Raw genomic sequence first — 57,671 nt, forward strand, 5'->3', positions numbered from 1 at the left:
GCAAGCTGTTCGATCAAGTCGGCTCCGTTCTCAAGGGCAGGGTCCCGTGTGGACAGGTCGTCGAGGGCTCAACCGTGGCGAACAACCGCAAACCGCCCGCCCGTACCGCCTCCCCACCCCGGCCGGATGCGCCGCTCTCCGTGAGCCGGATCATACTAACTAGAACGTGTTCACGGTGTCAAAGTCACCCATTGTGACAGAGTTGGTAATATCTGCGCATGTCAACGGCATTGTGACCCAGGTCATTCTAGAACGTGTTCTACCCGATTAAGGCGGCCCGGGGACGTCACGGTCAGTCCGGGTCACCCAGTCCCATGGCGGCAGAGAAACTCCGCTCGGGATCACGGTTAGCAAAGTAATTGGTCAGCGTGTCAGACAGCGCTGTCGGGTCCCAGGCATCCCCTTCGGCGCTGAACTGACGCTCCGCGGTCGGCGCGGCGAGCAGCGTCACGGTCGGACCATAGACGATGAACAACTGTCCGTTGACCGCTTCGCTGGCCGGCGAGGCGAGGAACCGCACCAGGTTGACGACGTGCTCGGGCGACAGCGGGTCGACCGCACCCTCGGGCAGCTCGGGCGCGTCACCGAAGACCCCGGCGGTCATCGCGGTCCGGGCGCGCGGGGCGATCGCATTGGCGCGTACACCGAACCGGTGCAGCGCACGGGCCGCGGACAGCGTCAACGCGGTGATCCCGGCCTTGGCTGCGCCGTAGTTCGGCTGGCCCACGGGGCCGGACAGACCTGCCTCCGACGACGTGTTGATGATCCGGCCGTAGACCTGACCGTCTGCTTCTTTGGCCTTGCTGCGCCAGTAGGTCGCCGCGTTGCGGGTCAGGAGGAAATGCCCGCGCAGGTGCACCGCGATGACCGCGTCCCACTCCTCGTCGGACATGTTGAACAGGATCCGGTCGCGGGTGATGCCGGCGTTGTTGACGACGATGCTCAACCCACCGAGGCCGTCGGCGGTCTCGACGAGCTCGTCGGCGGTGCTGCGCTCGCTGATGTCACCGGCGACGGCGACACCCTTCGCTCCCGCAGCCGCGATCTCGTCGAGGACGTCGGAGGAGTCGAGTGCGGGTGCGATGTCGTTGACGACGACGGTGGCGCCGGCGCGGGCCAGGCCCACGGCTTCGGCACGGCCCAGGCCGGCGGCGGCACCGGTGACGACGGCCACGCGGCCGGACAGATCGATCTGGCTCAATTTACGAAGACCTCTAGTCGTGTCGGATCAGGGCAGCTCGGGGGCACTCGTGGACCGACTGTTCGGCCAGGTCCTCCTGGTCGGCAGGAACCGGGTCGGCTTTGACCACGGCGTAGTCGTCATCGTCGAGCTCGAACAGGTCGGGCGCAATTCCGACGCACACCGCGTTGCCCTCGCAGCGGTCACGGTCGACTTCCACTCGCATGGTTCCTCCTGTCGGTGGTCCGAGCTCGGCGGGCATCCAGTGTGGCACCACCCTGGACCCCAAGACTAGAACGTGTTACAACCGGGGAACCGCTGAGGTAGCCCTATCCCCTCGACGGCGCCCATCGGACAAGGCTTGCAGAGTAGTGAGGACGGCGCGATGCGAATCGGCTACACCCCTGAGCAGGAGGAGCTTCGCCGCGAGTTGCGCGCGTACTTCACCAAGCTCATGACGCCCGAGCGTGCCGAGGCGCTGGCGAGCAACGACGGTGAGATCGGACGCGGCAATGTCTACCGCGAGACCGTCGCGCAGATGGGCAAGGACGGCTGGCTCACGCTGTCGTGGCCCAAGGAGTTCGGCGGGCAGGCTCGCCCGCCGATGGACGGGCTGATCTTCAACGACGAGGCAGCGATCGCCAACGTCCCCGTGCCGTTCCTGACCATCAACAGTGTGGCGCCGACGATCATGGCGTTCGGCACCGAGGAGCAGAAGAAGTTCTATCTGCCGCGCATCGCGTCGGGTGATCTGCACTTCTCCATTGGGTACTCCGAGCCCGGCGCAGGCACCGACCTCGCGGCGCTGCGGACGACCGCGGTGCGCGACGGCGACGACTACGTCATCAACGGCCAGAAGATGTGGACGTCGTTGATCGCCTACGCCGACTACGTCTGGTTGGCCGTGCGCACCAATCCCGAGGCCAAGAAGCACCGCGGTATCTCGATGCTGATCGTCCCGACCACGGCCGAGGGCTTCTCGTGGACGCCGGTGCACACCATGTCCGGCGTGGACACCAGCGCCACCTACTACCAGGACGTGCGGGTGCCGGTGGGCAACCTGGTCGGCGAGGAGAACGCCGGCTGGAAGCTGGTGACCAACCAGCTCAACCACGAACGCGTCGCCCTGGTGTCGGCGCAGCCGATCTTCGTCGCGCTCGACGGGGTGCGCGAGTGGGCGCAGAACACCAAGGACGCACACGGCAAGCGGTTGATCGACTCACAGTGGGTGCAGATGAACCTGGCGCGCGTGCACGCCAAGGCCGAGGTGCTCAAGTTGATCAACTGGGAGCTGGCATCCACCGAGGCCGCGCCGTCTCCGGCCGACGCGTCGGCGGCCAAGGTGTTCGGCACCGAACTGGCCACCGAGGCCTACCGCCTGCTGATGGAGGTGTTGGGCAGTGCCGCGACGCTGCGGCCCGACTCCAAAGGCGCACTGCTGCGCGGACGCGTCGAACGCATGCACCGCTCCTGCCTGATCCTCACGTTCGGTGGCGGCACCAACGAGATCCAGCGCGACATCATCGGCATGGTGGCGCTCGGCCTACCCCGTGTGAACCGGTAAGAATCGAGGACTTCCATGGACTTCAACAGGCCCGAATCCGCCGATGACATCGGCGGTCTGGTACGCACCATCACCGAATCGGTGTGTACACCTGAACATCAGCGTGAACTCGACGGCCTCGAACAACGCGTCGACCGCGCATTGTGGGGCAAGTTGATCGACGCCGACATCCTGTCGGCTGCGGCACCGGAATCCCTGGGCGGCGGCGGTTTCGGCGTCGTGGAACAGGTCGCGGTTCTCGAGTCGCTGGGACGTCAGATGGCTGCCGTGCCGTATCTGGAGTCCGTCGTCGTCTCCGCTGCTGCGCTGGCCCGGTTCGGTCCCGACGAGCTCGCGCAGCAGTGGGCCGCGCCTGCGGTGCGGGGCGAGAAGATCCTGACCGTGGCCCTCGACGGTGATCCCGGTGAGGGTCCGGTACGCGCTGCGGCCGCTGACGGTGGGTTTCGCCTGAGCGGGACCCGCACCCAGGTGCCGTTCGGTCCGGTGGCCGACGCGTTCCTGGTTCCCGCCGAAACCGACCGTGGAGTCGAGATTTTCGTCGTTTCGGCCGGCGATGCGGGGGTGAGTACCGAAGCGTTGTCGGTGACCGGCCGCAGCAGCGTCGGTCATCTGACGCTCTCGGACGTCGAGGTCGGCTCCGATCGCCTGCTCGGCGGCGGCGCGGCGGCGCTGGAGTGGCTCGCCACGCACTATCGGTTGGGGCGCAGCGCTTTCCAACTCGGGGTGGTCGAACGTGCGCTGGAACTGACCGCGTCCTATGCCCGTGAGCGCGAACAGTTCGACCGCCCGATCGGCAGCTTCCAGGCCGTATCGTCGCGGCTGGCCGACGGTTACATCGACACCAAGGCGCTGCGGCTGACCGTGACGCAGGCAGCCTGGCGGTTGTCGGAGGGTGTGGCGGCCGACGTCGACATCGACACAGCGGCGTTCTGGGCCGCCGAAGCCGGCCACCGCGTGGCGCACACCGCGGTCCATGTGCACGGCGGTGTCGGCATCGACATGGATCACCCGATCCACCGGTACTTCCTCGCCGCCAAGCAGACCGAGTTCGCCATCGGCAGTGCCACAGGGGCGCTGCTGCGCATCGGCACCGAGCTGGCCGACACACCGGTCTGACCGACGGTGGACCAACCCACCGTCGCCTCGTTGCTGGCGCCACTGGCTGACGTCGACGACCGAGGCGTGCACTTCGTCGACGACGACGCGGTGACATGGTCGTCCTGGCGGGATCACATCCGCGACGGGGCAGCCCTGGCGGCGCTGCTGCGATCACGTCTGGATCCGGACCGACCCCCACACGTGGGGGTGCTGTTGGGCAACACCCCGTTCTTCGGCACCATGCTGGTTGCGGCCGCGCTGTCGGGCATCGTGCCGGTCGGATTGAATCCGACCCGGCGGGGAGCGGCGCTGTCCCGCGATGTCGAGCACGCCGACTGCCAGCTGGTGCTCGCCGACCGTCACGCGCCGGGGTTCGGTGGGGCACTCGATGTCGAATCCCCCGATTTCGCAGCCGAACTCGATTCACACCGCGACGCTCCCGTGAAGTTCCGCAGGGCCGACCCCGATGACCTGTTCATGCTGATCTTCACCTCGGGTACCAGCGGGGACCCGAAGGCCGTGCGCTGCACGCACGAGAAGGTGGCATTCCCCGGGACGATGCTGGCCGAGCGCTTCGGTCTCGGCCCGTCGGACACCTGTTACCTGTCGATGCCGTTGTTCCACTCCAACGCGATCATGGCCGGCTGGGCGCCCGCGGTGGCCGCCGGCGCGTCGATCGCATTGCGCCGCAGGTTCTCTGCGTCGCAGTTCTTTCCCGACGTCCGGCGGTTCGGCGCAACCTATGCCAACTATGTCGGCAAGCCCCTGTCCTACATCCTGGCCACGCCGGAGCGCCCCGACGACGCCGACAACCCGTTGCGGATCGCGTACGGCAACGAAGGGGCGCCGCGCGACCTCACCCGCTTCGCGCAGAGGTTCGGCGTCCGGGTCGTCGACGGGTTCGGCTCCAGCGAGGGCGGGGTGTCGATCGCCCGCACACCCGACACCCCCGAGACAGCACTGGGACCCTTGGCCAACGGGGTCACCATCGTCGACGTCGACACCGGTGCCGAATGTCCGCCCGGCGTCGTCGGCGAACTGGTCAACACCGCCGGGCCAGGCCAGTTCCGCGGTTACTACCGCGATCCCGAGGCGGAGGCGGAGCGGATGCGCGGGGGCGTGTACCACAGCGGCGACCTAGCCTACCGCGACGAGAACGGCTTCGCGTACTTCGCGGGACGGCTGGGCGACTGGATGCGGGTCGACGGTGAGAACCTGGGCACGGCGCCGATCGAGCGGATTCTGTTGCGCCATCCCGACATCACCGAGGTCGCGGTGTATCCGATCCCCGACCCCGCGGTGGGTGATCAGGTGATGGCCGCACTCGTCCTGCGTGACGACGCGACCTTCGATGCCGAGGCCTTCACCGAATTCCTGGCAGCACAGTCGGATCTCGGCCCCAAGCAGTGGCCGTCCTACGTGCGGGTGAGCTCCGCGCTGCCCCGCACCGAGACGTTCAAGGTGATCAAGCGCCAGCTCACCGCCGAGGCCACAGGGTGCGCGGATCCGGTGTTCGAGATCCGGCGACCGTGACCGCCCGACGCGCCGACATCGCCGCCATGCTCCTCGACCGGGTCGGCGACGATCATCCGGGGCTGCGCACCCGCGAGCAGACGTGGACATGGGACGAGGTGGTGGCCGAATCGGCCGCCCGCGCAGCACTGGCCACCGCGCTGCAAGCCGAATCCTTCGCTGCGGCACCGTTTCACATCGGCGTCCTGCTACCGAATGTGCCCGATTTCGTGTTCTGGCTGGGCGCCGGCGCTCTGGCCGGCGCCACGATCGTCGGCCTCAACCCGACGCGCGGCGCGGCCGATCTGGCCGCCGACATCCGCCACGCCGACTGTCAGCTCATCGTCACCGACACCGACGGCGCGAAACGGTTGGCCGGACTCGACCACGGCCTGCCGTCGACGCACATCCTGTGCATCGACGACGACTCCTACGGCACGCTGGTCGAGCGGCACAGAGCGGACCCACGGCAAGTCGCCGGGGTAGACACTGATTCGCTTCTGCTGCTGTTGTTCACCTCCGGAACCACCGGAACATCCAAAGCGGCCAAATGCAGTCAGGGCCGCTTGGCGCGCATCGCCTATGCGGCAACCGACAAGTACGGACATCACCGCGGCGATGTCGACTACTGCTGTATGCCGCTGTTCCACGGCAACGCGATCATGGCGCTGTGGGCACCCGCCCTGGCCAACGGCGCCACGGTGTGCCTTACCCCCGCGTTCTCGGCGTCCGGATTCCTTTCCGATGTCCGATATTTCGGAGCGACGTTCTTCACCTACGTCGGCAAGGCGCTGGCCTACCTGCTGGCCACCCCGGAACTGCCCGATGATGCGGACAACCCGCTGACCCGCGGCTTCGGCACCGAAGCCTCACCTGAAGACCAACGCGAGTTCCGGCGGCGGTTCGGTGCCCGACTGTTCGAGGGCTACGGTTCCAGCGAGGGTGGCGCGGTGGCCGTGCCGGACCCCGAAGCGCCGCCGGCGGCGCTGGGACGGCCGGCCCACTCCGGCGTGGTCATCGTCGACCCGCAGACACTGCGACGTTGCCCGACAGCTGTTCTCGACGAATCGGGTCGTGTCCTCAATGCCGATGAGGCGGTCGGCGAGATCGTGGATCAGCGCGGCGCAGCCCAGTTCGAAGGTTATTACCGCAACGAGGTCGCCGACGCCGAGCGCACCCGCAACGGCTGGTACTGGTCGGGCGATCTGGGTTACATCGACGGTTCCGGGTTCTTGTACTTCGCGGGCCGGCGCGGCGACTGGCTGCGGGTCGACGGCGAGAACATCTCGGCGCTGAGTATCGAGCGCGTGGTACGTCGTCATCCGGCGGTCATCGCCACGGCCGTCTACGGTGTGCCCGATCCGCGTTCAGGCGACCAGGTGATGGCCGCGGTAGAAGTCCCCGACCCCGAATCGTTCGACGTCGACGAGTTCGCGGTGTTCCTGGCTGGCCAGAAAGATCTGGGAAGCAAGGGTTTTCCGCGGCTGCTGCGCGTGTCGGCGCGCCTGCCCGCCACGGGGTCGAACAAGGTGCTCAAACGTGATCTGCAGGCGCAGCGCTGGCACACCGAGGAACCGGTGTACCGCTGGGCCGGTCGGGACCGCCCACAGTACCGACTGTTGACGGCCGCCGACCTCGACGAGTTCGACGCGCAGCCGCGCTAGTCAGTTCCCGCGGATGCCGTCGAGGCGCCGGGTGGCTTTCTCGAATCCGCTGACCAACTCGGCGATGATGTCGGCGACGGGACGGATCTCGTTCATGCGGCCGACGATCTGCCCCACCGGCATGGCCACTGTGGTCGGATCCGCGGACTGGCTCATCCGCTGATGGGCCTCACTGACCAGAATGTTCTGCAGGGGCATCGGCAACGGCTCGGGTGCGCCCTCGGCGTCCCACGCGTCGGTCCAGCGGCTCTTGAGCAGCCGGGCCGGTTTTCCGGTGTAGATCCGGCGGCGCACGGTGTCGGCGGAGGTGGCCTTGAGCATGGCTTCCTGGATCACCGAACGGCCCGACTCCAGCCGCACCCCGAGGTCGTACTCGGCGGAGGTCAGAAATGCCGAGCCCATCCAGACGCCCTGCGCGCCGAGGGCCAGCGCGGCGGCGACCTGGCGGCCGGTGCCGATACCGCCTGCGGCGAGCACCGGAGCCTTGCCGTCGAGGGCGTCGACGATCTCCGGCCACAGCACCATCGAACCGATCTCGCCGGTGTGTCCGCCGGCCTCGTGGCCCTGGGCCACCACGATGTCGACGCCGTTCTCCACATGGCGCAGCGCATGTTTCGGCGAACCGGCCAGCGCCGCCACAGGCACACCGGCGGCGTGGACCTGGTCGATGACGTCCTTGGGCGGGGAGCCCAGCGCGTTGGCGATCAGCTTGATCGGGTGCTTGAGCGCGACCTCGACGTGGCTGCGGGCAACCGAATGCAGCCATCCCAGAACGCCTTCGGAGCGTTCGTCGTCCTCGGGCAGCGGCGGCACGCCGAGGTCGGCGAGCGTCTTGTCGACGAACTCGCGGTGCTCGGCCGGGATCAGCTTGTTGATGTCGACAGAGGTGCCTTCGGTCGGCACCTTGGCCGGCATCACGATGTCGACACCGTAGGGCTTGCCGTCGGTGTTCTCGTCCATCCACTGCAGGACGTTCTCGAGGTCATCGGCGTCGTTGAACCGCACGCAGCCGAGCACACCGAGCCCGCCGGCCTTCGACACCGCGGCGGCGACCTTCTCCGACGGGGTGAAGACGAAGATCGGGTACTCGATGCCGAAGCGCTCGCAGAGTTCGGTACGCATCAGGATTTCGCTCCTACATGTTTGGCGCTGACGTCGTCGGCCGGGCGTTCCTCGGTGGTGTCCTTGGCCCAGCGGTAATCCGGCTTGCCTGCGGGTGAACGCTTCACCTCGTCTACGTACCAGAGGCTGCGCGGCACCTTGTATCCCGCGATCTCCTTGCGTACGAAGGCGTCGAGTTCGGCCAGCGTCGGCCGGGTGCCGTGGCGCGGCTGCACGACCGCGGCCACGTGCTGACCGAAGCGCGGGTCGGGCACGCCGACCACGAGCGCGTCGAACACGTCGGGGTGGCCCTTCAGCGCGGCCTCGACCTCTTCGGGGTAGATCTTCTCGCCGCCACTGTTGATCGAGACCGACCCGCGGCCGAGCATCGTGACGCTGCCGTCCTCCTCGACGGTGGCGTAGTCACCCGGGATGGCGTAGCGCACGCCGTTGATGGTTCGGAAGGTCTCGGCGGTCTTCTTTTCGTCCTTGTAGTAGCCGACCGGGATGTGTCCGCGCTTGGCAATCACGCCGCGCACCCCACTGCCGGGCTTGACCTCGTTGCCGTCGTCGTCGAGCACGACGACGTTCTTGTCGATGGTCACACGCGGGCCGCCGGTGTGCGACTGGCCCTTGGCGACCACGCTGCTGCCGCCGAAACCTGTCTCCGACGAGCCGATCGAGTCGGTGATGATGCGGTTGGGCAGCAGCTCGAGGAACTTCTCCTTGAGGCTGGTGGAGAACAGCGCCGCAGTGCTGGCCAGTAGGAACAGACTCGACAGGTCGTACTGCTTGCCCTCCTCCTGGTGCTCGAGCAGCGTGTCGAGCAGGGGGCGGGCCATCGCGTCGCCGGTGAAGAACAACAGGTTCACCTTGTGCTTGTCGATGGTCTCCCAGACCTCTTCGGGGTCGAACTCGGGCACCAGCAACGTGGTCTGCCCGGCGAACAGCGCCATCCAGGTGGCCGACTGCGTCGCACCGTGAATCATCGGCGGGATCGGGTAGCGGACCATGGGACCGTTCTCCACCGCCTGCTTGGCCAACCCGTACTCGTCGGCGATCGGCTCGCCGGTGGCGAAGTCGGTGCCGCCGAACAGAACTCGGTAGATGTCCTCGTGGCGCCACATCACGCCCTTGGGGAATCCGGTGGTGCCACCGGTGTAGAGCAGGTAGATGTCGTCCTCGCTGCGCGGACCGAAGTCGCGCTCCGGGGAGCCCTGCGCCAGGGCGGCGTTGAACTCGACGCCCCCGTAGCGCTGGTAGTCCTCGTCGGTGCCGTCTTCGATGACCAGCACGGTCTTCACCGCCGGTGTCTCGGGCAGCACGTTGGCCACCCGGTCGGCGTAGCGGCGCTCGTGGATCAGCGCGACCATGTCGGAGTTGTCGAACAGGTACTTCAGCTCGCCCTCGACATAGCGGAAGTTGACGTTGACCAGGATGGCGCCGGCCTTGATGATGCCCAGCATCCCGATGACGATCTCGATGCGGTTGCGGCAATACAGCCCGACCTTGTCGTCCTTCTTGATGCCCTGGTCGAGCAGGTAGTGCGCCAGGCGGTTGGCCTTCTCCTCCAGCTGCGCATAGGTCAACGTCTCGTCACCCGAGATCAGGGCGACACGGTCAGGCACGGCGTCGATGGCGTGCTCGGCGAGATCCGCAATGTTCAGAGCCACGGCTCTAAATTAGAACGTGTTACATTTCGAGACAAGTCCGTGGCATCGGCGCTGGAAGGCGGATCAATTCGTGAGCGACGCACAGAACTCGGAAAAGGGTCCCGACGCCCTGGTTGAACAGCGGGGACACACACTCATCGTCACAATGAACCGGCCGGAGAAGCGCAACGCGCTCTCTGCCGAGATGATGGCGATCATGGTCGAGGCCTGGGATCGCGTCGACTCCGACCCCGAGATCCGCAGCTGCATCCTGACCGGCGCCGGCGGGGCCTTCTGCGCGGGCATGGACCTCAAGAAGGCCGACAGCCAGTCGCCCGGCGACTCGTTCAAGGGCGGATTCGACCCGACCAAGATCCCGGCGTTACTGAAGGGCCGTCGGCTGACCAAGCCGCTGATCGCGGCGGTCGAGGGCGCCGCGATCGCAGGCGGCACCGAGATCCTGCAGGGCACCGACATCCGCGTGGCGGGCGAGAGCGCGAAGTTCGGCGTCTCCGAGGCCAAGTGGAGCCTCTACCCGATGGGCGGCTCAGCGGTCCGGCTGGTCCGGCAGATCCCGTACACGATCGCGTGCGACATCCTGCTGACCGGACGCCACATCACCGCGGCCGAGGCCAAGGAGTTCGGCCTGATCGGCCACGTGGTCCCCGACGGTCAGGCGCTGACGAAGGCGCTCGAGATCGCCGAGATCATCAACGGCAACGGCCCCCTCGCCGTGCAGGCGATCCTCAAGACCATCCGCGAGACCGAGGGCATGCACGAGGAAGAGGCCTTCAAACCCGACACCGCCAACGGCATCCCGGTGTTCCTCTCCGAGGACTCCAAGGAGGGTCCGAAGGCGTTCCTGGAGAAGCGCAAGCCGGTCTGGAAGCTGAAGTAGGCCGCTGGTGGGGGCCACCCGCAACGGAATTGCATTCCAGCAGCGATAGTTCGAGTGCGGTCCTGCTGGAATGCAATTCCGACGACGGGTGAGCTAGGCGTTCACCTTTGCGCTGGGCGTGAACACGACCGGCATGCTCTCCAGGCCCGATACGAAGTTCGCCGGACGCAATGGCAGCATGGCGTCGTCGGCCAGCCGGAGGTCTGGGAGCCGCTCGAGCACCTTCGTCAGCATGATCTTCAATTCCAGCCGTGCCAGCTGGTTGCCCAGACAGAAATGGGTGCCGAACCCGAACGCCAGGTGACTGTTCGGGTTGCGGTGGATGTCGAACTCGTCGGGGTTGTCGAATGCGGTCTCGTCGAAGTTCGCCGACTCGAACATCAGCATGATCTTCTCGCCCGACTTGAGGGAGGTGCCGTGGAACTCGGTGTCGGCGGTCAGGGTGCGGCACATGTTCTTCACCGGAGAGGTCCAGCGCAGCATCTCCTCGATGGCGCTGGGCAGCAGGTCCTTGTCGGCCACCACCTGCTGCCACTGATCCTGGTGCCGCAGAAGCTGTTCGGTGCCGCCCGAGAGTGTGTGGCGGGTGGTCTCGTCGCCGCCGATGAGGATCAGCAGGGTCTCGAAGACGATCTCGTCGTCAGACATCCGCTGGCCCTCGACCTCGGAGTTGCACAGCACCGAGAACAGGTCGTCACGCGGGTTGGCGCGCCGATCCGCGATGACATCCATGGTGAAGGCGGTGTAGGCCGCGAAGGTGTCCATCAGCATTTTCACGGTGTCGTCGTCGACGTGCGAGCTGAGTCCGCACACCAGGTTGTCCGACCACTCGAGCAGCTTCTCGCGCTCCTCGGGCAGCACGCCGAGCATGTCGCCGATCACCGCCATCGGCAGCGGCGCGGCGATGTCGCGAACGAAGTCGCACTCCCCGCGCTCGCACACCGCATCGATGAGCGTGTCGCACAGCGCCTCGATCGACGGCAACCGGTCCATCACCCGCTTGCGGGTGAAGCCGGCGTTGACGAGCTTGCGCCGCAACAGATGTGCGGGATCGTCCATGTCGATCATGTACGGCATACCGGGCTGGTCCGGCCGGATGCCGCCGGTCGACGAGAACAGCTCCGGATTGCGCTCGGCGTCGAGGACGGCCTGGTAGGTGGTGGCGGCAGCCTGACCGTTGCGGTCGCGGAACACCGGCTGGTGGGCCCGCATCCACTTGTAGGCTTCGCGGGCCGCGCGGCCGTCAGCGTAGAACCGGCCGTCGGCGAGGTCGACATCGAGCACGGCGGGGGTGGTGGTGGTCATCGCTCTCCTACGATTCGGGCGTCACCGAAGGTCATGTCGACGTTGGCCGCCGAACTCGACACCAGGGCACGTTTGGGAAAGCCTAGGGAAGCCAGCTCGGCGGCGTAGGGATGTTCGCCGAGCCGAACCGAAACTCCGCCCGGTCGGTAGCGCACACCCGAGAGCACCATCTGCCCCGGCGTCTCGCGGACGACGCCGTCGAGGCACGAATACGTCGAATGCACCTGCGGCCGCGACGTCAGCGCCGCCGGCGTGGGCAGCCCGGGCGCGAAATCCATGGCGATGACGAACTTTCCGTCGATCGTCACGTCGAAGCCGAAGTGCCTGCCGTTGCGGACCGTAAAGTCAGCCATCACCTTCGGATAGCCCCAGATCGTGCGACCCGCCTCGAGGGTGAAGGACTGGTCGACGGGCAGGTGGTGGACGAATGCCCCGGCCGACTGCAACGCCTTCATACCGCTGGCGCCCGGGTTCTCGGGCGGATTGACCATCACGTTGGTGCCGTACTCGTAATACTGGCCGAGGTCGGTGTCCTCGTAGCGCATCAGCATCAGCACCACCAGCGCGCGGCGGTTGCCGGGACCGAACCGGCACACCCGCAGCCCGCTGTAGTCGATCATCCGCTGGGCGGCGTCGGCGTCCACGACGAACATCGCGGTGTGCTGGTGGGCCGTGCGGACGCGCACCGGCATCGTCAGGGTGGTTCCTGCGATCAGGTGTTGGGAAGTGGCATCGGTCACACGCCCAATCTAGATCGCCACTAGACACCCGGCAAGCAGGTGTCTAGTCGCAGCTACACGAGTGCCGCGAGGTCGCGGATCTGCTCCGGCGAGCGTGCGCCGACGACCATCATCGTCACCCCGGAGGCCTCCCAGGCCTTGATCTGCTCCTGGACGTAGGCCAGGTCGCCGACGATCGCCGAGTCATCGACCAGCTCGTCGGGTACGGCCTTCGCGGCTTCGTCCTTGCGGTCACTGCGGAACAGGCGGGTGACGTCATCGACCACCTCCGCGTACCCCATCCGTCGGTACACGTCGGCATGGAAGTTGGTGTCCTCAGCACCCATCCCACCCATGTAGAGCGCCAGGTGCGGCTTCATCAGCTTCATGATCTCGGCGCGGTCGTCGGTGACGACGACCTGCGCGGTCGCGCAGATCTCGAAGGTCTCCCGGGTGTGCCGGGCGCCGGGACGTGCGAAGCCCTCGTCGAGCCACTCGTTGTACATCGTCGCGATGCGCGGCGAGTAGAAGATCGGCAACCAGCCGTCGCAGATCTCGGCGGCCAGCGCGACGTTCTTGGGCCCTTCGGCGCCGAGCATCACCGGGATGTCGGCACGCAGCGGATGGGTGATCGGCTTGAGATTCTTGCCCAGACCGGTGGTGCCCTCACCGGTCAGCGGCAGCGGGTAGTGCGGGCCGTCGCTGCGCACCGGAGCCTCACGCGCCCACACCTGCCGCAGGATGTCGATGTATTCGCGGGTGCGTGCCAGCGGCTTCGGGAACTTCGCGCCGTACCAGCCTTCGACCACCTGCGGCCCGGACACGCCGAGCCCGAGGATGTGCCGGCCACCGGAGAGGTGATCCAGCGTCAGCGCGGCCATCGCGCACGCGGTCGGCGTGCGGGCCGACAGCTGCACCACCGACGTGCCCAACCGCATCCGGCTGGTTTCGCGGCCCCACCACGCCAGCGGCGTGAACGCGTCCGAGCCCCAGGCCTCGGCGGTGAACACGGTGTCGAAGCCGACCTCCTCGGCGGTGGCGACCAGTTCGGCGTGGTTCGTCGGCGGCTGCGCGCCCCAGTACCCCAGCTGCAAGCCCAACTTCATCCGATCCACCTTCCCTGCAAGCCACAACCGTGCCTTGAAACCATTCTTAGAACCTGTTCTACTCGTTGCCGTGACCACCAGCCAAAGCAGCCCGGTGCAGATCGATCCCCATGAACCGCCTCTTTCCGCGCCGCTGAAGCTCGCCTTCGACTACACCCGTTCGGTCGGACCCCTCCTGTCGGAGTTCTTCACCGCGCTGCGGGAGCGGCGCATCGTCGGCGTCCGTGGCACCGACGGCCGCGTGCACGTTCCACCGGCCGAGTACGACCCCGTCTCCTGGGAGCAGTTGAGCGAGATCGTACCGGTGTCCAGCGTCGGAACCGTGGTGTCGTGGACGTGGCAGCCCGAGCCGCTCGAGGGGCAACCGTTGGACCGCCCGTTCGCGTGGGCGCTGATCAAGCTCGACGGCGCCGACACGCCGCTGCTGCACGCCGTGGCAGCCGATGGACCGGACGCGATCAGCACCGGCGCCCGGGTGCATGCGCACTGGGTCGAGGAGCCCCAGGGCGCGATCACCGATATCGCATACTTCGCGCTCGGTGACCAGCCTGAGGAGATCCCGTCGCCGGCCGAGGGCCTGGATCCGGTGACCATGCTGGTGTCGCCGAGCGCGATCGAGATCCAGCACACGGCGTCCAAGCCGGAGAGCACGTTCCTGCGTGCGCTGCAACAGGGCAAACTCGTTGGCGCGCGCACCGGCTCCGACGGCAAGGTGTACTTCCCTGCGAGAGAGGCGGATCCGGCCACCGGTAAGCCGCTCGATCAGTTCATCGAGCTGTCCGACAAGGGCACGGTGACCACGTTCGCGATCATCAACATCCCGTTCGCGGGGCAGCGCATCAAGCCGCCGTACGTCGCGGCCTACGTCCTGCTCGACGGCGCCGACATCCCGGTACTGCACCTGGTCTCCGACATCGACGCCGAGCAGGTCCGCATGGGCATGCGGGTACAGGCCGTCTGGAAGCCGAAAGACCAGTGGGGTCTGGGCATCGACAACATCGAGTACTTCCGGCCGACGGGCGAGCCCGACGCCGACTACGACACCTACAAGCATCACCTGTAGAGACAGGACCACCATGACCGATGTTGCAGTAGTCGGGTTTGCGCACGCACCGCATGTGCGCCGCACCGACGGCACCACCAACGGCGTCGAAATGCTGATGCCGTGTTTCGCGTCCATCTACGAAGACCTCGGAATCACCAAGGCCGACATCGGCTTCTGGTGTTCGGGGTCCTCGGATTACCTTGCCGGCCGGGCGTTCTCGTTCATCTCCGCGATCGACTCGATCGGTGCGGTACCGCCGATCAACGAATCCCACGTCGAGATGGACGCCGCGTGGGCGCTGTACGAGGCCTACATCAAGATCCTCACCGGCGAGGTCGAGACCGCGCTGGTGTACGGGTTCGGCAAGTCCTCGGCCGGCACGCTGCGCCGGGTGCTGGCGCTGCAGACCGACCCCTACACCGTCGCGCCGCTGTGGCCCGACTCGGTGAGCATGGCCGGATTACAGGCCCGCTTCGGCCTGGACTCCGGCAAGTGGACCGCCGAGCAGATGGCGCAGGTCGCGCTCGACGCGCAGGCCGCGGCCCCGCGGGTGGACCGACTGGAGTCCGGCAGCAGCGTCGAGGAACTCCTCGCGCAGCCCTACTTCGCCGAACCGCTGCGTCGCCACGACATCGCTCCGATCACCGACGGCGCGTCGGCGATCGTGCTGGCCGCCGGCGACCGCGCCCGCGAACTGCGCGAGAACCCGGCCTGGATCACCGGTTTCGAGCATCGCATCGAAACCCCGGTCCTCGGCGCGCGGGACCTGACGTCCTCACCGTCGACGGCGGCGTCGGCGCAGGCGGCCACCGGCGGGGACACCGCCTCGATCGAGATCGCCGAACTCTACGCCCCGTTCTCCCATCAGCAGCTGATCCTCACCGAGGCGATCGGCCTGCCGGAGAGCACGAAGATCAACCCGTCCGGCGGCGCCCTGGCCGCCAACCCGATGTTCTCGGCAGGACTGGAACGCATCGGCTTCGCGGCACGCCACATCTTCGACGGCGCCGCCTCGCGGGTACTGGCCCATGCGACGAGCGGCCCTGCGCTGCAACAGAATCTGGTGGCCGTGTTGGAGGGCAAGTAGCGATGACCAAGAAGCTGGCCGCGGTGCTGGGCACCGGGCAGACGAAGTACGTCGCCAAGCGCAAGGACGTCTCGATGAACGGCCTGGTGCGCGAGGCGATCGACCGGGCACTGACCGACGCCGGCGTCACGCTCGCCGACATCGACGCCGTTGTGGTGGGCAAGGCGCCCGACTTCTTCGAAGGCGTCATGATGCCCGAGCTGTTCATGGCCGACGCCACCGGCGCGACGGGAAAGCCGCTGATCCGTGTGCACACCGCCGGTTCGGTGGGCGGGTCGACGGCGATCGTGGCCGCCAGCCTGGTGCAGTCCGGCAAGTACCGCCGCGTCCTGACGATGGCGTGGGAGAAGCAGTCGGAGTCCAACGCGATGTGGGCGCTGAGCATCCCCGTGCCGTTCACCAAACCCGTCGGCGCGGGCGCGGGTGGCTACTTCGCACCGCACGTGCGCGCCTACATCCGCCGCTCCGGTGCGCCGACACACATCGGGGCGATGGTGGCGGTCAAGGACCGCCTCAACGGTGCGAAGAATCCCCTGGCGCACTTACACCAGCCCGACATCACCCTGGAGAAGGTGATGTCCTCGCCGATGCTGTGGGACCCGATCCGCTACGACGAGACCTGCCCGTCGTCCGACGGCGCGGCCGCGATGGTGATCGGCGACGAGGCCAGCGCCGACGCCCGGGTCGCCGACGGGCATCCGGTGGCCTGGATCCACGCGACCGCGCTGCGCACCGAGCCGTTGGCCTACGCGGGCCGCGACCAGGTGAACCCGCAGGCCAGCCGTGACGCCGCGGCCGCGCTGTGGAAGGCCGCGGGCATCACCAGCCCGATCGACGAGATCGACGTCGGCGAGGTGTACGTTCCGTTCTCCTGGTACGAGCCGATGTGGCTCGAGAGCCTCGGCTTCGCCGCCGAGGGCGACGGCTGGAAGCTCACCGAAGCAGGCGAGACCGCCATCGGCGGGCGCATCCCGTTCAACCCGTCCGGGGGCGTGCTGTCGTCGAACCCGATCGGTGCGTCGGGGATGATTCGCTTCGCCGAGTCCGCCATCCAGGTGATGGGCAAGGCCGGCGAGCACCAGGTGCCGAACGCCCGCAAGGCCCTGGGCCATGCCTACGGCGGCGGCGCCCAGTACTTCTCCATGTGGGTCGTCGGCGCCGACAAACCCGCCTAATTTCCCGCCGAACTTGCATTCCACGCGCGTCAAACGCAGTTTTGACGCGCGTGGAATGCGATTTCGGCGGCAAAGGGTGAGCTGAAGACGTCACAAACGGGTACCCCAACGCGCAGGTGAGAGCCGTTCGATTGCGCTACCCCGCGCAAAAACTGTAACGTGTTCTAGTTAGAAGCACCGAGAAGCTGGGAGGCCCGAGGTGAGCACGGAAACGGCGGGAATTCGCGAGATCGACACCGGCACGTTGCCCGACCGGTATGCCCGGGGCTGGCACTGCCTGGGACCGGTGAAGAACTTCACCGACGGCAAGCCGCACGGCATCGAGATCTTCGGCACCATGCTGGTGGTCTTCGCCGATTCCAAGGGGGAGCTCAACGTCCTCGACGGGTACTGCCGGCACATGGGCGGCAACCTGTCCCAGGGCACGATCAAGGGCGACGAGATCGCGTGCCCGTTCCACGACTGGCGCTGGGGCGGCGACGGCAAGTGCAAGCTGGTCCCCTACGCCAAGCGCACTCCGCGCCTCGCGCGTACCCGTGCCTGGCACACCGACGTGCGCGGCGGCCTGCTGTTCGTCTGGCACGACCACGAGGGCAACCCGCCGCAGCCGGAGGTCCGGATCCCGGAGATCCCGCAGTGGTCCAGCGGCGAGTGGACGGACTGGAAGTGGAACTCGATGCTGATCGAGGGCTCCAACTGCCGCGAGATCATCGACAACGTCACTGACATGGCCCACTTCTTCTACATCCACTACGGGCTGCCGACGTACTTCAAGAACGTCTTCGAAGGCCACATCGCCAGCCAGTACCTGCACAACGTGGGCCGCCCCGACGTCAACGACATGGGCACCGCCTACGGAGACGCGTCGCTGGACTCCGAGGCCAGTTACTTCGGCCCGTCGTTCATGATCAACTGGCTGCACAACACCTACGGCGACTTCAAGGCCGAGTCGATCCTGATCAACTGTCACTACCCGGTCACCCAGGACTCGTTCGTGCTGCAGTGGGGTGTGATCGTCGAGAAGCCCAAGGGCCTGGATGACAAGACCTCGGAGAAGCTCGCCGATGCCTTCACCGACGGCGTCAGCAAGGGCTTCCTGCAGGACGTCGAGATCTGGAAGCACAAGACACGCATCGACAACCCCCTGCTGGTCGAGGAAGACGGCGCGGTGTACCAGATGCGCCGCTGGTATCAGCAGTTCTATGTCGATGTCGCCGACGTCACGCCGGAGATGACCGACCGCTTCGAGATGGAGGTCGACACCACGGCCGCGGTCGAGAAGTGGAACGTCGAGGTGGAAGAGAACCTCAAGGCACGGCAGGCCGAGAAGCAGTCGACCTGAGGATTGCGCTGATGGAGTCCCGCCCCGATGTCGACCAGGTCGCGAAGTCGATGCTGCTGCTGCACGGCGGCCACGACGACGAGGACCACGCTCACCACGGCGCCAACGGACGGGAGGGTGGAACCTGGAGCAAGGCACCGAGTTTCGCGTCCGACCCGGACCGTGCCGCTGCGGTGAGGGAGGCGTCGCTGCGCGACCGGGAGCGGTATCTGACCGCGGGACTGGTCACCGTCGACTGCCGCTACTGCCACGTCGCGGTCAAGGTCAAGAAGCTCGGTCCCGCGCATACCTCGGTTCAGTGGACCAGCGATGCGACCGCCCGCTGCGCCCATTTCGAGGAGATCCGGCAATCGGGCGGCGACCCGGCCCGGGAGCGCTCCTGCCCCCGAATGACCGACAGCATCAAGCACGCCGTCGCCGAGGGCTGTCTGGAGGAGTATTCGAGCGCCCCGGCGCCCGGCGACGGCTGAGCCGTCCATCAAACCGCGACGGCTAGAGGTTCTTGAACCGTGCCTTGACCTGTTCGGCGCTCAGGCCGTAGTCGGCCAGTGAGTAGGTGTGCTTCGGGGCGCGCGGACCCTGCTTACTCTGCTCGTGGCTGGCATCCATGGCCGCGCGGGCATCGTCGGTCATGTCGATGCCGAAGTGTGCGTAGATCGCCGCCACCGTGGCCACCGGGTCGGCGACGAAGTCGAAGTAGTCCATGTCGTAGAACTGCGCCGGATTCTGTTGCGCTCGCACAGCATTGAACCGCTCCAAGCCGCGCGACCAGGTCTCCAGCGAATCCGCGCCGATGACGTCGCCGACGAACGTGTTGGACCAGCCCGCGGTGGTGTGCTGGGCCAGTGAGCACATCGACGCCATGATGGTCTCGGCCGGCCGGTGGCACTGGATCACCAGCGCGTCGGGATAGGTGGCGAACAACGCGTCGAGCGCGAACAGGTGGCTGGGGTTCTTCAGGACCCAGCGCTTGTCGACGTCGTTGAGCCCGATCAACTGCAGGTTGCGACGGTGCCGCTGATACGACGGCGTCCAGTCCTGGCGTGCCAGCCACTGCGAGTAGGTCGGCACATGCGCCAGCGTCTCGTAGGACACCGAGTGCAGCGACTGGCGCAGCAGCTGCCAGCACTCCTCGACCTCGTCGGCGGTCATGTAGTGCAGTCCGGTGTAGTCCGGGTTCTCGTCGTGGGCCTTGGCGAATTGGGCGGCCAATTGGGCGAACACCGGGTTCTGCTCCCAGGTCTCGCGTGGGGGTCGGGGTTGCGGGAACTCCGCGAGCCACAGCTCCAGACCCTGGTGGCGGGGGTCGGCGGCGAGCAACCGGTGCAGTGCAGTGGTCCCCGTGCGCGGCAGACCCGTGACGAAGATGGGCTGCCGGATCTCGACGTCGGCGTACTGCGGGTGCTGCTTCCACGCCGCTTCGGACACCAACCGGGCTACCAGTGCGTTGCGTAGGAAGAAGCGCGACATCTTGCTGCCGATCTCGGTCAGGTCGGCATCGCGGGCGTAGGAATCGAGCAGGACGCCGAGCGCCTCACGGTAGTTGTCGTCGTCGGTGCCGAAATCGTCGAGCCCACAGGCCTTCACAGCCGAAGCGTGCAGGTCCTCGACGGTTCCCACGTTCGTGCGCGCGCTCATGCCTTGTACTCCCCGCAGTTGACGTCGAGTGCCTGACCGGTGATGCCACTGGACAGGTCGCTCGCCAGGAACAGGATGGCTGAGGCCACCTCGTCCTCGGTGGGCAGTCGTTTGAGGTCGGACGCGGCGGCGGTGGCCTTGTAGATCTCGTCGACGGTGGTGCCGTACTTGCCGGCCTGGTGGGTGAAGTAACTCTCCAGCGTGCCGCCCCAGATATAGCCGGGCAGAACGGAGTTGACGCGGATGCCCTGCTCCCCCAGTTCGGTGGCCAGCGACTGGGACATCGCCAGCAACGCCGACTTGGCCATCTTGTATGCGCCGTACTTGGCCTGGGAGTGCCGGATCACCATCGAGTTGACGTTGACCACCGAGCCTTGGGCCTGCGCCAGCGCCGGCGTGAAACCCTGGATCAGACGCAGCGCGCCGAACACCGTCAGCTCGATCGCCTCGCGCATGTGCTCGAACGTCGTGTTGGCCAGGGGCTTCATCGACGGGACCCGGAACGCGTTGTTGATCAGGACATCCACCCGGCCGAACTCACCGGTGGCCTTGTCGACCAGGTTCGCGACCTGCGCGTCGTCGGTGATGTCGGTGCCGACCGACAGGGCGCGCCGGCCCAGACCCTCGACCTGCTCGGCCACCTCGGCGAGCCGTTCGACGGTGCGGGCGGCCAGCACGACGTCGGCGCCGGCCTCGGCGCAGCGCCGCGCCAGGGTGGTTCCCAGCGCCGGCCCCACACCACTGATGACGACGATCTTGCCCTCGAGCAACGGCAGCGTACTCATGGTCAGCCCACCATCCTGTGTCCGATTTGGCTCTGCCGCAGCGCGATCCGTTGCCTCCAGGCGTCTGCGGTGATGCGGTTGTCCTCGTAGTAGGGCAGCGCGTCGGCCACCTGATCGACGCCGAGCACCTGCACCGTCGGCCCGTCTGCCTCCGTCATCTCCCGGGACAATCGCTGCCACCGGAACTGCAGATATCCCTTGCGGTGCCCCAGGGTTTCGACCCAGTTGGTGACGCCGGGGTCGGTGTCGGAGACGACGATGCGGATCTTCCCGTCTGGATCGGCTTGCGCCTGTGTGCCGTTCAGCGATGTCTGGTGGTTGATGTAGTCCAGCGAGATGTACCACAGGCTGCCCAGCTGGAATCCCATGTACGGCGCGTCGGACACCGGCACGGTGATCACCATGGCCTCGTCCGGCGCGAGATCGAAGTGCCCGACCGACGAGTACTGTGTGGCCAGGCCGCCCGGTGTCAGCCGCGGCGCCACCATCGTGTTCACCGGCAGCGTGTCGTAGAACCACTGCGGGAACTGCAGCCAGGTCTTGACCCGCTGGACCAACTGCTTGCCCGCGACGGTGTATCGCTTCTCGATGAGCTCCCGCGTCAGCGGTGGCGGCGCGGTGCCGACGGTGTCGGTGCGCGCGATCGCGAAGGTGCCACGCTGGGCCGACCAGTCGTTGTAGACCTCGCGGATGACCAACTGCGCCGGGGTTTCGGGGGTGAACCGCCACTCGAACGTGCCGTCGGGGGCGATGTCGAGTTTGCGATCGTCGAACGCGGTCTCGCTGTCCGGGACCACCTCGTCGGTGTACTCACCGCCGATCAGCTGGAAGCTGACATCGGTGGTGGTGCCGCGACGTCCGGTGACGACGTACTCGCACCCGGGCAGGACCCTGGTGCCGAAGTAGAGGGTGTCGGGATTGTCGAGGCCCATCTTCGTGAACGGACCGGTCCCGCTGTGCAGGAACGGGTGGTCACGGTCGTAGTCGAACGCCACATGGGTGCAGGCGGCGATGCAACCGGCAAGGTACTGCAGGCCTTCGAGCAGATCGGCCTCGGATTCGATGAACGGGGCCGCCGCGACGAGTTTCTCGGCTTCGGCGACGGCATCGACGAGCGGCTGCGTGTACACAGTTGTGAAACTAGAACCCGTTCCACTAGTAGTCAATATATCGACCGGGGCGTTCCAAATATGGACCGAAATGCGGTAGCCTGCGCACCATGTCCGAGCCACTGCCGGGACGTGCGTCGCCGCCCACGGACCGGGTGGTGCGCATCCTCGACTTCCTCGGCGAGCGGCCGCAGGAACGGTTCGGGGTCTCCGAGTTGGCCCGGCGTGTGCAGCTGAGCAAGCCCACCTGCCTCGGGATCGTCGGCGCGCTGACCGACGCCGGCTATCTGGTCCGGGATCCGGCCGACAAGACCTATCGACTGGGCCCCGCCCTGATCCGGCTCGGTCAGCGTGCCCAGCAGTCGATGCGCGTGAGCCCGGCCGCGCACGAGGAACTGCGCGTGCTGTCGTCGCGATTCGGGGCCACGACTGCGCTTTCGGCGGTCGTCGACGACCGGATCACACTGCTTGATCTCGCCGCTCCGGCCGGGACCCGACCGGGTGTCGAGGTCGGTCAGAGCTACCCGTTCGCCCCTCCGGTCGGGCTGATGTTCGTGCTGTGGGACGACGAAGCCGCACACGCCTGGCTGCAGAAGCCCCCGACCATCGCGCTGCGGACGGACACCGAGCGCTTGCAACGGGTCATCGCGACGTGCCGTGCCGATGGCTACCTCGTGGAACGACAGACACCGGGTGGGCGGCGCCTGTACTCGCTGATGGCGGGGATGCCCACCGATCTGCCCGACGAGTTGCAGGCGTTGCTCAGCGAGCTGGTGTCCGACATCGGCGAACGGGTGTACCTCGGCGAGGAGATCCGCAGCCGCACACGGCACGACATCAGCGTGATCTCCGCGCCGGTCTTCGACCACGACCGGCGCCAGGCGATGGTTGCCTCGTTACATGTCGGTAAGCCGTTGACCGACAACGAGATCCGTGAGCGCGCCCGGGCAGTGGTCGACACCGCCGATGCGGTCACCCGGCAATTGGGCGGCAGCAAGCCGTCGAAGGCCCCCTAGGCAGCCGTAGTTTCCTCGTCCGAGGGCTCGGCCGCTGTTGTTGTGTCGCCGACGGATTCGTCTGTCGCCGTGCTTTCCTCGACATCGGCCGCTTCTTCCATGTCAGTGGCCCCTTCCGACTCGACGACGATTTCCGGCTCGGTGGCCACTTCCGGCTCGGCGGCTTCCTCGACTTCCGGGACCGTCTCGGACTCCGCCTCGATCTCCGCCGTCTCGATCGCAGGCGGCTCGGGCTCGGTCTCGACCACTTCCGGCGTTGTCGTGTCCGGAACTTCGGAAGCTTCTTCGGTGTCGGTGGCCTCAGCGATATCGGCAACCTCGGGAACATCGGGGACTGCGGTCCTGTCCTGCGTCGCCGCACGCGCGCGGCCGCTCGTCATACCGGCCTCGGCATCCTCGCTCAGCGACGTGTCCTCGGAACGCATGACGGATTCCGGTGCGGGCGGGTCGGGAATCGGAACACCGATCCCGAAGAGTCGCAGGATCGGGTCCAGCACCGAGTCGATCGCGGCGCCGACGAAGGCGGCGATGGGAGTCACGAAAAGGAGGAAGCCGCCGAAGATCGGCTTCAGGGATGCCGGCGCGGCGTTGACGAGCCAGACCAGAGGTTGCAGCGCCAGACTGATCAAACGGGTGGCGAGTCGGAGGTCGCCGAGGGTCGCCTCGGCCACTACCGCACTGTCCTCGGGGGGCAGCACGGCCGCTGCGTCTGCTGCCGCGGCTTCGGCCAGTGCGTCGACGAGCACTTCGGGTGGGATCGGGAGAGGTTGCGACCGAGCCGTGAGCGCGACGACCTGCGTGTCGGCTCGCGCGGTGGGCGCCTCGACCGATGGCGCGAGGAAACCGCACACCAGGACGGTGGCTGTGGCGAGGGCACAGGTGGCAGTGAGCGAATCCCGGTGGTGCCGGCGCGGCGCTGATACTTCCGACATGATCGATTCCTCTCCTACGGGGCTCTATCAGAGGAATCGTCGAACGGTGATCGGACCGGGCGGGCAGTAGTCCGCTACTGCACTTCCACACGTCCGCTAGGCGTCGGGTTCAACTGGTGGCGGCCACGACGAACGGCAGCACTTCCTGCGCCCCGCCCGCACGGGCAGTGCGCGCCGCCGTCGTCAGCGTCCACCCGGTGTCGGTGAAGTCGTCGACGAGCAGCACCGGACCGTCGCAGTCGATGTGCGGCTGTTCCCAGGCGCCGTGCAGCGCCGCGACCCGGTAGGCGGAGTTCGCGGCCGTCACCGGCTGATGGGTCGGCGCGTAGCGCAGGATGCCGAGGTTTTCGAGCCGCCCGATCTGCGCAAGTTGGGCAGCCAACGAGGAGATGAGCTGCGGATGTGTCCGCGAGTCCAGTCCCATCACGGCGACCGGCCGGCGTTCCCAGTCCCACGCCTTGAGGACGGTCACCGCCGCGCGAAGAACGTCGTCGGGCACCTCCTGATCGGGCTCGGCCATCAGGCGCCGTAGCCGCGCGCCCCAGCCGAGGTCGGTGAGCCGGCCGATTGCGCGGCCGACGCCGGCCCCGTCGGTGATCCGCCCCGACAGGTTCACGCCCAGCGCTGCAAGACCGGAGGGCCACTGTTTGCGGGGTGCGAGCGTCACGCCGGGACGGCGCAACCGGTCGGCGGTGGCGTCCAGCGTCGCCTCGTCGACAGCGGCCGGATGGTGCTCACCTGTGCAGTTGTCGCACCGTCCACAACGCTCGTCGGACGCAAGCTCGGGATCGTCGAGTTGGCGGCGCAGGAACACCATGCGGCAACCATCGGTGTCCTGGTAGTCGAGCATGGCCTGTTCCTCACGCCGCCGGGCGTCGTCGAGGGCACGGTAACGCTCTTCGTCGTAGGTCCACGGTTGACCGGTGGACAGCCAACCGCCCTTGACCCGGCGCACCACACCGTCGACGTCGAGCACCTTGAGCACCATCTCGAGCCGGGACCGGTTCAGGTCCACCTGGGTTTCCAGCGCGGGCGTCGACTGGGGTCGCTCGGTGTCCAGCGCGGCGAGCACGTTGCGCACCAACGGTTCCGGCGGGAACGCGACCGAGGCGAAGTATCGCCAGACGTCCTGGTCCTCCCGGCCCGGAAGCAGGATCACCTCGGCGCTGTCGGTGGCGCGGCCCGCGCGACCGACCTGCTGGTAGTACGCGATGGGAGACGACGGTGCGCCGAGGTGCACGACGAAGCCGAGATCCGGTTTGTCGAAACCCATTCCGAGCGCCGAGGTGGCCACCAACGCCTTGACCTTGTTGTCGAGGAGATCGGACTCGAGTTGTTCGCGTTCGGTGGTGTCGGTGGAGCCGGTGTAGGCCGCGACCGCGTGCCCGCGCTCGGAAAGCAATCCGGCCACGTCGTGGGCCTGGGCCACGGTCAGGGTGTAGATGATTCCCGAACCGGGCAGCGAATCCAGATGCGCGGCAACCCATGCCGCGCGTGCGGCGGGGCCGCCGGCTTTCACCACCGCCAGTCGCAGCGATTCGCGGTCCAGCCCGCCGCGCAGCACCAGGGTGTCACCACCGCCGACATCGAGTTGGGCCGCCACATCGTGGACCACCCGGTCGTTGGCCGTCGCCGTGGTGGCCAGCACCGGCACACCTGAACCGAGTTCGGCGACCAGCGTCCGGATGCGGCGGTAGTCGGGACGGAAGTCGTGGCCCCAGTCCGACACGCAGTGCGCTTCGTCGACGACCACGAGGCCGGCGTCGGCGGCCAGCGCGGGCAGCACGTTGTCACGGAAGTCGGGGTTGTTGAGGCGTTCCGGACTGACCAGCAGCACGTCGACGTCTCCCGCGGCGACCTGCTGACGGATCGCGTCCCATCCGGTGACGTTCCCGGAGTTGATGGTGGCGGCCCGAACACCGGCGCGCTGGGCCGCCCCGACCTGGTTGCGCATCAGCGCCAGCAGAGGGGACACGATCACCGTCGGACCGAAGCCCGCGGCGCGCAGCAGCTTCGCGGCGATGAAGTACACCGCCGACTTGCCCCACCCGGTGCGCTGCACGACCAGCGCACGCCGCCGGTGCACCACCAGCGCCTCGATCGCCGCCCACTGGTCGTCGCGCAGCGCGGCCCGCGGCCCGGCCAGGTCTTCCAGAATCGCTTGCGCCTGCTCGCGGATCGTCATCGACTCATCGTGCCTGCACGGTTATGCCCGAAACGATCGGGTATGGCCCGACCATGGTCCTCTACACATACCGTTGCGACTCGGGCTGCGGTGTCACCGCCCAGATGCACCCGATGCGCGACCGGCCGGACGTTGTCGATTGCCCGACGTGTTCGGGCCTTGCCCGCAGGACGATGTCGGCTCCCCACCTGGGTCGTTCCGGCACCGCGATGGCGCTCCACGACGCGACCCGAGCCAGCGCCGATCAGCCTGGGGTCGTCAACGCACCCCCGTCGAGCACCCGGCGGCAGAGAACCACCGTCAACCCGCTGCACCGAACACTCCCGCGACCCTGAAGGAAGACCGATGCCCGAACTGATTTTTCCGCTGGACTCCACGAAGAGATTCGTCGACCAACAGGTGCTCGGTCACAACCGTTGGCACCCCGACATCCCGGCCGCTGTCACCGTCAGGTCCGGTGACTCGTTTCGTCTGCACTGTCGCGAGTGGTTCGACGGCGACATCCACAACGACGACTCCGCCGAGGACATCCGCGATGCCCCGATGAGCAAGGTGCACGCCTTGTCCGGCCCGGTCGCCGTCGACGGTGTGCGGCCCGGCGACCTGCTGATGGTGGACATCCTCGACGTCGGCCCCATTCCACAGGAGGACTCGGGACCCCTGGCCGGTCAGGGCTGGGGGTACACCGGCATCTTCGCCAAGAGCAACGGGGGCAGCTTCCTCGTCGACCAGTTCCCGGACGCGTACAAGGCGGTCTGGGACTTCGCCGGCGAGAAGGCGACGTCGCGACATGTCCCGGGTGTCGAGTTCACCGGGATCATCCATCCCGGTCTGATGGGCACCGCCCCGTCGGCGGATCTGCTCGCGACCTGGAATGCCCGGGAGGCCGCGCTGATCGCGACCGACCCGGATCGGCTACCGCCGCTGGCGCTGCCTCCGGAACCCGACGACGCGGTGCTCGGCACCCTCACGGGCGACGATTTCTCCAGAGTCGCGTCCGAAGCCGCCCGCACCGCGCCCCCGCGGGAGAACGGCGGCAACATGGACATCAAGAATCTGACCAGAGGCAGCCGGATGTTCTTCCCGGTGTACGTCGACGGCGCCAACCTCTCGGTGGGCGACCTGCACTTCTCCCAGGGAGACGGCGAGATCACCTTCTGCGGCGGCATCGAGATGGGCGGCTTCATCGACCTGCACGTCGATGTCATCCGTGACGGGATGCAGACCTACGGAGTCACCGAACATCCGATCTTCATGCCCGGCAACACCCAACCGCAGTATTCCGAATGGTTGGTGTTCTCCGGCACCTCGGTCACCCTCGACGGTGAGCAGCGGTATCTGGATTCCCAGCTCGCCTACCAGCGTGCGTGCCTGCACGCGATCGACTACCTGACGAACTTCGGCTACAGCCCGGAACAGGCATACCTGTTGCTGGGTGCGGCACCCATCGAGGGGCGGTTCTCGGGAGTGGTGGACATCCCGAATTCCTGTGCGACCGTGTACCTTCCGACGGCCATCTTCGATTTCCCCGTCGTCCCGTCGGCGGGCGGGCCGACGAAGATCGACCCGGGAATCGGGGCTCCGCGCGCTACGGCGTAGCTGCCGCCTCCTGCTCGCGCTTGATCTCCAGCGCGATGTCGATGAGCTGGTCTTCCTGGCCGCCGATCAGCTTGCGCTGCCCCGCGCGGTGCAGCAGCTGGTGTGCCGGGACGCCGTAGCGCTCGGACTGGCGGATGGCGTGCTTGAGGAAGCTGGAGTACACCCCGGAGTAGCCCATGATCAGGGCGTTACGATCCAGCAGGCATTCCGCGGGCATGGCCGGCGCGACGACTTCTTCGGCCGCGTCGGCGATGTCGAAGAAGTCGATTCCGGTCTTGACACCGATCTTGTCGAACACGCCGATCAGGGCCTCGACCGGGGCGTTGCCGGCACCGGCGCCGAACCGGCGGCACGAGCCGTCGATCTGCTTGGCGCCGGCCCGTACGGCCTCGATCGAGTTGGCGACGCCGAGCCCGAGGTTCTCGTGGCCGTGAAAACCGACTTGCGCATCGTTTCCGAGTTCGGCGACCAGCGCAGCCACCCGGTCCCGGACGCCTTCGAGGACCAGCGCACCGGCAGAGTCGACCACGTACACGCACTGGCAGCCCGCATCAGCCATGATGCGCGCCTGCTTGGCGAGTTTCTCCGGGCTGATGGTGTGGCTCATCATCAGAAAGCCCACGGTCTCCAGACCGAGTTCTCGAGCCAACCCGAAGTGCTGGATGGATACGTCGGCCTCGGTGCAGTGCGTCGCGATGCGGCAGATCGATCCGCCGTTGTTCTGGGCCTCCTTGATGTCCTCCTTGGTGCCGACACCCGGCAGCATCAGGAAGGCGATCTTGGATTCCTTGGCGGTCTCCGCGGCCAGCTTGATCAGTTCCTGCTCGGGCGTCTTGGAGAAGCCGTAGTTGAAGCTGGACCCGCCCAGCCCGTCACCGTGGGTGACCTCGATGACGGGCACCCCGGCCGCGTCGAGGGCGGCGACGATGGCGCCGACCTCGTCCTTGGTGAACTGGTGACGTTTGTGGTGGCTGCCGTCGCGCAGCGACGTGTCCGTCATCCGGACGTCCCACACCGGGTTGAAGTAGATGTCCTCGGTGCTCATGATTGGCCTCCTGCCGTCGCGGAGAGCGACGCTCCACCTGTCTGCTCCTCGCGCGAGCGCTCGTCGCGCGCGATCTCTTCGCCGACCTTGGCCGCCGCGGCGGTCATGATGTCCAGGTTTCCAGCGTAGGGCGGCAGGTAGTCGCCCGCACCCTCCACTTCGACGAACACGGTCACCAGGTGGTTGCCGCCGTTGACCACCGACGGTTCGTCGAACTGCGGTTCGTTGAGCAGGCGGTACCCGGGCACATAGGTCTGCACCTCGGCCACCACGTCCTTGATGGACTGGGTGATCGCGGCGTGGTCGGCATCCTCCGGGATCGCGCAGAAGATGGTGTCGCGCATGATCATCGGCGGCTCGGCCGGGTTCAGGATGATGATCGCCTTGCCGCGCTTCGCACCGCCGATGACCTCGACCCCGGCGCTGGTGGTCTTGGTGAACTCGTCGATGTTGGCGCGTGTGCCCGGTCCCGCGGATGCCGAGGACACCGATGCGACGATCTCGGCATAAGGAACGTCCACCACTCGGCTCACGGCGTGAACCATCGGGATGGTCGCCTGCCCGCCGCAGGTCACCATGTTCACGTTCGGCGCATCGAGGTGCTCGCGCAGGTTCGCCGGCGGGATCACCCCGGGCCCGATCGCGGCGGGGGTCAGGTCGATGGCGCGGATCCCGGCGTCGGCGTACTTGGGTGCGGCGTCGCGGTGCACGTAGGCGCTGGTGGCCTCGAACACCATGTCGGGTTTCTCCGACTGCGCGAGCAGCCAGTCCACGCCCTCGTGCGACGTCTCCAGTCCGAGCTTGCGCGCCCGGGCCAGCCCTTCGCTGTCGGGGTCGATGCCGATCATCCAGCGCGGCTCGAGCCACTCCGATCGCAACAGCTTGTAGAGCAGGTCGGTGCTGATGTTGCCGGATCCCACGATCGCGACGGATAACTTGTTCGGCATGGACGAACCCCTACTACTCGAAACTCAGTCGTACTGAACCTAAACCGCTGAAGTCCGCGACGAAATGGCTCCCCGGAGGTGCATCTATCGCACGGGTGCAGGACCCGGGCAGCACGATGTCACCGGCCTTCAATCGCACCCCGAAGCTGTCGACCTTGCGGGCCAGCCACGCCACCGCGGTGACCGGGTTGCCCAGCACTGCATCGCTGCGCCCCTCGGCCACCACCTCGCCGTTGTTGGTCAGCACCGCGTCGATGCCTTTGATATCGATGTCCTTCGGCGACACCCGAGCCTCACCGAGCACCCAACCCGCCGATGAGGCGTTGTCGGCGATCGTGTCACACAGCTTGATCTGCCAGTTGGTGATGCGGGTGTCGATGAGCTCGATGGCCGGCACGAACGCGGCCGTCGCGGCCAGCACGTCGTCCTCTGTGCAGCCCGCACCGGGCAGGTCGTCGGCGAGGATGAACCCGACCTCGACCTCCACCCGGGGATAGAGGTATTTGGCGGAACGGACGGGCACGTCCTCGTAGACCTGCATGTCGTCGAGCAGATGGCCGTAGTCGGGCTCGTCGACGCCCATCATCTTCTGCATCGCCTCACTGGACAGTCCCACCTTGTGCCCCACGACGCGGGCGCCCTCGGCGACCTTCTGGCGAATGTTGATCAGCTGGATCTCGTAGGCGTCGACAACATCGATGTCGGGGTGGGCGTCGGTCAGCGGACTGATGGGAACCTGGCTGCGTTCGGCCTGGGCCAGGTCTGCGGCGAGCTTCTCGCGCACCTCATCGGACAACATCTGGTGAAGTCCCTTCGTTTCGTCGACCGGCGCAGTTGTGGGTCGGCCGGGCAATTCTATAACGTGTTCTACATGTCGGAGCAGGAGTATGACGTCGTCGTGGTCGGCAGCGGTGCCGCGGGTATGGTCGCGGCCCTGACCGCCGCCCACCAGGGCCTCTCGACGATAGTCGTTGAGAAGGCCCCGCACTACGGTGGTTCCACTGCGCGGTCAGGTGGCGGTGTGTGGATCCCGAACAACGAGGTGCTCGCGCGCGACGGCGTCAACGACACCCGCGAGGCCGCGCGCACCTATCTGCACGCGATCATCGGCGACGTGGTGCCGGCCGAGAAGATCGACACCTACCTCGACCGCGGCCCCGAAATGCTGTCCTTCGTCCTGAAGAACTCGCCGCTGAAGCTGTGCTGGGTGCCGAACTATTCCGATTACTACCCGGAGACGCCCGGCGGTAAGGCCAGTGGGCGCTCGGTCGAGCCGAAACCGTTCGACGCGAACAAGCTCGGCGCCGACCTGGCCGGGCTGGAGCCGCCGTACGGCAAGGTGCCGATGAACATGGTGGTGATGCAGCAGGACTACGTCCGGCTCAACCAGCTCAAGCGGCATCCGCGCGGGCTGCTGCGCAGCCTGAAGGTCGGCGCTCGCACGGTGTGGGCGAACGCCACCCGCAAGAATCTGGTGGGCATGGGTCGCGCGCTGATCGCCCCGCTGCGTATCGCGCTGCGCGATGCCGGTGTGCCGGTGCGCCTCAACACCGCGCTGACCGACCTGTATGTCGAAGACGGAGTGGTGCGCGGGATCTACGTCAAGGACACCACCGCAGGTGAAGCCGCCGAACCGCAACTGATCCGGGCCCGGCGTGGCGTGATCCTGGGCAGCGGCGGGTTCGAACACAACGAGCAGATGCGGGTGAAGTACCAGCGCGCACCCATCACCACCGAGTGGACCGTCGGCGCGGTGGCCAACACCGGCGACGGCATCCTGGCCGCCGAAAAGCTCGGCGCGGCACTCGATGTCATGGAAGACGCCTGGTGGGGTCCCACGGTCCCATTGGTCGGAGCTCCGTGGTTCGCGCTGTCGGAGCGCAACTCCCCCGGGTCGATCATCGTGAACATGAACGGCAAGCGGTTCATGAACGAGTCAATGCCGTATGTGGAGGCGTGCCACCACATGTACGGCGGCCAGTACGGGCAGGGGCCCGGACCCGGCGAGAACATCCCGGCCTGGCTGGTGTTCGACCAGCAGTATCGCGACCGTTACATCTTCGCGGGACTGCAACCGGGACAGCGCATCCCGAAGAAGTGGCTGGAATCCGGCGTGATCGTCACCGCTTCGACTCTCGACGAACTGGCCGAGAAGACCGGGTTGCCCGCCGACGCGTTCAAGGCCACGGTGACCCGATTCAACGGGTTTGCCCGCTCGGGTGTCGATGAGGATTTCAAGCGCGGCCAGAGCGCTTATGACCGCTACTACGGCGATCCCACCAACAAGCCGAACCCGAACCTCGGAGAGATCAGCCACGCGCCGTTCTACGCGGCCAAGTTGGTTCCCGGCGACCTGGGCACCAAGGGGGGCATCGTCACCGACGTGCACGGCCGGGCACTGCGCGACGACGGCTCGGTGATCGAAGGGCTCTACGCCGCAGGTAATGTCAGTGCCCCGGTGATGGGTCACACCTATCCCGGCCCGGGCGGCACCATCGGCCCGGCGATGACCTTCGGTTATCTGGCAGCGCTCCATCTGGCAGGAAAGGCGTAACCTTGCCCATCAATCTCGACGAGGCGCTCGGCGCCGAACTCGACCCGGTCGAATTCTCCTGGACCAGCAGCGACATCCAGCTCTACCACCTGGGCCTCGGTGCCGGGCACGACCCGATGGACAAGCGCGAACTGCGCTACCTGACCGACGACACTCCGCAGGTGCTGCCGACGTTCGGCAACGTCGCGGCCAGCTTCCACATGACCGAGCCGCCGTCGGTCAAGTTCCCGGGCATCGACATCGAGCTGAGCAAGGTGCTGCACGCCAGCGAGGCCGTGACGGTGCCGGGTCCGATCCCTCCGTCGGGATCCGGCACCGCAGTCACGAAGTTCACCGAGATCTGGGACAAGGGCAAGGCCGCGGTCATCTGGTCGGAGACCACGGTGACCGACCCCGCAGGCACGCTGCTGTGGACGCAGAAGCGCTCGATCTTCGCGCGTGGCGAGGGCGGCTTCGGCGGCGACCGCGGCCCTTCCGGCTCGTCGGAGGCGCCCGACCGTACACCTGACCTGGAGCTGACCGTGCCGACGTCACCGCAGCAGGCACTGCTCTACCGGTTGTGCGGCGACCGCAACCCCCTGCACTCCGATCCGGATTTTGCTGCCGCGGCAGGGTTTCCGCGTCCGATCCTGCACGGGTTGTGCACCTACGGGATGACGTGCAAGGCGCTGGTGGACAACCTGCTCGACGGCGACGTCACCCGGTTGAAGTCCTACGGAGCACGGATGGCCGGTGTGGTGTTCCCCGGCGAGACACTGCGCGTGAGCGTCTGGAAGCAGGACGACGCCTACACGGCCACCGTCACCGCACCGGAGCGGGACAACGCCGTCGCACTGGCCGGCGTGGAGTTCGTTCCGGCCTGATCAGCGCGGTGACCGCGAGGTGGGCGGCAGGTAGGTCCAGCACCTGGATCCGCCCGCAGGCCCGTGGTGTGCGGACCGCGCGGAAGACCGTCATCTCGCCCGCGCCCTCGGTGAACAGTTCGTTCGCGTACTGTCCGCCGGGCGGCCCCTCGCGTTCGGCCGGCGGGAACGCCTGGTCCAGTTCGGCCATCGCGGTGTCGTACCATTCCAGCGAATCCTCTTGTGTGACATGGCCGGTGACGGCCACCACCGTGCGCGCAGGAACCGACCGCAACTCGACCGGAAAGTCGGCCGAATCGGGGCGTAGCAGACGACGCAGGGAGACCACGGCGGCGCGGGTCCGATCCAGCTGGTCTTCCAGGCGTTGCAGATGACCGGTGATCACCTCGGCTCGATATTGTGGATCATCGTTGGCCAGAACGGCTTTGACTTCGGCTAGGGGAACGTCGAGCGCCCGCAACTGTCGGATCACCTGCGCGGTGGGGATCTGCTCGGGACTGTAGTACCGGTACGCGGTGAACGGATCAACGGTGTCGGGTTCGAGCAGCCCCAGTTCGTGATAGCGACGCAACGTCCGCACGCTCAGTCGCGTCACCGTGGCGAACTCACCGATGGACAGGCCGGATCGCAATGCCGGGCTCCTTCTCTTCGAGGTCGCCGCTCGGGTGCGGAAAGTCCGCGCTGCGGGACAGTGTCTCGTTGCGCCGCAGATCTGCCAACGTGCGCTCGAGCGCCGAGGTGGCGACGTCGAACCCCTCGCTGCCCAGCACCAGTCGCTGCGGCGGAGGATCCTGGGTCATCGCCGCCAGCACGGCACGCGCTCCGCGGCGGGGGTCGCCCGGTTGGGCTCCGTCCTGGGTCACCATGGCGGCCCGCACCTGAGTCAGCAGCTCGCGGTACTCGACGACGGACTCGGTGATCGGCTCGTCGGCGAAGCCGGCGTAAGTGTTGGTGCGAAATGCGCCGGGCTCGACCGTCAGGACACGGATTCCGAACGGCGCGACTTCTTCTCGCAGCACCTCCGTGAGACCTTCGATCGCGAACTTCGTTGCGCTGTAATAACCGAATCCGACGGTGCCGCTCAGACCCGCCACCGACGACACGTTGACGACCCACCCCGCACCACGCGCACGCATGCCCGGCAGCGCCGCACGCAGGACGGCGACGACGGCGAAGAAGTTCAGATCGAACATCGCCCGGATGTCCGACCCGGCCATGCCCTCGACAGAGCCGTACCAGCCGCGGCCGGCGTTGTTGACCAGGACGTCGATGCCGCCGAAGTCTTGTGCCGCCGACACCGCCGCGCGCACCTGCGCGGCATCCGTGACGTCCAACGGCACCACCAGGACCCGATCACCGAAGGCCCGGGCCCACGTGATCAGCTCACCCGGTCGACGGCTCGTGAGCACCACCCTGTCCCCCGCCTCCAGCGCTGCCTCGGCGAACGCCATGCCGAACCCGCCCGGGGTGCCGCCGGTAATGAACCAGTTCCGCACCCGGATGTTGTCTCTCTCCGAAGTCATGTCCCGAGGGTGCGGTCTCCCCCAGGGAGAGAGTCAAGAGTTGAAGTCCAGGACTATTTGCACAGCTCGGCGACACGTGCCGCCGTCGTCTGGGCGTTGTTCATGCGCTCGTTCTGCGCCGGGTCCTCGCTGCGAGCACCGGCGAGTTGGCCCATACCGATCTCGGTGAGGTCATCGGCGAAGGAACGCACGGCCTCGGTCAAGTCGTCGGATTCGGCGTTCTCGATCTGCCAGAGCAGATACTGTCCGCCACCGAGTGTGGCCAGGCGCGCATTGGCGGCCACCGCCTGTACGGCGACGTCATCGGGGCCGAGATCGGCGTTGGTCTGCAGGGAGACGGCCTGGCGCACGGTCTCGAACGCCGAGCAGATCCGGCCCTTGTCGATCGGTTCGGCGGCACTCGATCCGGCGGGGGAACGCAGCAGACCCCAGACTGCGAGCACCGCGGCGATCACGGCGACCACCAGGGCGGCGGGAGCGATCCAGGCGGGCGCAGGACGTGACGACCTCAGTGTCTCGGGCATTCGGCGATCATAGCCGGGAGGACCCCCGGCACCGACGGGCACGAACGACGACCGGGTACGGCGCCTGCGCGGCGGTCCGTACCCGGTCGTGTTGGTCGTTCTATCCGTCAGCTGTCGCTGTCGTTGCTCTCGCTGCTGCTGCTCGCACTGGTGTCATTGTCGGCCGGATCAGGTGTTCCGTTGGCGCCGTCGGATGCACCGCGGCCGCCCTCGCCACCCCAGCCGCCCTCGGCCTTGTCCTCGTCGTTGGCGGTGGCGTTGCCGCCGTTGCCGCCGTTGCCGCCGCGGTTGAGCAGCCCGCCGCGACCGCCGTCGCCGCCCCAGCCGCCGCCGGCAGCGAGATCGGCTTCTTTCCCGTCCTTGACCTCGGGATCGCCACCGTCGGCGTCGCCGCCGTGGCCACCGTTACCGCCGCGGCCGTTGAACAGCACGTCTCCACCCCAGCCGCCGTCGCCGCCATATGCGGTGCCGTTCTGACTGGTGCCGTCACCGCCGTCACCACCGTTGCCGGCGTCGCCGTTGCGGCTGCCGCCGCCGTCGCCGCCGAAGCCACCCTCGGCGTACGCGTCCTGGCCGCCGCTGGCCGCGCCACCGGTGCCGCCGTCGCCGCCCCTACCGGTGAAGCCGCCGTGGCCGCCGTGGCCGCCGTCGCCGCCCAGAGCTTCCTCGCCATCGGCGTTGGCGGTCGAGGTGCCACCGTTGCCGCCCTTGCCGCCGTTGCCGCGCAGGCCGTTGGTGTTACCACCGTCGCCGCCACGACCGAAGGAGACGCTGCGGTTGAAGTAGCCGTACGCGCTGCCGTTGACCGACGAGGCGTTTCCGCCATCGCCGCCGTTACCGCCGTTACCGAAGTAGCCGCCCTGGCCGCCGCGACCGCCGTTGCCGGCGTAGGCGTTGTTGGCCAGCGACTCGTCGACGTCCGTGGTGGCCGGGTCGTCGGTCTTGTTCACGGTGTTGTGGTCGTTGCCACCCTTGCCGCCGTTGCCGCCGTTGCCGATCCAGCCGGCCTTGCCGCCGTTGCCGCCGTTGGTGGCCGCCGTACGGGCGCCCGTGCTTGCGTTGTAGACGGCGTCGCGGCCGTCGCCGCCGTCGCCGCCGTTACCGAAGAAGTGGCCGGCATTGCCGCCGTGGCCGCCGTTCTTGCCCTTGCCGCCGTTACCGCCCAGGAGGCCGGCGTTGCCGCCGTTGCAGGCCGCGCCGGTGCAGTCGTCGGCGGCGTCGATCCCGTTTCCGATCAGCCAGCCACCGGTACCGAACATCGGGCGCAGGGTCGGCGTTGCCGCCGCCGCGTTGAGAGTGTTCGCCGGCGCCTGGGCGGCCTGCTTCTTGGCTCCGTCACCGCCGGTCCCCCACCACAGCAGGGTCTCGTTGGACACCAGCGCAACGTCGTAGGTGCGCGGTTGCGGGGAGTCGTCGACCCCGACCAGCGCGAGGGTGCCGAGACCGGCCATGGCCGCGCCGGTGACGCCGGCGGTCAGGTAGGTCTTGATGGCAAGACCGCGTTGACCTTTGCGGGCCTTGGAATGCTTGGGCATGGTGGGTGACTCCCGTAGTCGTGAAACGTGCAGTAGATGCGGCGTCATGCGCGTGACGCCTGACGGTACTTCACCGCACCTGGTTGGCGCTCAGAATCTATGAGTTTGCTGGCGATGCTGTCAAGTGCTTCCCCGACGCGCCCCGAGCGCGGTCGCGCGGACCGTCGAAGCGCAGTGTACCTGGTCGATTCTGTGGTCGAGTCGCCTTTTCTTCCGCAGGATTTCAGCCCTCGCCGGTAGATGTACGACGCTTTGCCCAGCGCGAACCGGCTGCGAATCCGCAGGTCGGCTGGTGCGAGGCGCTTCGCGGGACGACGCGACCTGCTATTTTGCTCCGGGGGAAACAACCTCGCTGCTCGATTGAACGAAACCAGGAGGAACATAGTGAGAATCAAGCCCACATGGGCTGCCGCCGCTGCTGCCGGCGCCGCCGCCGTGGCATTCGCCGGGGCACCGCTGGCCGGCGCCGACGCCGAGGTCAAGCACCTCGGCCAGCCAGGTGAGGTCGTCAACGGCGCTGTCGTTCAGCACTGGACGGTCACCAATCTGAAGCCCAGCTCAGACACCATCCCGTATCAGCCGGTCGGGACGCTCTGGGAAGCCACCGCCACAGACGAGGCGATCTCCGGCGCCGTCACCCCGATCGTGTCGAACCTCAACGCTCGCGCCCGTAACGGCGAGACCTACCGTGTGCTCTTCGGAGTCGCCACCCAGCAGGGCGTCAACCCGTCGACCATCCCGCAGGGCCAGAAGACCTCGGGCAAGATCTATTTCGACGTCACCGGCGCTGAACCGGACAGCGTCGTCTACAACGACGGCCGCGCCGACCTGGTCGTCTGGGTGCAACCGCCGCCCGCACCGGCAAGCAGTGGATCGGGCGCGTCGGCCCCTGCCCGCACCGCTCCCGCACCGGCCGCCACCGAGGGGACCGAGTCCTCTGAGGCTGCGGATTCGGCCGCGGCGCCCGCCGAGGCAACTCCCGCGGCTCCGGGCCCCGAGGCGGTTCCGGCAGGTAGCTCGGGCATCCCGCTGCCCGAAGGTAGCTCCGGTACCCCGCTGCCCGAGGGCAGCTCCGGCACCCCGCTTCCCGAGGGTGCGGCACCGGCGCCCGCCGCTGCAGCGAGCCCGGCCCCGGTCCCCGCGGCCGCTGCTCCGGCACCCGCCGCCGCGGCGCCGGCCCCTGCTGCTCCGGCGTCCGCCGGCAGCGCCGGCACCCCGTTGCCCGAGGGCAGCACGGGAACGCCGTTGCCGGACGGCGCAGCACCTGTGCCCCACGGCTCCGCGCCGGGCACCAGCGTGGTCCCTGCCCCGCCGGCCTGACCCGTCACGCACTCCTGGCCGGTCACGCGGCCGGTCAGGAGTGTGACGACCACCAGCTGTAGAGCTGGACCATGTTGGGCCCCTGCGGTCCCGAGTGGATCTCACTGAGCAGCTGATCTGCCGTCGTGGTCCAGGCGACCGTCGGCCTGCTCTGTTGGAAGCCGCATACCAGCGTGCCTGCTTCCTGGTCCGGGGTGGCGTTGCGCCGCCATGGTCCCGGCGACTGGATGTTGCCCGGACAGTTCACCACCGACGAGGTCGCGATGACTTCCTCGAACATGTCTGCAAGTCCGTCGTCGTCGCGGGCCAGCGTGTAGGTGGCGGTCAAGGGTCCGCCCGGATCGGTGTTCTCCGTGCAACTCACCTGTGCCAGAGCACCTTTCGGCGGCACCACCGGCGTGCAGGCGCCTTGGGGATAGCCGCGCGGCAACAGGTTCAGGAGCCGTTCCTGCAAATCTTCCTCCGGTGGCTTCGAAGTGACACCGGGGCTGTCGGCCACAGCGGCCTCCGGTTGTTCCGACGAGGGCCAGAACGACCACGCGAGTACCCCGAGCGCCACGACCGCGACGGTCGCCGCTCCGATCAGTACGACGGGACGGCGGTCCCGTTGCAGCGGACGGGGTGTCACCGACAGCGGTGCGTCATAAGGTCCGCCGGGGCGGTCGGCTGCTGCGGCCCGCACCCGGTCGACATGCAGCGGACCGGTGTCGTCGTCGGAGGGCGGTGGCTCGGAGGAGCTCATCTGGCCAAGCGTAGTAGGCGGGTCCGAGCCGACAGAAGATTGGTATTACACGGCGCGTTCCGGCAAACCTTGACACAATCTGTGCCCATACGCCTCGAGTGAGAGGTCCCGGCCCTGGGGGGGCTAGCGGTGTGTGGCATTTGCGGCATATGGAACACCGATGATCGGTCGTGCGATCCGGCGCGGCTGCGCCGCATGTCGGATGCGATCTACCACCGTGGCCCCGACGCCCAAGGGCGCTTCGAACAGCCGGGACTCGCGATGGGAATGCGCCGGCTGGCCATCATCGACCTCGCGGGCGGAGATCAACCGATCTTCAACGAGGACGGCTCGGTGGCCGTGGTGTTCAACGGAGAGATCTACAACTTCGGTGCACTCCGCGCCGAGCTCGAGCGGTTCGGCCATCGCTTCGCGACCCGCTGTGACACCGAGGTCCTCGTTCACGGTTACGAGCAGTGGGGCGATGACGTGCTGCACAGGCTCGTGGGGATGTTCGCGCTCGCCCTCTGGGACGCCAACCGCCGACGACTTCTGCTGGCGCGCGACCGTTTCGGCAAGAAGCCGCTGTATTACGCCCACCTCGGGAAGGAGGTGGTGTTCGGCTCGGAAGTCAAGGCAGTCCTGGCCGCCGGGGTGTCCGCCGACGTTGACGACACCGCGTTGGAGCAGTACCTGGCGCTGCGCTACGTCCCGAGTCCACGCACGCTTTTCCGCGATGTCCACCAACTCCCGGCGGGGCACAAGATGGTCCTGGACAGGTCCGGGACCACGATCGACCGCTGGTGGCGGCTGAACTACGCACCGAAGGCCGCGATCACTCTGAGAGAAGCGGCAGACGAGGTCGAGACCCTGATGCGCAGCGCAGTCGGTCTGCGTCTGGTCAGTGACGTCCCGCTGGGCTGCTTTCTGTCCGGGGGGCTCGACAGCAGCACCGTGCTGTCGTTCATGTCCGAGCTGATGGACGAACCGGTGCGCACCTTCTCGATCGGGTTCGACGAAGGTTGGGCCGGCGACGAGCTCGCGGCAGCCCGATCCACCGCACAGGCGTTCCACACCCGTCACCACGAGACCCGGATGGGACCGGCCGAGTTCCTCGCCCTGATGCCGACGGCGGTCTGGCACCGAGACGAACCACTGGCCGAACCTTCGGAGATCCCCCTGCTGGCGTTGTCGCGCATGGCCGCCGAACACGTCACGGTGGTTCTCTCTGGTGAAGGCGGTGACGAATTGTTCGGCGGCTACCCCAAGTACCGCGTCGATGCCCTGCTCGCCGCCGCCGGGCGACCGGTCCGTGCGACGTTCGGCGAACAACGTCTGCGGCAGCTGGCGAACTGGCACCGGCTACCGCGGCGGGGCCGAATGGCGGTCAATGCGCTGGCCACCGACGCGCCCGGTCGGCGGTGGCCCGCATGGTTCGGCTCCGACCCCTCGGCAGGTCTGACATCCGATGGTCTGCGCCCCCTGGACGATCTGTTCTCCGACCTCGACGCCGACCTGGATCCTCTCGATCGCATGTTGGCGCTCGATGTGGAGAGCTACCTCGTCGACAACCTCTTGGTCCGCGGGGACAAGATGACGATGGCGGCGTCGATCGAGGGACGGATGCCGCTGCTCGATCACCGACTGGCGGAGTTCGCGGCACGGCTACCCGTGCAACTCAAAGCCTCCCCGCGGCACGCGAAGTTGGTGGTGCGCGAGGTGGCACACCGACGAGTTCCCGCAGATCTACTATCCCGCAAGAAGGTCGGCTTCACCGTGCCCATCTGCTCCTGGTTCCGCGGCAGCTTGGGAACCGCGCTGGACCGGCTGACCTCGGGCCCCGAAGCGCGCCGCGACGCGCTGGTCGATCCGGTACGGGTACGACGTGCGCTCGACCTCCACCGCAGCGGACGCTATGACTTCGGCAAGGAACTCTGGAGTCTGCTGACCCTCGAGGTGTGGGCGCGAATCTTCCTCGACGGACGCGATCCGCAGAGCATCACGCTGCCGGCATGAGGACAGATCGTCCGCTCAGAGCCCACCTTCGTCGGCTGCGGCACGGAACCCGGTGTGGTACACGATTCCGGTGGGCCGCGCGGCTTGCCGGTAGTAACCCTCTTTGTAATAGCAGGTGGTGGTGCCCGGGACGAGTGTGCTGAGAAAGTAGGTGTCCGAGCCGTCCGCAAATGCTTGTCGGGAACCGTTGTGCCACAGTCTGATCCATCCCTGTGTCGGGTCGGTCGACCAGTTCACCTCCATCTTGATGTCGTGCCAGGTTCCGACAGCCAGCGGCGTCTCGAAGACGGTTCGGCTGTCTCGGTAGTCACCCGGGCTGTTCTGTTCTTCGATGTCGAGTGTCCAGTACCCGCTTCGCGTTCCGACGCTCCACTCGAACGCGGCGCTGCCCCTGCTGGAGTTCGGGTGCCAACCGTTGGTCACCCCCCAGCCCAACTCGGCATGGTTCCGCGGGAAGCTGGGATCGAACATCGTGGAGAACGCATACCAGCGCGTCTGGCCCTCTCGACCGCCGGTGTCACCGGAGTTGGACCCGACGTCCGAACGTTCGCCGCCGGCAAAGCCCGACCAGTCCCCCGAGCGCACTTCGAAGCGCGCGGCATGACCTTTCACCGGGTCGCTGACCACCGTTGCCGGGTACGACGGAACGTAACGCGCCCCCGAACCGTTGTAATCACGGTTCTGCACGCTCGGCCACTGGCTGAAATCACCGGTCGAGTAGTCGCCGATGAACAACAACTCGGCCTTGCCGCGCGGCAACGCGATCCCGCCGACGCAACCCGCAGCCATGGTGGTGGCGATCACCACCACCGCACTGAGAACAATCCGCAGACCCGCCATCACCATTCCTCCGTGGGCTCTGTGCCACGGCGACGCAATTGACGCACCGCAGACACCAACTCGTTCCATGCAGCCGGCACGAACGCCGCCAGGCCGGCACCGTAGAGGGCGAGGTAACCCACGCCCTGGCCCACCATCAGTGCGACCCCCAACAGGAAGCCACGCTCATCGGAGTGGGCGACCGTGTGTTCCAACACTCCGAGGGCCAAGGCCGGAGCGGCCGCAACCAGAAGCGGCGGGATCAGGCGATGCAGGAGATCGCCGTATGACACCCCTGCAAGGGGCCGAGCGAGAAGCAGGCTGAGCACTCCGGCGGTCAACGACGACGCCGACAGGGCCAACCCCACCCCCGTCAGTCCCATCGGGAGCAGTCCGAACAGCAGGCTGATCCCCAGCACGGTGCTGACGATGGTCACCCAGTGCAACCGCCGGGTGCATCCGACACCCTTGATCGACTCCATACCGACCGCCATCAGTGCGACGCCCGGACCGACACCGGCGAGAGCGACGAGCATGAATCCGGCGCCCCGCCACTTCTCGCCGAGGAGAACGGTGACCAATGGTTCGCCGGCCGCGACGATGAACAAGGCCACCGGGACGATGAGACACCACAGCACCTGCAGCGCACGCAGGAACGCGTTCGCGAACCGCTGGGTATCGGTGGCGAGGCGGGAAAACGCGGGGAACAGCACGTAGGAGGCGACGTCGATGACCGCGATCTCCGGCAGGGAACCCAGCCGGCGCCCGTACCGGTAGTAGCCGAGGGCTGTGGCATTCAACATTGCGCCCACCACCGCGGTTTCGATCAGTTCGCGGGCCTGATTGATGACGTTCCACACCACCAGCGGCAGGGAGAAGCCGGCCAGTTCGCGCCACAGTGCGAACGACGGGCGCCCCCGCACCCCGGGACGCCAACCTGCCAGAACCCAGCTCGCAACCAACCACGCCGTTATCGAGCAATAGGACCCGACGACCAAGCCCCAGACACCGAAGCCCTTGGCGCACAGTGTGACCGATGTCAGTGCGAAGGTCAGTGCGGTGACAGGCTGGACGATGTAGCGTTCCCTGAAGTCGAACCGTCGCTGCATCAACGCATCCGGCACATAGGTCAACGCGTGCAGCACGATGGTGCCGGATGTGACCGCCGCGATGAGGCCGACGATCTCGTCGCCGAACAGTCGCGCCATCAGCGGTGCGCAGGCCAGGGCGAGCAGAGCCCAGCCCACGCCGGCCAGCAGCGTCGACCAGAAAACGGTGGCGGTCACGTCGTCGAGTCGATCACGCCGCTGCACCAATGCATTGGCCATTCCACCCTCGGCGAAGGTGACCAGAAAGCCGGACAGCACGGTGCCGGCCGCGAACCAGCCGACCTCGACCGGCTCGAGGAGCCTGGCCAGGATGAGCGTCTGGCCCAGTGACACCAGTTGGGTGAAGACGAGCATTCCCGTCGCGATGGCCGCACCGCGTCGTAGCGTGCCCGACAGCGCACCCGGTGTCACCACGTCGCCTTCGGTCATGTCGTGGTTTCCAGGGATCCGACCTCGAAGAGATCCCGCCATCCTGCCGCGGCGACACCCCACGGGTAACAGGTGTGCAGGAGTGCGTTTGCGTTGGCTCGCAGCCGTAGTCGACGCGCCGGATCGTCGAGAAGGTCGAGTACCGCCGCAGCGAAGGCGTCACCTCCGTCGGCGATCGCAAGATGCACACCATCGATCACGTCAGGCATCGCCTCGACGCCGCGCGGCGTGGACACCACGACGATGCCCATACCGAAGGCCTCCAGGACCTTGTTCTTGATGCCACTTCCGGTCTGCATCGGGTTGATCATCACGGGATAGGACGTCACCGCAGCACGTAGATCGGACACGAAGCCGGACAACCGGATCAGCGGCTCCCGCTCCGCCATCCTCTCCAGCCATGACGGGGCGTTGCCGCCCACCACCAGCACGGCGACACCCTCCGAACGCAGCCGCGGAGACCACACCTCGTCGAAGAAATACCGCAGCGCAGCAATGTTCGGTTCGAAGTCCAGGTTGCCCCAGAACACGACGGCACGGCGATGTCCCGGTAGGGGTAGTGGAGCGAGATACGATTCGTCGACTCCGTTGGGCACGGTGAGCACGTTCGTCCGTCCCCCACAGAGCCGCTTGATCTCGGCGGTATCGGCGGCTGATGCAGTGACGACCTGATCGAAGAGTTCCGGTAGTCGCGACTCGGTCCGACGGACCCGCCACAGGTCGACAAGTTCGCCGAACACCCGACAGTGATTCCAGCCGCCATGACGTATCGCGCGACTCGATCGCAAGGCCATGCTGTCGCAGAGATCCAACACCTTCGGGCAACCCCTGACGTCGGCCACCAACTCTGCGACCTCGGCACCGAATACCGCGATCCTGTCGATGCCGTGTGCTCGCATCAGGTCTTCCAGCGTTCGTCGCGCCGCCGCGAACTGTTCCCGTCGACTGGTTTCCAGGTAATGGTCGTCGCTCAGGCGTAGGTGACGCCGTAGCGACCGCGGACCGTCGAGCAACGGCGGACACTCGGTCACAGTGTCGAATACCCCCGGATCCATGCCTGTCGAGGGGCTGACCGCCGGCAGCGGGTACAACGGGACCACCAACAAGTGGCGCGCGTCCGGGATCAACTCACAGAGTGGTCGGGTCCGCAGGTCCGTCCCGTTCGACATGATGTCGACGCGCGTCGAGGCGATTACCAGAGTCGGCATGACGATCTAACTCACTTCCGGCCACGATTCCAGGTGCGACCGAGCGCTTGCTTCGACGAAGGCCGCCAGGGTGCCGACGGTCTCGAATACCTCCCCGGTGAGATCCTCGTCGTCGATCTCCAAATCGAACTCACGCTCGAGTGCGACCGCCAGGGCAACCACCGCCATCGAGTGCAGTTCGGGCATGCTGTTCAGCAGCGGAGTGGACCCGGTCAGCGTCTCGGCACGATCACCCAGACCCAGTGTCGCCACGATGACCCCGATGACCCCGCGAAGTGTCGCGTCCCTGTATTGCATTTCATTCCCTCCCAGTTGTTTTCAGATGGTTAGACGAGCACTTCGGCCGGGTGCGGATGGCCGAGAAAGGCAGTCGGGCTGGCGGTCAACCCGTATGCACCGGCTTGGAAGACCACGATGAGATCACCGACCTGAATCGATGGCAGCATCACCTCGTCTCCGATCAGATCGAGCGGCGTGCACAGGCAGCCGACAACGGTGACCGTCTCCTCCGCGGGCTCGTCGATCCGGTTGCCCACCGCGATCGGATAGTTCCGCCTGATCACTTGTCCGAGGTTGCCCGAGGCAGCCAGTTGGTGGTGCATCCCGCCGTCGACCACCGCGAACTCGCGTCCCCGCGAGCGCTTCCGGTCGACGACGCGCGTGACGTACACACCGCACTCACCGACCAGATACCGACCCAACTCGAGCACGACCTCGGCCTGGGGCAGGTTCGGGGCCAGTCGGGTTTCCAGGAGCTCCGCGAGGTCTGCACCGATAGCGCCGACGTCGAGTGCGGTGTCCTTGGCGAAATACGGAATACCGAAACCGCCACCCAGATTGAGGTATCGCACCGGTGTGGGCAGCAAGTCCGCCAAAGCGACCACCAGTTCCACGGTGTGCCGTTGTGCCGCGGAAAGAATGTCGGCCCTCAGATTCTGCGATCCCGCGAACACATGAAAGCCGAGCATTTCCACATCGGCGGCGACCAGGCGTGCAAGTAGGTCCGGTACGAGTTCGACGTCGACGCCGAACTGCTGCGGTCCGCCCCCCATCCGCATACCGGCGCCCTTGACCTGGAAGTCCGGGTTGACACGCAGCGCCACCGCGGGTCGGATCCCCAGTCGCTCACCGGTCTTCACGATGCGCTCAGCCTCGGTCTCGGACTCGATCTCCAGGACGACGCCCGCGGCAACCGCCTGCTCGATCTCGGCCTCGGTCTTTCCCGGGCCCGCGAAACTGACCCGGTCCGCGCGTATCCCCGTGTTCAATGCCGTTGTCATCTCGGCCGCCGAAGCGACGTCCATCGCATCCACCAGGCCCGCCAGATGCCCCACCACCGCGGGCATGGGGTTGGCTTTGACCGCGTAACTGATATGCAGGGTCGGCGGCAGCACCGACCGCAGAAGTTCGACCCGGGAGGTGAGCAGCCGGCGGTCGTAGGCGAAGAAAGGTGTCGCGCCCACCCGCACGGCCAACCGCTCCAGGGGGATGCCGCCGGGAGCCAGCTGACCCTCGACCCGGTCGAACGCGTCGATGGCGCTGTTCACGGTCCCAGCGCCTCTCGGATCGCATTGCGGTCGAACTTGCCGTTCGGTGAGCGCGGGATCTCCCGCCACACCGTCACCTCCGAAGGCACCATGTACAGCGGCAGATGCGCCCTCATGACGGCGAGTAGCTCGACGGTGTCGAAGGATTCGGGATCGGCGGGACTCACGACGAGGACGACCCGCTGGCCCAGACATTCGTCTGCGACTCCCACTGCGATGGCGCCGCCGACCCACTGTGTCGCATAGGCCACTTCTTCGATTTCGGTGGGACTGACGCGATACCCCGAGGTCTTGATCATCTCGTCGGCACGCCCGACGAAGTACAGGAAGCCCTCCTCGTCGGCGACGACCGTGTCACCGGACCACACCACGCGTTCGGTGGTGGGGCAGTCGGGAGGATGTAGATGCCAGGGCTTGAACCGTTCGGCACTGCGTACGGGGTCATTCCAGTACCCGAGCGCAACCGAGGGACCTCGGTGGACGAGTTCCCCTTCCTCGCCTGGGTCGCAGACCGAACCGTCGGGACGCGCCACGATGATCTCCGTGCCGGGAATCGCCTTGCCGATCGAGTCGGGTCGGCGGTCGACTTCTTCGGGGTCGAGGTAGGTCGAGCGGAAGGCTTCGGTCAGCCCGTACATCAAGAACGGCCGGGCGAGCGGGAACAGTGCACGCAGCTTGTCGAGGGTGGGCTTGGGCAGACGCCCTCCGGTGTTGGCGAAGTAGCGCAGCGCCACCGCGGCCGCTGCGGTCCACGGTTGTTCTGCGATCTGGATCCACAACGGCGGAACACACGTCAGAGCGGTCACTCCGTGGCGGGCACACAATCGCGGGATGTCGGCGGGGCGCAGATAGTTCGCCAACACCACGTGGGCTCCGACGCTGAAAGCTGTCGTGAGTTGGCTGAAACCGGCGTCGAAGCTCAGTGGAAGCACCGCGAGGACCACGTCGTCCGCAGTGTTCTGCAGGTACTGGGCCACGCTCTCCGCACCGGCGATCAGGTTGCGGTGGCTCAGGACCACGCCTTTCGGCTTACCCGTACTACCCGAGGTGTAGAGGATGGCGGCGATGTCGGTCTCGACCGCGACAACCGGGGCGGTATCCGTATCACTCTCGCCGCAAACCACAGGCCACGAGTGGACTCGGTAGTGCCGGCGGGGATTGTCCTTCTGTTGACCGGTGCCGACCAGCACGACATGACGGAGTCCGGGGCAGTCGAGCAACTCCTGCTGCAGTACCCCGAACCGCGTCGGCGAGGTCACCAGCACCGTGACGGCACAGTCATCGAGGATGTGGCGGACCTGGGGCGCCCTCAGGGCCGGGTTGACCGGCACGAAGACTCCGCCGGCCAGCGAAGTTCCGAAGATCGCCACGACCGTGTCGATGCGCTTCTCGAGATACACGGCGACACGTTCACCCCGTTGCAGACCGAGCATCGCAAGTCCGGCCGCCGCGCCCCTGGTGCAGTCCCACAGGCGCCTGTAGCTGACGGTTTCGTCGAGGTAGGTGAGCGCCGGGACGTCGGGGCGGGAGCACGCGTGTTCCTCGAGCAGGTGGTGCACATTGCTTCTCATTCGACGTCGGTCCTTTCGATCCTCGGTCCGGGGGCGATCCGACTCACCACCGCATGTTGGTCAGTTCGCTGTAGAGAAAGTCGATCTGGTCGGGCCGTAGGGTGGCGCTGCGAAACATCTTGGCTCTGGGTGACACCGTGGCCGACCACGCGAAATCACCGTCGACGACGTGCTTTTCGATGAGCGTGGCCACCATGCCGTAGCGCAGCAGCAGATGCTGGAAGAAGTGCGGAGCGGCAGTCCGGAACAGGTCCGGGTCGCTGACGTAGACCAGCGCAGCGAAGCGCCGGATGTTCTTCCGGGGCACACAGCGGAAAACCACGTGGCAGACGTTGTCTCCCTGCGCGATCACCACTTGGCGGGCCGCGACGGCGTCTCTGTGGTCGCGGTAGCGCGCCAGGTCGTCGCCGTGCAGGACGCGCTCGATCTTCCGGTCGCTCGAGTACACCCGGATACCTCGCGTACGTAGCGGCCAAGGCAGGTTGGGTACGGCGACAGTGGTGGTGTCCAGTGGGATGAATCCCAGACGGGTGTTGAGCTTCACCACCTCTGTGGAGGGCGAGAGGTCGGTGAAGTGATACGCCCTCTGCCGCAACAAAGCCCGAAGGAGTCGCAGCGCATGTGCGCGGTACGCGTCGGTGACGCACCACGCCGCGAGATTGCAGAATCGCTGTCGGACACCGTCGATCTCGCGCTCGGAATAGACCGCGAGGTGAACCCCGACCACGTCGTCCCGGCAGCAGAGCATGAATCCGTAGTTGGGTTGGTCGACCGTCCAGGTGGGCCGGATGTCCGAAGCCCACCGGTCGACGGGCACCGCCGGATCGAGTTCCTCGTGGAGGAACCGCGCAACGGCGTGCAGGTCCACCGATGTGATCGGCTGCAGTCGCACCCCGTGCTGTTTGAGAGGCACCGACCCTGGGCGGTTCGCGGTATCAGACAGCGACATTCTTGATCACCTGCTCGGAGTCCGGCTTGACAGTGGGCCTGCGACGTCTCCGGCTGGGTCTCAACGCGAAACCCGAGACCTTCAGCTTGAACACCGAGAAGGATTGGTCGGTCGAGAACCCCATCCGGGGTAGCTCCAGGGGATCGCTGTCGGCGCCTGTGAATCCATTGGTCGTGGTCAGTGCCCATCGCACACCGTTCCTGCGCAGCACGGCTTTTGCCCGTTCGTCGAAATCCTGAGCGCGTCCATTCGGGTAGGCGAAGATCGTCGGCGCTGTGCCGGTGTGGAAGGCGACGTCGCGGCACGACTGGGTGATCTCTTGATCAACCTTGTCGTCGTCGCAGCGGGACAGGATCGGATGGGTGACGGTGTGCGGGTACAAACTCACCAGGCCGTCCGCCGCCAGTTCGCGCGCCTCCGCCCAGGACAACAGTTGAAATGGTCCTCCGCGGGCGGCGGATTGCTGTCCGAGCGCGGTGACAACGCGTTCCACACCGGCGAGGCGGACCGCGTCGGGCAGGTCTTTGCAGCGCTCGATCAGTTGGTCCCGCAGGGTGTTCCGTTCCACTTCGGTGTGCAGTGCACACCTACCCAGGCCCTCGGCCGAGAGGTCGATCTCGCTCACCTCGGTCTGTTTGAACGCGGTCCACAACCGGTCCGGCCACAACAGTTCTGTGGTCCCCATCGGGCCGGTGGCCAGGAACACCGCCGCAGGAAGTCCGAGCTCTCGCAGGACCGGCGCGGCGTTGGTCAGTAGATTGCGGGTGCCGTCGTCGAACGTGATCGCCGCGGCCCGATCGGGCAGGGTCCCGTTCCCGAGCCGGTCCAGGGCTTCTTCGAGCGGGAGCACGTTGAAGGATCGACGTACGTAGGCCAGATCACGCTGCAACGTCGCGGAATCGATCACCCAGTCGCAGGACGGTGTCAACGGTTCGGCCTCGACACCGTGAAACATCAGGATGGCCAGCTTGCCCGACCGTCTCCGGCGGGCCAGCCTCGCCGCTCCGAGTGCGCACAGCACGGTGGCCGCCCGGTCTTTCATCGCAGTTTTCATCGTTCCTCCCCATCGAGGGCCTGTCGGTAGGCCGCCACGGTCTTTGCCGCGACCATCTCGGCCGCGTAGCGATTCAGGGCGGTTTCACGGGCCCGGCTCCCCAGGTGACGCGACAGTCGCTCGTCGGCGAGGACCTTGAGCATCCGCTCAGCCAACGTCGTCTCGTCGTCGGGTTCGACCAGATATCCGGTCACGCCGTCCTCGACCATCTCGGGGATGCCTCCGACCCGGCTCGCCACCACGGGCTTTCCGGCAGCCATCGCCTGGGCGATGATGGTTGGGGCATTCTCCTGACGAGAGAACAGCACCACGGCACGTGCGGCCATCAGTTCGAGTCGCAGGCTTTCGGTGTCGACCGGCCCCCGCATCTCGACGCTGTCGCCGAGACCCAGTTCATCTATGCGGCTGCGGAGCAACCCGATGTAGCGCTGATCGGGTTGCGGTCCGACGAGGACCAGGGTGGCCTGCGGCATCGACTCGCGCGTCGCAGCGAAGGCATTGACGATGCCCAGTGCGTTCTTGTTCGGTGTGAACACTCCGGCGAACAGCAGGCGCGGTGGTGTCCCATCCGGGTTCACCGCGGTGAAGAACTCCGGTTCTATCGGGTTGGGTATGACCACCCGGGTGCCGGTGAGCGGAATGTCGAGCACCTCGGCGTCCCACCCCGAGATCGAGATGATGACCTTGCCACGACGCAGCACCTTCCGTTCGAGTCGGCGGATCAGATTGTCGCGCAGGGCGCCTCGAAGACCTGCGTTGAGCATGGTGTCGGTACTGCATCCGGGCAGCGTGATGCCATGGACGGTGACCACGGCGTCGGAACGACAGCGTTGTGCGATGTCGCCGTAGACCCCGATCTCCTGACCGTGCACCACATCCGGCTGGACACGGTCTACCAGCTTGCGGGCCTTACGTCGATCGAGCACTGCTCCGGTGAGGGCGCGCAGGCGGCGCTGACCACGCAGATAGTGAACCTCGACCTTCGGTCCCTCGCGTCGGTACGCAGTCGGCGCATCGCCGTCGTGAAACCGCAGCACCGTGACCTTCTCGATGTCGTCGCGGGCCGCCAGGGCGGGTACCAGCGCGCTGGTCGCGGACTCTATACCTCCGCAGACCATGCCCGGTTCCAATGGATACGGGCCCATCATCACGACGCTGATCGCCACGTCACCACCCGATCCCCTGGTAGTTGCTCGTCTTGCGCAGATACTCGGCGCCGGGAAGCCGGACCAGGTCGACGATGAATCGGTCGCCTCCGGCGCGGTCGATGACGTCGACCACCTTCGGGTCGCGCGTCCCGACGACCAGCAGTTCACCGTGGTCGAACACCGCATCGGCGTCATCCGTCAGCAGGTCACCGATGTGCGGTAGCTGCTGGGTGATGACGGTCTTGTTCGCTCCGGTGAGGCGGGAGAGCACGACCGTCGGGTCGTAGATCTTGATGTCGAAGCCCTTACCGAGCAGGCGTTCGGCGAGCTCGAGCATCGGGCTGTCCCGGAGATCGTCGGTACCGGGTTTGAAAGACAGGCCGAACATCCCGATTCGATGTCGCCCGCTCTCGAGGACCAGATCGACAGCCCGGCGCAAGTGACTCTCGTTGGAGGTCAACAAGTTCGCCAACAGCGGCACATCGAGGTCGTTGCGGCGTGCTGTGTGCGTCAGAGCGCGCACGTCTTTGGGAAGGCAGGACCCGCCGAACGCGAACCCGGGCCGTAGGTAGGCGGTGCTGATGTTCAACTTCGTGTCGGACAGGAAGATCTCCATGACCTCGTGCGAATCCAGCCCCAACGCCGCGCAGATCGCCCCGATCTCGTTGGCGAAGCCGACCTTGAGCGCATGGAAGCTGTTGTCGACGTACTTCGTCATCTCTGCGATCTTGATCGGCACGTGGAACTGTCGGCCCGGGAGTCCTTCGTAGAGGGCTGCCACCGATCTGCCACTGCGACAATCGGTCTGACCGACAACGGTTTTCGGCGGACTGAAGAAGTCACGGACGCTGGTGCCCTCGCGGAGGAATTCGGGGTTGACACACACGCCGAAGTCGACGCCTGCCCGCTTCCCCGACGCGGATTCCAGCCGCGGGATGAGCAGACTCTCACAGGTCCCCGGCACCATGGTGCTGCGATACACCACGGTGTGCCAACTGTCCTTGTCAGCCAGCGCCGTCCCGATCGCTTGAGTGACCTGCTCCAGATACTGGGTGGACAGTCCCCCGCCGTGAGCCGACGGAGTGCCGACGCAGACCAGGGAAAGATCACTGTCCGCGATGGCAGCCGCCGTGTCGGCGGTGACGGTCAGATGCCCGGTTGCCACCGCCGCGGCGGCGAGCTCGCCCAGCTGTTCCTCCACCACCGGCGAATTACCTTGCGCCAGAGCGTCGATCTTCTCTTGATTCACATCGACACCGACGACCCGGTGTCCCCGCGCGGCCAGGCATACCGCGCTGACGCAACCGACGTACCCGAGGCCGAAGACGCTCACCGGCGTCACCATCTGACCGGTCATTTGCTCACCGTTCCCATCAGCGAAGGAAAGAAGAATGCATGTCGAACACCGCGCCGGGCCGGCTGGTGTCGATGGTCAGGACCCTCTCCGCGCACCGCGTAACCCAGCGTGCGGTCAGGGTCGAACCGCTCCGGACGATCCCGGGCACGAGGGACTCCCCGGAAACGTCGGTATGCAGCAGTGAGATCACTGCTACCGGGGTGACCGCCCGACAGCGGACACCGACCATCCATGCCGGTGTGCGGTCCTCCAGCCGTTCCGACCACCAGCCGAGATGCGAAACATCGTCTGCTCGAACCTGTTCGACGTCGAATCCTGCCGTCGCGCCGTAGCACAGGCTCAATACGGGAGCCCCGTCGCGGGAGACGAGATGGCCGCTGGTCGTGGGCCGGGACTCGAGGTCGGGGTGGAGGGGCCAGCCGACCACGATGTCGTGCCGACCGCGGCCGCCGATGAGGTCGACGACGACCATCGTCGTCTCGTCGGGGGGCGCAATCACCCAGCGCCGGTGGCGCACAGGATCGGCGAGGCGCCGGTACCCGTCGTGCTCCGCGTCGACGACGCCGCGCTCGAGGTCCACGGCATGCACCGTGGTCCTGGCGTGCCGACGCCAGAAGAACGCGCCACCCGGAACTGACTGATCGACATCGTCGACGCACACCGTCGCGTGGACACGGGTTCCCCGGTATGCCGATCGCACAGCGGGGTTGCCGTAGAAGCTCGCGGTGCCCGGGTCCACGATCAGGTCCCGTCCGTCGTTACTGAGCGTCACGGCGAGTGCGTCGGCATGCCCGTGCGCCGCCGTCGACAGATGGCCCAGCGGGCCGACGTCCATCGTCAGTCGTCGCCCACCGTCCCGGATCACCACCAACCCACCGTCGGTGGCGTAGTGGCTCGCTGCGCCTCCGCAGACCCCGGCCGTCGTGGCGAGGTACGCGAGATCGGTACCCGTGGCCTCCGCGAACCAGGCTGCGGTGAGGGTGTTCTCGCCCAGCCGGGCTGCTGTGCCGTTGCCGGTGATCGCGGCCACGATGCCGAGGTGCTGTCGTACCGTCCGTTTCGGTTCCGGCCCCAGCCGCAGGGCGAAACTGTCGTCGTCGTCCCCGTAGCGGGGGTCCGGGTCGTACGGTCCGACCAGAGCTGCGAGGTAGTGCGCACTGCGGTCCAGCGCAGCCGGTAGCTCCGCGGCCGGTTGCACGCCGCCCAACCTCATGAGCACCACCACCGTGGCGATCAGCTCGGCAGTGAAGATCTGATACGCGATCGACTGCTCGGCCCCGGCACCGTCGGGAAGGATCAAGCGCTCTGCCTCGGTCGCCAGGATGTGCAGTGCACGGTCGAACAGCTCTGCGGGAGCGACCAATTCCGGGAACAGCAGGTGGATGACCGCCAGACCTGACATCTCGCCGATCAGATGGTTGTTCGCCGAGCTGAAGCGGGAGCGGGCCTGCCAACAGTACCGGGCGCTCGCGTCGAGCATGTGTGCCAGGCGGCGGTACCGGTCCGGGGTGATCGTCGGTGACCACCGGAGTCCTTGTAGAGCAACGGCCACCGAAGCTGCCCGTACCCCCGACTCGAAGGCGCCGCGCCAGGCGATCCCGATCCCGACCGGGTTCTGGTCGATCCAGGAGTCCAGTTGTTGCGTTGCGGTGTCGGCGTATCGCTGTTCGCCGCTCAGCAGCCACGCTTGAGCGAGTATCGGGAGGTGCTGCAGCCGATTGAGTTCCCAGATCCACTTGGGGTCGCTGGGGGCCGCCCGGTGGTCGATCCTGCTGCCCGGGACCGCAGGCCAGCGATAACCGGAGTGCGGGTCGAGGTTCCAGTCGATGGAAGTGCCCACATCGACTGGGCCATAGCCGAGGTAGGTGCGTCGGCCTGCCAGCAGTTGTTCGGCCTCGACGAGAAGCCGCTGCACCTCTTCGGGGTGCCGCGCCGCCACCCGGCGAGCGCGGTCCCGGTCGAGCAGCACTGGCCGGTTCAGGCCGTCACGGAACTGGTCGAGCAGTGATGTCCAGTCCGCACCGGCATCGACGAGCAGTTCGGCATCGGGCCGCGGACGCAGCCCGTCTCGGCCCAGCAGGGTGTCCACCGCGCGCTCGGTCCGCCAGGCCACCTCTGCCGGTGACATGCGAGCCGCACGACCGGCATACCAGGCCAGGCTAGGCATCGTCGGCCCCGTCGAAGTAGGTCGCGGAGTACACGACCGGCTCCTGCCAACGCACCGTCGACACGACCGCCAACCTGCCCAGTAGTGCAGTGCGACGGGATTCGAAGTCGGGATCGATGGATTCCTTGAAGCGCAGCGCACTGATCGGCGGGTGCGTCAGTCGGGGTGAGACGTGGATCGGCGTGCCGGCTGCGGCCGCCGCGTCGAGGACACTGACGAAGCTCCCCATGTCCTGCGGTCCACGCACGTCGAAGAAGTTCAGGTAGTCGAATCCCTGCAGGTCGGCGGCGAGTTTGATCCGGAAGTCGGACTGGATGTCTTCGAACCCGACCAGGAGGTCACCGGAGCTCAGTGTGGCGACGTATCCGTCGTTGACGCGGTCGATGTCGTTGCGTGGATTCCAGTAGAGACCCACCGATCCCAGCAGCGTACTGAGGAACATGCAGACCACGGCGACGCGCAGCCTACGCAACGGACGGGTCATCACAGCAGCGCCGTGGGCGACGAAGATGGCCACCAGTGGGAGGGTCCACAGCGAGAACTCGTCGGAGATGCCTTCCCACCAGGCGAAGAACAGCATCTGCGGAATCATCGGTAGGGCGGCAAGCAGCACCAGGTCTCTGTCCCGCAGGCCGCTCCACAGTCCGCGGATCGCCAGGACCACCACCAGCAGGAGGGTCACTACCGCAGTGACACCCACCAGTGCGGCCACCGGGGCCGAGAGATCGCGCACCAGGTAGGGGAAGGGATAGGTGGCCCGGTACGGGTAGCGCTCCTGGATCGCCTGCGCCACTTCGGGACTGCGGAACAGCACGTTGGTCGACACCAACGCCCGTGTCTCTCCTGCGGCGATGTTCACCACCGTGCCGACCCCGAGTTGCTTCTGGTCGGCTCGCGCTTCGAACGAATCGACGTAACCGACCCCGAACTGGCCGAAACCGTGTTGCTCGTCCTGCGGTAGCGATGAGTAGGCCACCGTGTACGTGACCAACGCCAACATGCACACGGCGATCGGCACCGCGACCCCGATCAGCAGCCGTCGCGTCGGGGCCGCGCCGCGCATGAGCCAGATGGCCGGTGCGATTCCCAGCACGAATACGGCGTACGCCTGATGATGGGCGATCATCATCGTGAACGCCACTGTCGCGCCCACGGCGTACCACCTCGCAGCGCCTCTGCTCTGCGTCGTGAACCCGCAGTACGTGCAGTACACGCCGAAAGTCATCAGGGCGGTTGCCGGTACGTAGACGTCGCCGGCGATCGAGTACGACCAATATCCGGCGCTGAACGCGCACAGCAGGGTGGCCCACAGTGCCGTCGGGGCCAGCCCCGCCCGGACCAGCAACCGGTAGAGGATCGCCAGACCGAGCGCGCCCCACACCGCCGAATAGCACGTCAGAAGTGTGACCGGATTGACGGGCAGGCCCACCCCGGCCAGCAGGTGGTACAACCACCGCATCGGATTCAGATACAAGTGGTGGCTGTTGATCAGGTTGCCCGACTGGGTCAGTTGGTAGGCCCACGACAACGAGTCGTCGGCATAGTTGTGGTTCTGGCTCGGCAGCAGCGCATAAAGCAGCAGCGGGCCGGCGAACATGGCGCTCTGCGTCGTTCGACCGGGCCTGCCGACGCCGCGACCCGGGACCGTGTCTTCTGCCGTGTCCGATGCCGGTGGCACGAAGAGCAGTTCACCGCCGCGGCTCATGCGACTTCCCCGCCGTGGACATGCACCTTCGACGGCGGTGAATCCTCGAGGAGCTCCTGATAGAACCGGACGAGATTACGGCTGGACACCGCCCATGACAGGTCCTCCTCGACGCGCCGCCGCCCGAATTCCCCCATCCGGTCGCGCAGCCCAGGATCCCGCAGCAAGGTGTCGATTCCTCGCGCGAAGGCCGCCGTATTGTTTCCCGGCACATACATCGCGGCTGCGCCCGCCGATACCCGCGCCTCGGCCAGCTCGAAGGACACGATCGGCCTTCCCATGGCCATGTACTCGACGACCTTGTTCATCGTGGACACGTCGTTGAGCGGGTTGACCGGGTCCGGTGACAAGCACACGTCAGCGGTCGACAGGCAGCGCTGGACGAACTCGTCGGGCACCCGCCCGGGGAACTCCACGATGTCGGAGATCCCCAGTTCCTCGCTCAGGGACACCATCTCGGGCAGCACATCACCCGAGCCCATGAAAATGCAGTGAACGTCGTTGCGGTGCAGGTCAGTTCGCAACGACCGGACCGCCCGCAAAGCGTAGTCGATCCCGTCCTGCGGACCCATCACACCCAGGTAGGCCAGAAGGTGCTTCTTGCCGCGCAGCAGCTCTGGGTCGGCCTGTTGCCGGACGAACCGGTCGAGGTCAGGTGCGCTTCGGACGACAGTGACCCGGTCGGGTGACATGCCCCCGCGGTCTACTGCCACCCGGCGATAACTCTCGTTGGTCGAGATCACCGCGTCGGCGCAGGCGAAGGTGGCGCGTTCAACCCACCGGGTCAAGCGGTGGAGAAGTCCTCCGCCACTCGCGAATCGCGACAGGAACAACTCCGGGACCAGGTCGTGGTGGTCGAAGACGAAGCGCGTCCCACCCGGCCGCAGAAGCAGTGCGACCAGGAACAGCAGATCCGGCGGATTGCACGCCTGGACCACATCGATGCGCCCCTCACGTCGGACGTGCAACGCGAGGCGCACGGTGTGCCAGAGCGCGAGGGTGTATTCGCGCAGATAACCCTTCGGTCCCCCGGTGGCCGGCCGCAGCGGGTAGCGCAGAATGCGCACGCCGTCGATCTCGATCTCCCGCTCGGTGTCCAGGCCGGCGCCGACAGGGCAGATGACGGTGACCCTGAAGCCGGCGGCCGTCAGAGCCTGGGCCTCCTGCCAGACCCGACGGTCGAAGGGGACCGACAGATTTTCCACCAGGATCAGAATGTGGCGAGTCAGCATGCGTTCGCTCCGTCCGCTCGGGTGTACTGCGCGGCGACAAGGTCCTCGATCGCGTTCTGGGCAGCCTCGACGCTGCGGTCGAGACTGAAATCGGACTCCACGCGCCGGCGCCCGGCTCGCCCCATGCGCCGGGCGGTCAATGGGTTCCCCAGCAGCTCGATGAGCCGCTGCGCCAGTCGTTCCGGGTCTTTTGACGGAACCAGGTATCCGGTCACTCCGTCGTCGAGTACTTCAACGACGCCGCCGACGGCGGTACAGACTGCGGGCCGCGCACATGCCATTGCTTCCAGCAGAGCCATCGGCAGGCATTCGGTGGTCGATGTCAGCGCGAAAACATCGATGGCACACAGTATGCGGCTGATATCGGAGCGTGCCCCCACGAAGTGCACCTGCTCCGCCAGTCCCAGGGTTCCGCGCAAACTTTCCAAGGCTGCACGACACTGACCGTCACCGACGACGAGGAACTGGGCATCCGGTACGTGGTCGACGACCAGGCGGGCCGCACGCAGGAAGGTGGCGTGGTCCTTCTCCGGTCGCAACGATCCGAGGATGCCCACCACCGGAACGCCCGCCGTCACACCCAGCTCGGCCAGCACCCTGCGGTCGGTGGCGCCGT

Annotated in this window: 52 protein-coding genes (2 of these 52 running past the window's edge); 17 read left to right on the forward strand and 35 right to left on the reverse strand. The window is 66.9% G+C overall.

Annotated features, from left to right (window positions below; genetic code table 11):
- The 3 genes from ACAG25_RS11575 to ACAG25_RS11585 all read right to left on the reverse strand — a co-directional run.
- Positions 1–17, reverse strand: partial view of an MlaE family ABC transporter permease gene (locus ACAG25_RS11575; protein WP_370488561.1) — the 5' end (the start) only. 748 nt of this gene lie to the left of the window's left edge; the window shows 17 of its 765 coding nt (coding positions 1–17); its start codon is at positions 15–17; its stop codon lies off the left edge, out of view.
- Positions 18–292: 275 nt separating this feature from the next.
- Positions 293–1,201, reverse strand: a complete 909-nt coding sequence (locus tag ACAG25_RS11580) for a 3-oxoacyl-ACP reductase (protein WP_370488562.1) — start codon at positions 1,199–1,201, stop codon at positions 293–295.
- 13 nt (positions 1,202–1,214) lie between these two features.
- A complete protein-coding gene (locus tag ACAG25_RS11585) occupies positions 1,215–1,406 on the reverse strand; it encodes a ferredoxin (protein ID WP_370488564.1) in 192 nt (63 codons plus the stop codon).
- A gap of 159 nt (positions 1,407–1,565) precedes the next feature.
- Between ACAG25_RS11585 and ACAG25_RS11590 the strand changes: the two genes are divergently transcribed.
- Genes ACAG25_RS11590 through ACAG25_RS11605 form a run of 4 tightly spaced genes read left to right on the forward strand, consistent with a single transcriptional unit; the run spans position 1,566 to position 7,018 of the window.
- The gene (locus ACAG25_RS11590) at positions 1,566–2,744 is read left to right on the forward strand and encodes an acyl-CoA dehydrogenase family protein (protein ID WP_370488566.1); all 1,179 of its coding nucleotides are present in this window, start codon (positions 1,566–1,568) and stop codon (positions 2,742–2,744) included.
- Between the two features lie 15 nt (positions 2,745–2,759).
- Positions 2,760–3,860, forward strand: a complete 1,101-nt coding sequence (locus ACAG25_RS11595) for an acyl-CoA dehydrogenase family protein (protein ID WP_370488567.1) — start codon at positions 2,760–2,762, stop codon at positions 3,858–3,860.
- Positions 3,861–3,866: 6 nt separating this feature from the next.
- Positions 3,867–5,375: a long-chain-fatty-acid--CoA ligase FadD17 gene (gene fadD17, locus ACAG25_RS11600; protein ID WP_370488569.1), complete on the forward strand. Its 1,509-nt coding sequence runs from the start codon at positions 3,867–3,869 to the stop codon at positions 5,373–5,375.
- A gap of 26 nt (positions 5,376–5,401) precedes the next feature.
- The gene (locus tag ACAG25_RS11605) at positions 5,402–7,018 is read left to right on the forward strand and encodes an AMP-binding protein (protein ID WP_370488750.1); all 1,617 of its coding nucleotides are present in this window, start codon (positions 5,402–5,404) and stop codon (positions 7,016–7,018) included.
- Here the strand turns inward: ACAG25_RS11605 and ACAG25_RS11610 are convergent, their stop codons facing one another.
- Together ACAG25_RS11610 and ACAG25_RS11615 are read right to left on the reverse strand one after the other, a co-directional pair.
- Positions 7,019–8,140, reverse strand: coding sequence for an NAD(P)H-dependent flavin oxidoreductase (locus ACAG25_RS11610; RefSeq protein WP_370488571.1), 1,122 nt, complete (start codon positions 8,138–8,140; stop codon positions 7,019–7,021). It lies immediately after the preceding gene.
- Entirely contained in the window at positions 8,140–9,792 is a 1,653-nt protein-coding gene (locus tag ACAG25_RS11615) for an acyl-CoA synthetase (protein ID WP_370488572.1), read from the reverse strand. Before ACAG25_RS11615 ends, ACAG25_RS11610 begins: the two co-directional genes overlap by 1 nt.
- 70 nt (positions 9,793–9,862) lie before the next feature.
- Between ACAG25_RS11615 and ACAG25_RS11620 the strand changes: the two genes are divergently transcribed.
- A complete protein-coding gene (locus tag ACAG25_RS11620) occupies positions 9,863–10,669 on the forward strand; it encodes a crotonase/enoyl-CoA hydratase family protein (protein WP_370488574.1) in 807 nt (268 codons plus the stop codon).
- 93 nt (positions 10,670–10,762) lie between these two features.
- Here ACAG25_RS11620 and ACAG25_RS11625 read toward each other — a convergent pair whose 3' ends face one another.
- From ACAG25_RS11625 to ACAG25_RS11635, 3 genes are all read right to left on the reverse strand, one after another.
- Complete coding sequence (locus ACAG25_RS11625) at positions 10,763–11,974, reverse strand: cytochrome P450 (protein ID WP_370488576.1); 1,212 nt, start codon at positions 11,972–11,974, stop codon at positions 10,763–10,765.
- Positions 11,971–12,666, reverse strand: coding sequence for an acetoacetate decarboxylase family protein (locus ACAG25_RS11630; protein WP_370488751.1), 696 nt, complete (start codon positions 12,664–12,666; stop codon positions 11,971–11,973). Before ACAG25_RS11630 ends, ACAG25_RS11625 begins: the two co-directional genes overlap by 4 nt.
- 101 nt (positions 12,667–12,767) lie before the next feature.
- A complete protein-coding gene (locus ACAG25_RS11635; RefSeq protein WP_370488578.1) occupies positions 12,768–13,799 on the reverse strand; it encodes an LLM class F420-dependent oxidoreductase in 1,032 nt (343 codons plus the stop codon).
- Between the two features lie 70 nt (positions 13,800–13,869).
- On the opposite strand from ACAG25_RS11635, the gene ACAG25_RS11640 reads away from it, so the two are divergent.
- The 5 genes from ACAG25_RS11640 (at position 13,870) to ACAG25_RS11660 (ending at position 18,918) form a co-directional block, all read left to right on the forward strand.
- On the forward strand, positions 13,870–14,862 hold the full coding sequence (locus tag ACAG25_RS11640; protein WP_370488579.1) for a Zn-ribbon domain-containing OB-fold protein: 993 nt from the start codon (positions 13,870–13,872) through the stop codon (positions 14,860–14,862).
- A 13-nt stretch (positions 14,863–14,875) separates the two neighbouring features.
- Complete coding sequence (locus ACAG25_RS11645; RefSeq protein ID WP_370488580.1) at positions 14,876–15,931, forward strand: thiolase domain-containing protein; 1,056 nt, start codon at positions 14,876–14,878, stop codon at positions 15,929–15,931.
- 2 nt (positions 15,932–15,933) lie between these two features.
- Positions 15,934–17,106 carry a thiolase domain-containing protein gene (locus tag ACAG25_RS11650; protein WP_370488582.1) on the forward strand — a complete coding sequence of 391 codons (1,173 nt, stop codon included), beginning with the start codon at positions 15,934–15,936 and terminating at the stop codon, positions 17,104–17,106.
- A gap of 199 nt (positions 17,107–17,305) precedes the next feature.
- Positions 17,306–18,448: a Rieske 2Fe-2S domain-containing protein gene (locus ACAG25_RS11655; protein WP_370488583.1), complete on the forward strand. Its 1,143-nt coding sequence runs from the start codon at positions 17,306–17,308 to the stop codon at positions 18,446–18,448.
- Between the two features lie 11 nt (positions 18,449–18,459).
- On the forward strand, positions 18,460–18,918 hold the full coding sequence (locus ACAG25_RS11660) for a hypothetical protein (protein ID WP_370488585.1): 459 nt from the start codon (positions 18,460–18,462) through the stop codon (positions 18,916–18,918).
- Positions 18,919–18,940: 22 nt separating this feature from the next.
- On the opposite strand, the gene ACAG25_RS11665 is transcribed toward ACAG25_RS11660, so the two are convergent.
- Genes ACAG25_RS11665 through ACAG25_RS11675 form a run of 3 tightly spaced genes read right to left on the reverse strand, consistent with a single transcriptional unit; the run spans position 18,941 to position 22,001 of the window.
- Positions 18,941–20,086 carry a sulfotransferase gene (locus ACAG25_RS11665; protein ID WP_370488587.1) on the reverse strand — a complete coding sequence of 382 codons (1,146 nt, stop codon included), beginning with the start codon at positions 20,084–20,086 and terminating at the stop codon, positions 18,941–18,943.
- Entirely contained in the window at positions 20,083–20,871 is a 789-nt protein-coding gene (locus tag ACAG25_RS11670; protein ID WP_370488589.1) for an SDR family oxidoreductase, read from the reverse strand. The genes ACAG25_RS11665 and ACAG25_RS11670 overlap by 4 nt, the downstream gene beginning before the upstream one ends.
- A 2-nt stretch (positions 20,872–20,873) precedes the next feature.
- Positions 20,874–22,001, reverse strand: coding sequence for a hypothetical protein (locus tag ACAG25_RS11675; protein ID WP_370488590.1), 1,128 nt, complete (start codon positions 21,999–22,001; stop codon positions 20,874–20,876).
- An 89-nt stretch (positions 22,002–22,090) separates the two neighbouring features.
- On the opposite strand from ACAG25_RS11675, the gene ACAG25_RS11680 reads away from it, so the two are divergent.
- Positions 22,091–22,996 carry an IclR family transcriptional regulator gene (locus ACAG25_RS11680; RefSeq protein ID WP_370488592.1) on the forward strand — a complete coding sequence of 302 codons (906 nt, stop codon included), beginning with the start codon at positions 22,091–22,093 and terminating at the stop codon, positions 22,994–22,996.
- On the opposite strand, the gene ACAG25_RS11685 is transcribed toward ACAG25_RS11680, so the two are convergent.
- A complete protein-coding gene (locus ACAG25_RS11685; RefSeq protein ID WP_370488594.1) occupies positions 22,993–23,742 on the reverse strand; it encodes a hypothetical protein in 750 nt (249 codons plus the stop codon). The genes ACAG25_RS11680 and ACAG25_RS11685 overlap by 4 nt on opposite strands.
- A gap of 295 nt (positions 23,743–24,037) precedes the next feature.
- Positions 24,038–26,113 (reverse strand): ATP-dependent DNA helicase RecQ, encoded by a 2,076-nt coding sequence (locus ACAG25_RS11690; protein ID WP_370488595.1) that lies wholly within the window; start codon positions 26,111–26,113, stop codon positions 24,038–24,040.
- Positions 26,114–26,166: 53 nt separating this feature from the next.
- Between ACAG25_RS11690 and ACAG25_RS11695 the strand changes: the two genes are divergently transcribed.
- Both ACAG25_RS11695 and fmdA read left to right on the forward strand, forming a co-directional pair.
- Positions 26,167–26,448 (forward strand): FmdB family zinc ribbon protein, encoded by a 282-nt coding sequence (locus ACAG25_RS11695; protein WP_370488597.1) that lies wholly within the window; start codon positions 26,167–26,169, stop codon positions 26,446–26,448.
- Between the two features lie 10 nt (positions 26,449–26,458).
- A complete protein-coding gene (fmdA, locus tag ACAG25_RS11700) occupies positions 26,459–27,712 on the forward strand; it encodes a formamidase (protein WP_370488599.1) in 1,254 nt (417 codons plus the stop codon).
- On the opposite strand, the gene dmpG is transcribed toward fmdA, so the two are convergent.
- The 3 genes from dmpG to ACAG25_RS11715 are packed head-to-tail and all read right to left on the reverse strand — an operon-like array spanning position 27,702 to position 30,503.
- Complete coding sequence (dmpG, locus tag ACAG25_RS11705) at positions 27,702–28,757, reverse strand: 4-hydroxy-2-oxovalerate aldolase (RefSeq protein ID WP_370488602.1); 1,056 nt, start codon at positions 28,755–28,757, stop codon at positions 27,702–27,704. The genes fmdA and dmpG overlap by 11 nt on opposite strands.
- On the reverse strand, positions 28,754–29,704 hold the full coding sequence (locus tag ACAG25_RS11710; protein ID WP_370488604.1) for an acetaldehyde dehydrogenase (acetylating): 951 nt from the start codon (positions 29,702–29,704) through the stop codon (positions 28,754–28,756). Before ACAG25_RS11710 ends, dmpG begins: the two co-directional genes overlap by 4 nt.
- Before the next feature lie 13 nt (positions 29,705–29,717).
- Positions 29,718–30,503 (reverse strand): 2-keto-4-pentenoate hydratase, encoded by a 786-nt coding sequence (locus tag ACAG25_RS11715; RefSeq protein ID WP_370488606.1) that lies wholly within the window; start codon positions 30,501–30,503, stop codon positions 29,718–29,720.
- 72 nt (positions 30,504–30,575) lie between these two features.
- Between ACAG25_RS11715 and kstD the strand changes: the two genes are divergently transcribed.
- Both kstD and ACAG25_RS11725 read left to right on the forward strand, forming a co-directional pair.
- Positions 30,576–32,258 carry a 3-oxosteroid 1-dehydrogenase gene (gene kstD / locus ACAG25_RS11720; RefSeq protein ID WP_370488608.1) on the forward strand — a complete coding sequence of 561 codons (1,683 nt, stop codon included), beginning with the start codon at positions 30,576–30,578 and terminating at the stop codon, positions 32,256–32,258.
- A 2-nt stretch (positions 32,259–32,260) separates the two neighbouring features.
- On the forward strand, positions 32,261–33,121 hold the full coding sequence (locus tag ACAG25_RS11725) for a MaoC/PaaZ C-terminal domain-containing protein (protein WP_370488610.1): 861 nt from the start codon (positions 32,261–32,263) through the stop codon (positions 33,119–33,121).
- Here ACAG25_RS11725 and ACAG25_RS11730 read toward each other — a convergent pair.
- The 4 genes from ACAG25_RS11730 to ACAG25_RS11745 form a co-directional block, all read right to left on the reverse strand.
- Positions 33,060–33,752 carry a helix-turn-helix domain-containing protein gene (locus ACAG25_RS11730; protein WP_370488613.1) on the reverse strand — a complete coding sequence of 231 codons (693 nt, stop codon included), beginning with the start codon at positions 33,750–33,752 and terminating at the stop codon, positions 33,060–33,062. The two genes, ACAG25_RS11725 and ACAG25_RS11730, sit on opposite strands and share 62 nt — an antisense overlap.
- Positions 33,727–34,644: an SDR family NAD(P)-dependent oxidoreductase gene (locus ACAG25_RS11735; RefSeq protein WP_370488614.1), complete on the reverse strand. Its 918-nt coding sequence runs from the start codon at positions 34,642–34,644 to the stop codon at positions 33,727–33,729. The genes ACAG25_RS11730 and ACAG25_RS11735 overlap by 26 nt, the downstream gene beginning before the upstream one ends.
- 53 nt (positions 34,645–34,697) lie before the next feature.
- Positions 34,698–35,168 carry a hypothetical protein gene (locus ACAG25_RS11740; protein ID WP_370488615.1) on the reverse strand — a complete coding sequence of 157 codons (471 nt, stop codon included), beginning with the start codon at positions 35,166–35,168 and terminating at the stop codon, positions 34,698–34,700.
- 107 nt (positions 35,169–35,275) lie between these two features.
- Positions 35,276–36,703, reverse strand: a complete 1,428-nt coding sequence (locus ACAG25_RS11745) for a hypothetical protein (RefSeq protein WP_370488616.1) — start codon at positions 36,701–36,703, stop codon at positions 35,276–35,278.
- 384 nt (positions 36,704–37,087) lie between these two features.
- Here ACAG25_RS11745 and ACAG25_RS11750 point away from each other — a divergent pair, with 384 nt between their 5' ends.
- Positions 37,088–38,023, forward strand: a complete 936-nt coding sequence (locus ACAG25_RS11750; RefSeq protein ID WP_370488617.1) for an MPT63 family protein — start codon at positions 37,088–37,090, stop codon at positions 38,021–38,023.
- 34 nt (positions 38,024–38,057) lie between these two features.
- Here ACAG25_RS11750 and ACAG25_RS11755 read toward each other — a convergent pair whose 3' ends face one another.
- Positions 38,058–38,765, reverse strand: a complete 708-nt coding sequence (locus tag ACAG25_RS11755; protein WP_370488618.1) for a hypothetical protein — start codon at positions 38,763–38,765, stop codon at positions 38,058–38,060.
- A gap of 129 nt (positions 38,766–38,894) precedes the next feature.
- Between ACAG25_RS11755 and asnB the strand changes: the two genes are divergently transcribed.
- Positions 38,895–40,760 carry an asparagine synthase (glutamine-hydrolyzing) gene (asnB, locus tag ACAG25_RS11760; protein ID WP_370488619.1) on the forward strand — a complete coding sequence of 622 codons (1,866 nt, stop codon included), beginning with the start codon at positions 38,895–38,897 and terminating at the stop codon, positions 40,758–40,760.
- Between the two features lie 15 nt (positions 40,761–40,775).
- Here the strand turns inward: asnB and ACAG25_RS11765 are convergent, their stop codons facing one another.
- The 14 genes in view from ACAG25_RS11765 to ACAG25_RS11830 are tightly spaced (at most 43 nt apart) and all read right to left on the reverse strand, a layout consistent with a single transcriptional unit that may run on beyond the window.
- Positions 40,776–41,600 (reverse strand): polysaccharide lyase, encoded by an 825-nt coding sequence (locus tag ACAG25_RS11765; protein ID WP_370488620.1) that lies wholly within the window; start codon positions 41,598–41,600, stop codon positions 40,776–40,778.
- Positions 41,600–43,117 (reverse strand): oligosaccharide flippase family protein, encoded by a 1,518-nt coding sequence (locus ACAG25_RS11770; protein WP_370488621.1) that lies wholly within the window; start codon positions 43,115–43,117, stop codon positions 41,600–41,602. The genes ACAG25_RS11765 and ACAG25_RS11770 overlap by 1 nt, the downstream gene beginning before the upstream one ends.
- Positions 43,114–44,325 carry a glycosyltransferase gene (locus tag ACAG25_RS11775; protein ID WP_370488622.1) on the reverse strand — a complete coding sequence of 404 codons (1,212 nt, stop codon included), beginning with the start codon at positions 44,323–44,325 and terminating at the stop codon, positions 43,114–43,116. The genes ACAG25_RS11770 and ACAG25_RS11775 overlap by 4 nt, the downstream gene beginning before the upstream one ends.
- Before the next feature lie 6 nt (positions 44,326–44,331).
- Positions 44,332–44,622, reverse strand: a complete 291-nt coding sequence (locus tag ACAG25_RS11780) for an acyl carrier protein (RefSeq protein WP_370488623.1) — start codon at positions 44,620–44,622, stop codon at positions 44,332–44,334.
- Positions 44,623–44,651: 29 nt separating this feature from the next.
- Positions 44,652–45,872 carry a pyridoxal-dependent decarboxylase, exosortase A system-associated gene (locus ACAG25_RS11785; RefSeq protein WP_370488624.1) on the reverse strand — a complete coding sequence of 407 codons (1,221 nt, stop codon included), beginning with the start codon at positions 45,870–45,872 and terminating at the stop codon, positions 44,652–44,654.
- Positions 45,869–47,443 carry an acyl-CoA ligase (AMP-forming), exosortase A system-associated gene (locus tag ACAG25_RS11790; protein WP_370488625.1) on the reverse strand — a complete coding sequence of 525 codons (1,575 nt, stop codon included), beginning with the start codon at positions 47,441–47,443 and terminating at the stop codon, positions 45,869–45,871. Before ACAG25_RS11790 ends, ACAG25_RS11785 begins: the two co-directional genes overlap by 4 nt.
- A gap of 43 nt (positions 47,444–47,486) precedes the next feature.
- Positions 47,487–48,356, reverse strand: a complete 870-nt coding sequence (locus tag ACAG25_RS11795; RefSeq protein ID WP_370488626.1) for a hypothetical protein — start codon at positions 48,354–48,356, stop codon at positions 47,487–47,489.
- A 22-nt stretch (positions 48,357–48,378) separates the two neighbouring features.
- Positions 48,379–49,446: a polysaccharide deacetylase family protein gene (locus ACAG25_RS11800; protein WP_370488627.1), complete on the reverse strand. Its 1,068-nt coding sequence runs from the start codon at positions 49,444–49,446 to the stop codon at positions 48,379–48,381.
- A complete protein-coding gene (locus tag ACAG25_RS11805) occupies positions 49,443–50,612 on the reverse strand; it encodes a glycosyltransferase family 4 protein (protein ID WP_370488628.1) in 1,170 nt (389 codons plus the stop codon). The genes ACAG25_RS11800 and ACAG25_RS11805 overlap by 4 nt, the downstream gene beginning before the upstream one ends.
- A 1-nt stretch (position 50,613) precedes the next feature.
- Positions 50,614–51,951, reverse strand: coding sequence for a nucleotide sugar dehydrogenase (locus tag ACAG25_RS11810; RefSeq protein WP_370488629.1), 1,338 nt, complete (start codon positions 51,949–51,951; stop codon positions 50,614–50,616).
- Between the two features lie 16 nt (positions 51,952–51,967).
- Complete coding sequence (locus ACAG25_RS11815) at positions 51,968–54,079, reverse strand: alginate lyase family protein (protein ID WP_370488630.1); 2,112 nt, start codon at positions 54,077–54,079, stop codon at positions 51,968–51,970.
- A 31-nt stretch (positions 54,080–54,110) separates the two neighbouring features.
- Positions 54,111–55,823, reverse strand: a complete 1,713-nt coding sequence (locus ACAG25_RS11820; protein ID WP_370488631.1) for an ArnT family glycosyltransferase — start codon at positions 55,821–55,823, stop codon at positions 54,111–54,113.
- The gene (locus ACAG25_RS11825; RefSeq protein ID WP_370488632.1) at positions 55,820–57,055 is read right to left on the reverse strand and encodes a glycosyltransferase family 4 protein; all 1,236 of its coding nucleotides are present in this window, start codon (positions 57,053–57,055) and stop codon (positions 55,820–55,822) included. The genes ACAG25_RS11820 and ACAG25_RS11825 overlap by 4 nt, the downstream gene beginning before the upstream one ends.
- Positions 57,049–57,671 carry the 3' portion of a glycosyltransferase gene (locus ACAG25_RS11830; RefSeq protein ID WP_370488633.1) on the reverse strand. 532 nt of this gene lie beyond the right edge of the window, so the window shows 623 of its 1,155 coding nt (coding positions 533–1,155); its start codon lies off the right edge, out of view; the stop codon is at positions 57,049–57,051. Before ACAG25_RS11830 ends, ACAG25_RS11825 begins: the two co-directional genes overlap by 7 nt.

Origin of the sequence: Mycobacterium sp. pV006 (genome assembly GCF_041287115.1) — a bacterium.
Classification (GTDB): domain Bacteria; phylum Actinomycetota; class Actinomycetes; order Mycobacteriales; family Mycobacteriaceae; genus Mycobacterium.

Bases quoted from the DNA above. Each gene is read 5' to 3' on its own strand.
- ACAG25_RS11775 (WP_370488622.1), bottom strand. From the start codon at position 44,325: ATGCCGACTCTGGTAATCGCCTCGACGCGCGTCGACATCATGTCGAAC.
- ACAG25_RS11610 (WP_370488571.1), bottom strand. From the start codon at position 8,140: ATGCGTACCGAACTCTGCGAGCGCTTCGGCATCGAGTACCCGATCTTC.
- ACAG25_RS11825 (WP_370488632.1), bottom strand. From the start codon at position 57,055: ATGCTGACTCGCCACATTCTGATCCTGGTGGAAAATCTGTCGGTCCCC.
- ACAG25_RS11810 (WP_370488629.1), bottom strand. From the start codon at position 51,951: ATGACCGGTCAGATGGTGACGCCGGTGAGCGTCTTCGGCCTCGGGTAC.
- ACAG25_RS11680 (WP_370488592.1), top strand. From the start codon at position 22,091: ATGTCCGAGCCACTGCCGGGACGTGCGTCGCCGCCCACGGACCGGGTG.
- ACAG25_RS11625 (WP_370488576.1), bottom strand. From the start codon at position 11,974: ATGACCACCACCACCCCCGCCGTGCTCGATGTCGACCTCGCCGACGGC.
- ACAG25_RS11815 (WP_370488630.1), bottom strand. From the start codon at position 54,079: ATGTCACCGGCAGAGGTGGCCTGGCGGACCGAGCGCGCGGTGGACACC.
- ACAG25_RS11635 (WP_370488578.1), bottom strand. From the start codon at position 13,799: ATGAAGTTGGGCTTGCAGCTGGGGTACTGGGGCGCGCAGCCGCCGACG.
- ACAG25_RS11590 (WP_370488566.1), top strand. From the start codon at position 1,566: ATGCGAATCGGCTACACCCCTGAGCAGGAGGAGCTTCGCCGCGAGTTG.
- ACAG25_RS11585 (WP_370488564.1), bottom strand. From the start codon at position 1,406: ATGCGAGTGGAAGTCGACCGTGACCGCTGCGAGGGCAACGCGGTGTGC.
- ACAG25_RS11740 (WP_370488615.1), bottom strand. From the start codon at position 35,168: ATGCCCGAGACACTGAGGTCGTCACGTCCTGCGCCCGCCTGGATCGCT.
- ACAG25_RS11820 (WP_370488631.1), bottom strand. From the start codon at position 55,823: ATGAGCCGCGGCGGTGAACTGCTCTTCGTGCCACCGGCATCGGACACG.
- ACAG25_RS11630 (WP_370488751.1), bottom strand. From the start codon at position 12,666: ATGCCGGTGCGCGTCCGCACGGCCCACCAGCACACCGCGATGTTCGTC.
- ACAG25_RS11645 (WP_370488580.1), top strand. From the start codon at position 14,876: ATGACCGATGTTGCAGTAGTCGGGTTTGCGCACGCACCGCATGTGCGC.
- ACAG25_RS11710 (WP_370488604.1), bottom strand. From the start codon at position 29,704: ATGCCGAACAAGTTATCCGTCGCGATCGTGGGATCCGGCAACATCAGC.
- ACAG25_RS11695 (WP_370488597.1), top strand. From the start codon at position 26,167: ATGGTCCTCTACACATACCGTTGCGACTCGGGCTGCGGTGTCACCGCC.
- ACAG25_RS11660 (WP_370488585.1), top strand. From the start codon at position 18,460: ATGGAGTCCCGCCCCGATGTCGACCAGGTCGCGAAGTCGATGCTGCTG.
- ACAG25_RS11790 (WP_370488625.1), bottom strand. From the start codon at position 47,443: ATGAGAAGCAATGTGCACCACCTGCTCGAGGAACACGCGTGCTCCCGC.
- ACAG25_RS11770 (WP_370488621.1), bottom strand. From the start codon at position 43,117: ATGACCGAAGGCGACGTGGTGACACCGGGTGCGCTGTCGGGCACGCTA.
- ACAG25_RS11765 (WP_370488620.1), bottom strand. From the start codon at position 41,600: ATGGCGGGTCTGCGGATTGTTCTCAGTGCGGTGGTGGTGATCGCCACC.
- ACAG25_RS11605 (WP_370488750.1), top strand. From the start codon at position 5,402: ATGCTCCTCGACCGGGTCGGCGACGATCATCCGGGGCTGCGCACCCGC.
- ACAG25_RS11595 (WP_370488567.1), top strand. From the start codon at position 2,760: ATGGACTTCAACAGGCCCGAATCCGCCGATGACATCGGCGGTCTGGTA.
- ACAG25_RS11745 (WP_370488616.1), bottom strand. From the start codon at position 36,703: ATGCCCAAGCATTCCAAGGCCCGCAAAGGTCAACGCGGTCTTGCCATC.
- kstD (WP_370488608.1), top strand. From the start codon at position 30,576: ATGTCGGAGCAGGAGTATGACGTCGTCGTGGTCGGCAGCGGTGCCGCG.
- ACAG25_RS11755 (WP_370488618.1), bottom strand. From the start codon at position 38,765: ATGAGCTCCTCCGAGCCACCGCCCTCCGACGACGACACCGGTCCGCTG.
- ACAG25_RS11780 (WP_370488623.1), bottom strand. From the start codon at position 44,622: ATGCAATACAGGGACGCGACACTTCGCGGGGTCATCGGGGTCATCGTG.
- fmdA (WP_370488599.1), top strand. From the start codon at position 26,459: ATGCCCGAACTGATTTTTCCGCTGGACTCCACGAAGAGATTCGTCGAC.
- dmpG (WP_370488602.1), bottom strand. From the start codon at position 28,757: ATGAGCACCGAGGACATCTACTTCAACCCGGTGTGGGACGTCCGGATG.
- ACAG25_RS11715 (WP_370488606.1), bottom strand. From the start codon at position 30,503: ATGTTGTCCGATGAGGTGCGCGAGAAGCTCGCCGCAGACCTGGCCCAG.
- ACAG25_RS11665 (WP_370488587.1), bottom strand. From the start codon at position 20,086: ATGAGCGCGCGCACGAACGTGGGAACCGTCGAGGACCTGCACGCTTCG.
- ACAG25_RS11690 (WP_370488595.1), bottom strand. From the start codon at position 26,113: ATGACGATCCGCGAGCAGGCGCAAGCGATTCTGGAAGACCTGGCCGGG.
- ACAG25_RS11670 (WP_370488589.1), bottom strand. From the start codon at position 20,871: ATGAGTACGCTGCCGTTGCTCGAGGGCAAGATCGTCGTCATCAGTGGT.
- ACAG25_RS11735 (WP_370488614.1), bottom strand. From the start codon at position 34,644: ATGACTTCGGAGAGAGACAACATCCGGGTGCGGAACTGGTTCATTACC.
- ACAG25_RS11800 (WP_370488627.1), bottom strand. From the start codon at position 49,446: ATGAAAACTGCGATGAAAGACCGGGCGGCCACCGTGCTGTGCGCACTC.
- ACAG25_RS11650 (WP_370488582.1), top strand. From the start codon at position 15,934: ATGACCAAGAAGCTGGCCGCGGTGCTGGGCACCGGGCAGACGAAGTAC.